Annotated in this window: 54 protein-coding genes (1 of these 54 running past the window's edge); 18 read left to right on the top strand and 36 right to left on the bottom strand. The window is 44.3% G+C overall.

The features are described 5' to 3' along the window. From C7Y66_RS04375 to rppA (C7Y66_RS04350), 6 genes are all read right to left on the bottom strand, one after another. A protein-coding gene (locus C7Y66_RS04375) for a hypothetical protein (RefSeq protein ID WP_106544619.1) crosses the window boundary here: on the bottom strand, positions 1-148 show its beginning. Its footprint begins 272 nt before the window's first position; 148 of the gene's 420 nt are visible here — the first part of the coding sequence; it begins with the start codon at positions 146-148; its stop codon lies off the left edge, out of view. 139 nt (positions 149-287) lie between these two features. Next, on the bottom strand, positions 288-2,369 hold the full coding sequence (locus C7Y66_RS04370) for an ATP-binding protein (protein WP_106544618.1): 2,082 nt from the start codon (positions 2,367-2,369) through the stop codon (positions 288-290). A 133-nt stretch (positions 2,370-2,502) separates the two neighbouring features. Further along, a complete protein-coding gene (locus tag C7Y66_RS04365; RefSeq protein WP_106544617.1) occupies positions 2,503-2,883 on the bottom strand; it encodes a TSUP family transporter in 381 nt (126 codons plus the stop codon). A gap of 181 nt (positions 2,884-3,064) precedes the next feature. Next, entirely contained in the window at positions 3,065-3,832 is a 768-nt protein-coding gene (locus C7Y66_RS04360; RefSeq protein ID WP_106544616.1) for a hypothetical protein, read from the bottom strand. Positions 3,833-4,291: 459 nt separating this feature from the next. Continuing rightward, complete coding sequence (gene rppB, locus C7Y66_RS04355; protein ID WP_146149732.1) at positions 4,292-5,620, bottom strand: two-component system sensor histidine kinase RppB; 1,329 nt, start codon at positions 5,618-5,620, stop codon at positions 4,292-4,294. 37 nt (positions 5,621-5,657) lie between these two features. Next, positions 5,658-6,374, bottom strand: a complete 717-nt coding sequence (gene rppA, locus C7Y66_RS04350; protein ID WP_106544615.1) for a two-component system response regulator RppA — start codon at positions 6,372-6,374, stop codon at positions 5,658-5,660. 260 nt (positions 6,375-6,634) lie between these two features. Between rppA (C7Y66_RS04350) and C7Y66_RS04345 the strand changes: the two genes are divergently transcribed. Then, positions 6,635-7,699: an AI-2E family transporter gene (locus tag C7Y66_RS04345; RefSeq protein WP_106544614.1), complete on the top strand. Its 1,065-nt coding sequence runs from the start codon at positions 6,635-6,637 to the stop codon at positions 7,697-7,699. A gap of 95 nt (positions 7,700-7,794) precedes the next feature. After that, entirely contained in the window at positions 7,795-8,520 is a 726-nt protein-coding gene (locus tag C7Y66_RS04340) for a phosphatase PAP2 family protein (RefSeq protein ID WP_106544613.1), read from the top strand. A 12-nt stretch (positions 8,521-8,532) separates the two neighbouring features. Here C7Y66_RS04340 and C7Y66_RS04335 read toward each other — a convergent pair whose 3' ends face one another. The 19 genes from C7Y66_RS04335 to C7Y66_RS04245 all read right to left on the bottom strand — a co-directional run bounded on the left by C7Y66_RS04335 (position 8,533) and on the right by C7Y66_RS04245 (position 29,052). Then, the gene (locus tag C7Y66_RS04335; protein WP_106544612.1) at positions 8,533-9,363 is read right to left on the bottom strand and encodes an SAM-dependent methyltransferase; all 831 of its coding nucleotides are present in this window, start codon (positions 9,361-9,363) and stop codon (positions 8,533-8,535) included. Beyond that, positions 9,360-9,791: a hypothetical protein gene (locus C7Y66_RS04330; protein ID WP_233222519.1), complete on the bottom strand. Its 432-nt coding sequence runs from the start codon at positions 9,789-9,791 to the stop codon at positions 9,360-9,362. Before C7Y66_RS04330 ends, C7Y66_RS04335 begins: the two co-directional genes overlap by 4 nt. Before the next feature lie 202 nt (positions 9,792-9,993). After that, positions 9,994-12,657 carry an ABC transporter permease gene (locus C7Y66_RS04325; RefSeq protein ID WP_106544610.1) on the bottom strand — a complete coding sequence of 888 codons (2,664 nt, stop codon included), beginning with the start codon at positions 12,655-12,657 and terminating at the stop codon, positions 9,994-9,996. A 2-nt stretch (positions 12,658-12,659) separates the two neighbouring features. Next, a complete protein-coding gene (locus tag C7Y66_RS04320; protein ID WP_106544609.1) occupies positions 12,660-13,346 on the bottom strand; it encodes an ABC transporter ATP-binding protein in 687 nt (228 codons plus the stop codon). Further along, positions 13,339-14,001 (bottom strand): ABC transporter ATP-binding protein, encoded by a 663-nt coding sequence (locus tag C7Y66_RS04315; protein ID WP_106544608.1) that lies wholly within the window; start codon positions 13,999-14,001, stop codon positions 13,339-13,341. Before C7Y66_RS04315 ends, C7Y66_RS04320 begins: the two co-directional genes overlap by 8 nt. Positions 14,002-14,004: 3 nt before the next feature. Beyond that, positions 14,005-14,715, bottom strand: a complete 711-nt coding sequence (locus C7Y66_RS04310) for a hypothetical protein (protein WP_106544607.1) — start codon at positions 14,713-14,715, stop codon at positions 14,005-14,007. A 283-nt stretch (positions 14,716-14,998) separates the two neighbouring features. Continuing rightward, the gene (locus C7Y66_RS04305; protein WP_106544606.1) at positions 14,999-17,008 is read right to left on the bottom strand and encodes a BamA/TamA family outer membrane protein; all 2,010 of its coding nucleotides are present in this window, start codon (positions 17,006-17,008) and stop codon (positions 14,999-15,001) included. Positions 17,009-17,158: 150 nt separating this feature from the next. Continuing rightward, on the bottom strand, positions 17,159-17,914 hold the full coding sequence (locus C7Y66_RS04300; RefSeq protein WP_106544605.1) for a hypothetical protein: 756 nt from the start codon (positions 17,912-17,914) through the stop codon (positions 17,159-17,161). 37 nt (positions 17,915-17,951) lie between these two features. Then, complete coding sequence (locus C7Y66_RS04295; RefSeq protein ID WP_106544604.1) at positions 17,952-18,149, bottom strand: hypothetical protein; 198 nt, start codon at positions 18,147-18,149, stop codon at positions 17,952-17,954. 8 nt (positions 18,150-18,157) lie between these two features. Beyond that, on the bottom strand, positions 18,158-18,343 hold the full coding sequence (locus C7Y66_RS33290; RefSeq protein WP_106544603.1) for a hypothetical protein: 186 nt from the start codon (positions 18,341-18,343) through the stop codon (positions 18,158-18,160). A 69-nt stretch (positions 18,344-18,412) separates the two neighbouring features. Further along, a complete protein-coding gene (locus C7Y66_RS04285; RefSeq protein WP_106544602.1) occupies positions 18,413-19,180 on the bottom strand; it encodes a hypothetical protein in 768 nt (255 codons plus the stop codon). Between the two features lie 231 nt (positions 19,181-19,411). Beyond that, on the bottom strand, positions 19,412-20,356 hold the full coding sequence (locus C7Y66_RS04280) for a metallophosphoesterase (protein ID WP_106544601.1): 945 nt from the start codon (positions 20,354-20,356) through the stop codon (positions 19,412-19,414). 89 nt (positions 20,357-20,445) lie between these two features. Beyond that, the gene (locus tag C7Y66_RS04275) at positions 20,446-20,784 is read right to left on the bottom strand and encodes a peptidoglycan-binding protein (protein ID WP_106544600.1); all 339 of its coding nucleotides are present in this window, start codon (positions 20,782-20,784) and stop codon (positions 20,446-20,448) included. A gap of 154 nt (positions 20,785-20,938) precedes the next feature. Beyond that, positions 20,939-22,693 carry an HlyD family secretion protein gene (locus tag C7Y66_RS04270; RefSeq protein ID WP_106544599.1) on the bottom strand — a complete coding sequence of 585 codons (1,755 nt, stop codon included), beginning with the start codon at positions 22,691-22,693 and terminating at the stop codon, positions 20,939-20,941. 51 nt (positions 22,694-22,744) lie between these two features. After that, complete coding sequence (locus C7Y66_RS04265; RefSeq protein ID WP_106544598.1) at positions 22,745-23,788, bottom strand: hypothetical protein; 1,044 nt, start codon at positions 23,786-23,788, stop codon at positions 22,745-22,747. 88 nt (positions 23,789-23,876) lie between these two features. Next, positions 23,877-24,878, bottom strand: a complete 1,002-nt coding sequence (locus C7Y66_RS04260; RefSeq protein ID WP_106544597.1) for a poly-gamma-glutamate biosynthesis protein PgsC/CapC — start codon at positions 24,876-24,878, stop codon at positions 23,877-23,879. After that, positions 24,871-26,121: a poly-gamma-glutamate synthase PgsB gene (gene pgsB, locus C7Y66_RS04255; RefSeq protein ID WP_106544596.1), complete on the bottom strand. Its 1,251-nt coding sequence runs from the start codon at positions 26,119-26,121 to the stop codon at positions 24,871-24,873. Before pgsB ends, C7Y66_RS04260 begins: the two co-directional genes overlap by 8 nt. Before the next feature lie 51 nt (positions 26,122-26,172). Further along, complete coding sequence (locus C7Y66_RS04250) at positions 26,173-28,329, bottom strand: serine hydrolase (protein WP_233222518.1); 2,157 nt, start codon at positions 28,327-28,329, stop codon at positions 26,173-26,175. 78 nt (positions 28,330-28,407) lie between these two features. Further along, the gene (locus C7Y66_RS04245; RefSeq protein ID WP_106544594.1) at positions 28,408-29,052 is read right to left on the bottom strand and encodes an SRPBCC family protein; all 645 of its coding nucleotides are present in this window, start codon (positions 29,050-29,052) and stop codon (positions 28,408-28,410) included. Between the two features lie 408 nt (positions 29,053-29,460). On the opposite strand from C7Y66_RS04245, the gene C7Y66_RS04240 reads away from it, so the two are divergent. Both C7Y66_RS04240 and C7Y66_RS04235 read left to right on the top strand, forming a co-directional pair. Then, positions 29,461-30,276: a hypothetical protein gene (locus tag C7Y66_RS04240; protein ID WP_106544593.1), complete on the top strand. Its 816-nt coding sequence runs from the start codon at positions 29,461-29,463 to the stop codon at positions 30,274-30,276. 148 nt (positions 30,277-30,424) lie between these two features. Beyond that, a complete protein-coding gene (locus C7Y66_RS04235; RefSeq protein ID WP_106544592.1) occupies positions 30,425-30,997 on the top strand; it encodes a hypothetical protein in 573 nt (190 codons plus the stop codon). Between the two features lie 43 nt (positions 30,998-31,040). Here C7Y66_RS04235 and C7Y66_RS04230 read toward each other — a convergent pair whose 3' ends face one another. Both C7Y66_RS04230 and C7Y66_RS04225 read right to left on the bottom strand, forming a co-directional pair. Next, positions 31,041-32,045 (bottom strand): RNA polymerase sigma factor, RpoD/SigA family, encoded by a 1,005-nt coding sequence (locus tag C7Y66_RS04230; RefSeq protein ID WP_106544591.1) that lies wholly within the window; start codon positions 32,043-32,045, stop codon positions 31,041-31,043. Between the two features lie 363 nt (positions 32,046-32,408). Beyond that, the gene (locus C7Y66_RS04225) at positions 32,409-32,813 is read right to left on the bottom strand and encodes a hypothetical protein (protein WP_106544590.1); all 405 of its coding nucleotides are present in this window, start codon (positions 32,811-32,813) and stop codon (positions 32,409-32,411) included. A gap of 264 nt (positions 32,814-33,077) precedes the next feature. On the opposite strand from C7Y66_RS04225, the gene C7Y66_RS04220 reads away from it, so the two are divergent. From C7Y66_RS04220 to C7Y66_RS04210, 3 genes are all read left to right on the top strand, one after another. Then, complete coding sequence (locus C7Y66_RS04220) at positions 33,078-33,683, top strand: TetR/AcrR family transcriptional regulator (protein ID WP_106544589.1); 606 nt, start codon at positions 33,078-33,080, stop codon at positions 33,681-33,683. 152 nt (positions 33,684-33,835) lie between these two features. Beyond that, positions 33,836-35,254, top strand: a complete 1,419-nt coding sequence (locus C7Y66_RS04215; RefSeq protein ID WP_106544588.1) for an HlyD family secretion protein — start codon at positions 33,836-33,838, stop codon at positions 35,252-35,254. Between the two features lie 21 nt (positions 35,255-35,275). Beyond that, complete coding sequence (locus C7Y66_RS04210) at positions 35,276-36,886, top strand: DHA2 family efflux MFS transporter permease subunit (RefSeq protein ID WP_106544587.1); 1,611 nt, start codon at positions 35,276-35,278, stop codon at positions 36,884-36,886. A gap of 175 nt (positions 36,887-37,061) precedes the next feature. Here the strand turns inward: C7Y66_RS04210 and C7Y66_RS04205 are convergent, their stop codons facing one another. Then, positions 37,062-38,900 carry an APC family permease gene (locus tag C7Y66_RS04205; RefSeq protein WP_106544586.1) on the bottom strand — a complete coding sequence of 613 codons (1,839 nt, stop codon included), beginning with the start codon at positions 38,898-38,900 and terminating at the stop codon, positions 37,062-37,064. Positions 38,901-39,007: 107 nt separating this feature from the next. Here C7Y66_RS04205 and C7Y66_RS04200 point away from each other — a divergent pair, with 107 nt between their 5' ends. Further along, entirely contained in the window at positions 39,008-39,577 is a 570-nt protein-coding gene (locus tag C7Y66_RS04200) for a DUF1003 domain-containing protein (RefSeq protein WP_106544585.1), read from the top strand. A gap of 173 nt (positions 39,578-39,750) precedes the next feature. Here C7Y66_RS04200 and C7Y66_RS04195 read toward each other — a convergent pair whose 3' ends face one another. Next, complete coding sequence (locus tag C7Y66_RS04195) at positions 39,751-39,969, bottom strand: hypothetical protein (protein ID WP_106544584.1); 219 nt, start codon at positions 39,967-39,969, stop codon at positions 39,751-39,753. A 167-nt stretch (positions 39,970-40,136) separates the two neighbouring features. Next, a complete protein-coding gene (locus C7Y66_RS04190; RefSeq protein WP_106544583.1) occupies positions 40,137-40,403 on the bottom strand; it encodes an RNA-binding protein in 267 nt (88 codons plus the stop codon). Between the two features lie 168 nt (positions 40,404-40,571). Between C7Y66_RS04190 and C7Y66_RS04185 the strand changes: the two genes are divergently transcribed. From C7Y66_RS04185 to C7Y66_RS04170, 4 genes are all read left to right on the top strand, one after another. After that, a complete protein-coding gene (locus C7Y66_RS04185) occupies positions 40,572-41,507 on the top strand; it encodes an esterase family protein (RefSeq protein ID WP_106544582.1) in 936 nt (311 codons plus the stop codon). A 13-nt stretch (positions 41,508-41,520) separates the two neighbouring features. Beyond that, a complete protein-coding gene (locus C7Y66_RS04180; RefSeq protein WP_106544581.1) occupies positions 41,521-43,188 on the top strand; it encodes a bifunctional lysylphosphatidylglycerol flippase/synthetase MprF in 1,668 nt (555 codons plus the stop codon). Between the two features lie 121 nt (positions 43,189-43,309). Beyond that, complete coding sequence (locus C7Y66_RS04175; protein WP_106544580.1) at positions 43,310-43,528, top strand: hypothetical protein; 219 nt, start codon at positions 43,310-43,312, stop codon at positions 43,526-43,528. A 91-nt stretch (positions 43,529-43,619) separates the two neighbouring features. Further along, the gene (locus tag C7Y66_RS04170) at positions 43,620-44,579 is read left to right on the top strand and encodes a lysylphosphatidylglycerol synthase domain-containing protein (RefSeq protein WP_199197241.1); all 960 of its coding nucleotides are present in this window, start codon (positions 43,620-43,622) and stop codon (positions 44,577-44,579) included. A 195-nt stretch (positions 44,580-44,774) separates the two neighbouring features. On the opposite strand, the gene C7Y66_RS04165 is transcribed toward C7Y66_RS04170, so the two are convergent. After that, positions 44,775-45,431, bottom strand: a complete 657-nt coding sequence (locus C7Y66_RS04165) for a DUF1345 domain-containing protein (protein WP_106544579.1) — start codon at positions 45,429-45,431, stop codon at positions 44,775-44,777. A 378-nt stretch (positions 45,432-45,809) separates the two neighbouring features. Here C7Y66_RS04165 and C7Y66_RS04160 point away from each other — a divergent pair, with 378 nt between their 5' ends. After that, positions 45,810-46,718 (top strand): cation diffusion facilitator family transporter, encoded by a 909-nt coding sequence (locus tag C7Y66_RS04160; protein WP_106544578.1) that lies wholly within the window; start codon positions 45,810-45,812, stop codon positions 46,716-46,718. A 143-nt stretch (positions 46,719-46,861) separates the two neighbouring features. Here the strand turns inward: C7Y66_RS04160 and C7Y66_RS04155 are convergent, their stop codons facing one another. After that, on the bottom strand, positions 46,862-47,470 hold the full coding sequence (locus C7Y66_RS04155) for a PepSY domain-containing protein (protein ID WP_106544577.1): 609 nt from the start codon (positions 47,468-47,470) through the stop codon (positions 46,862-46,864). A 264-nt stretch (positions 47,471-47,734) separates the two neighbouring features. Between C7Y66_RS04155 and C7Y66_RS04150 the strand changes: the two genes are divergently transcribed. Beyond that, entirely contained in the window at positions 47,735-49,231 is a 1,497-nt protein-coding gene (locus C7Y66_RS04150) for a multicopper oxidase family protein (RefSeq protein ID WP_106544576.1), read from the top strand. 27 nt (positions 49,232-49,258) lie between these two features. After that, entirely contained in the window at positions 49,259-49,480 is a 222-nt protein-coding gene (locus C7Y66_RS31585; RefSeq protein ID WP_199197240.1) for a hypothetical protein, read from the top strand. 360 nt (positions 49,481-49,840) lie between these two features. Here C7Y66_RS31585 and C7Y66_RS04140 read toward each other — a convergent pair whose 3' ends face one another. Together C7Y66_RS04140 and C7Y66_RS04135 are read right to left on the bottom strand one after the other, a co-directional pair. Next, on the bottom strand, positions 49,841-50,950 hold the full coding sequence (locus tag C7Y66_RS04140; RefSeq protein ID WP_106544575.1) for a cell wall metabolism sensor histidine kinase WalK: 1,110 nt from the start codon (positions 50,948-50,950) through the stop codon (positions 49,841-49,843). Between the two features lie 2 nt (positions 50,951-50,952). Continuing rightward, complete coding sequence (locus C7Y66_RS04135) at positions 50,953-51,660, bottom strand: response regulator transcription factor (protein WP_106544574.1); 708 nt, start codon at positions 51,658-51,660, stop codon at positions 50,953-50,955. Positions 51,661-52,114: 454 nt separating this feature from the next. Between C7Y66_RS04135 and C7Y66_RS04130 the strand changes: the two genes are divergently transcribed. Next, a complete protein-coding gene (locus C7Y66_RS04130; protein ID WP_199197239.1) occupies positions 52,115-52,369 on the top strand; it encodes a zinc ribbon domain-containing protein in 255 nt (84 codons plus the stop codon). Between the two features lie 66 nt (positions 52,370-52,435). Here the strand turns inward: C7Y66_RS04130 and rppB (C7Y66_RS04125) are convergent, their stop codons facing one another. Both rppB (C7Y66_RS04125) and rppA (C7Y66_RS04120) read right to left on the bottom strand, forming a co-directional pair. Continuing rightward, complete coding sequence (gene rppB, locus C7Y66_RS04125; protein WP_106544573.1) at positions 52,436-53,833, bottom strand: two-component system sensor histidine kinase RppB; 1,398 nt, start codon at positions 53,831-53,833, stop codon at positions 52,436-52,438. Further along, positions 53,830-54,537, bottom strand: a complete 708-nt coding sequence (gene rppA / locus C7Y66_RS04120; RefSeq protein WP_106544572.1) for a two-component system response regulator RppA — start codon at positions 54,535-54,537, stop codon at positions 53,830-53,832. The genes rppB (C7Y66_RS04125) and rppA (C7Y66_RS04120) overlap by 4 nt, the downstream gene beginning before the upstream one ends. A 128-nt stretch (positions 54,538-54,665) precedes the next feature. On the opposite strand from rppA (C7Y66_RS04120), the gene C7Y66_RS04115 reads away from it, so the two are divergent. Both C7Y66_RS04115 and C7Y66_RS04110 read left to right on the top strand, forming a co-directional pair. Next, the gene (locus C7Y66_RS04115; protein ID WP_106544571.1) at positions 54,666-55,319 is read left to right on the top strand and encodes an efflux RND transporter periplasmic adaptor subunit; all 654 of its coding nucleotides are present in this window, start codon (positions 54,666-54,668) and stop codon (positions 55,317-55,319) included. Between the two features lie 6 nt (positions 55,320-55,325). Then, on the top strand, positions 55,326-57,671 hold a 2,346-nt coding region (locus tag C7Y66_RS04110; protein ID WP_106544570.1), incomplete at its 3' end, for an efflux RND transporter permease subunit.

Raw genomic sequence — 57,671 nt, 5'->3', positions numbered from 1 at the left:
ACCACTCATCGGCGAGTAAGTGTGCTGTCGCCGTCCACGAGCCGATTGTTTGAAGTTCTTTTTTAGCAGTACTGCTAGAGGACTGGCTGTTACAAGCAGTCAGGATTGCTACTAGTAAGACAAAATAAAGAAACCGAAGTAACTGCATAGAAATTGATAAACTCCTAGCTATAAGGAGTTAGCACGATCTTCTCCAATCTCAAAATAGGGTTTAAGTATCTTGCGGAGGATTTTAACTGCGTCAGCAGGTAAGAACGATGTGGAGCAGCTGAAGATAAAATTAGTTTCTAGATTTTGCGCTCGACGAGATTGGCGATCGCCGTAATTAAGCTGGCAAGTTCTACTGGTTTTGCTAAATGTATTTGAAAACCTGCCACTCGTGCTTGTTGGCGATCGCGATCGCTAGCGTAAGCAGTCAAGGCGATCGCGGGAATTTGTCTGATTCGCTCTACCTTGCTAGTTCTAATCTGACGCATTAACATACAACCATCTACGTCTGGCATTCCAATATCGCTCAGCATTATATCTGGCTCTGAATCTACTAATGCTCGTAGTGCTTGTTTTGCAGAAGTTACTGTTGTGACGATTGCCCCATACCTTTTGAGGACGAAAGTCATCAGCTCTAGCATATTTGGGTTATCGTCCACAACCAATACTTTTACGCCTCCTAGTAGCTCATCGTTGCTAATTTCTCCTTCAGTTTCCTCTGCGTCCTCTACTTTCTCTGCTATTTCCAAAAGAGGAATTTTGACGGTAAAAGTTGCCCCCTGCCCTTCTCCTTGGCTTTCTACTTCAACAGTCCCACCATGTAGTTCTACTAAGTGGCGGACAATTGCTAGTCCCAAACCCAACCCGCCAAATTTTCTAGTGGTAGTGTTATCTGCCTGCTGAAACGACTCAAATACATGGGGGAGAAAATCAGGATGGATACCTTTGCCTGTGTCAACAACTCGAATTTGAGCGTAGCTGTTGTGTGTTAGTTGTTCTCTACGATCAACCATTGACCATTGACTGTCAATTGCTGACAATTGCACCTCAACTTGCCCTCCTTTAGGTGTAAATTTGACAGCATTAGACAGCAAATTCCACATAATTTGCTGTAAGCGTTTAGGATCGCCTGCAATCAAAATTTCTCGACTGGATATTTTTGGATAATTAAATTGATGGCAAGTAGAAAATTCTAGATTTTGGCGTGTTTTACTTTCACATTCAGAATCTACAAAAGAAAATTTTAGCTCGATCGCTTTTATCTCTGCTGATAAACGCACGGCTTCTATTGATGCTTCAATCGTAGAAACGAGATCGACTGGATGAATTTCTAGACTAAGTTTACCCCGTAAAATTCGAGAGACATCGAATAAATCTTCAATGAGTTGAGTTTGTAATTTAGCATTATACTCAACAATCGCCAAGGCACGATGAGTAGTAGCTCGATCTAGGTTTTGACGTTGTAGTATTTGTATCCATCCGAGAATTGGACTGAGGGGCGATCGCAATTCGTGAGAAAGCACCGCCAGAAATTCGTCTTTGATCCGATTTGCTGCTTCAGCTTCTGCCCGTGCTACCTGCTCTCGCTCCAGTAGTTGAATTCGTTCTGCTTCTACCTGCTGGCGATTTGTAATGTCAGTTAACATGACTAGTACGCCGTTGAACTTGCCCAATGAAGTCAAAATTGGTGTAGAGGAGACAATTGCCCACATTTGGTAGCCATCTCTACAGCGAAAACAGTAGTCGAACTGCTCTTTAAAACCTTGTTTCCATCGCTTAGCTATAATTTCAATGTCAGTTTGATTTGCTGGGTCGATAAAATCATAAAAGGAGCGATCGCGCATTTCTTCAACACCATAACCCAACATTTCAGCTAGTCTTTGGTTGACGTATTCAGTTTGCATATCTACGTTCAATAACCAAATACCTTCATAAGCTGTATCGACAATTCGGCGATAGCGTTCTTCACTTAATTTAAGTTTAGCTAAATTGCTTTCGGCTCGCTGTCTAGCAGACCGAACTTCTGCATTGAGCGAACTCACTAGTAAAGCAACTACAGTGAATAAAACTAGATGCAGAAGATTTGCTCCGTGCCACAACTGAAAGGTATGAGCTAGAGAATTTAAAAAATAGTTAATACCTACAATAGACAGAATAGTTGCTAATATCCCAGCTTCCAGTCCACCGTACCAGGCACTAAAAGTTACAGCAGCAAAAAATAGGGAAAAGACTGTCGAACTGAGCAGGGGTTGTAGTAACAGAGTCATTAGTAGGGCAACTACAACAGATAAAGCTGCAACAATATAGCGAGTTAAGCAAAAGTTACTTAAGTAGCTAAAGTGCAGCCTTGATAAGAAATTTCTTAAGTAGCTCGTATTCATCTATTCCCGATCCTAAAACAATCTATCAAGGTATTCTCTAAAGGAGGAGAGGCTTTTTATCCTACCCTCATCGGAAACTTAGGATAAAGTTTCTTACTAGCAGTAAGTAACCGCATCTATGGTAGCTTGCACGTTAGGGCGAAATCTCTGCTGAGTTATTAAAAAATACCTTAATTGCGCTCAGCAGTAGTACTACTGCAAAAAGCTTTGCCAAAACACCACTAGGCAAAGTTGTACCAATTTTAGCTCCTAGAAATCCACCGAAAAAGAATCCCAAACAAATCAAAGCTGCTATTTTTATATCTGTATATCCATGTTTGTAGTACACCCAAGCAGCAAGGAAATCTATTGGAGGAACTAGCACGGCTAAAGTAGTGCCTTGAGCCAGATCTTGGGAGAATCCGAACAAAAAAACTAGGGCAGGTAGAATAATGATGCCACCTCCAATTCCAGTCATACCGCTAATGATTCCAGCAGTTAAGCCGAGAATTAAAGCTAGGATAATGTTGTTCATTATTTTTTCTATCTGTGAATTTTTGTAGTTTATGGTAACGAACAAGCGAAGATTCTTAAATCAGTCTAATTTTGATATCTTTTCCACGTCTAGGACGGTAATCCTACCGTCCTAGATTACTAATCTATTAGGATTGCAAATTTGTCAGCTTTACTTTCTAGCCTGCTGACTTCAAAGAGGTTTAAACCTGAAAAAACCTACGCAAATTTTTTACTTCTCCCAATATAGGAGTAGCAAGTAAGCTGTATTCAGTTGGAGAGCTGGCTTTCTCTACCAAAGCAATTAGAGTATCTTCAAAGTTTTCGAGTTGAGTAGAACCACTGTGAGAATGGATAGAAGGGCGCAAAGCCTCCCAAGTTTGTCGAATCTTTCCACTTACTGCTCTTAACTTAGTTGTATTCTCAGTTGCCGTCCAAATTTCCAACTCGCGACCGTAGTAGTCAAGCATTGCAACCTCAATAGGTATTTGAGGATCGAAATGCTTTGCCAATTTAGCGGTAATGAGTGTCATCTGATTGGCATCACACATTGCTTGATGGTTTTTAGCAGCAACACTACTTCTGAGTGCAGTAATGTTTGAATAGAGTTGAGCTAATTCTGCATTGGATATCTTCATTTCATTTTTCAATTGCTGGAATGTGTTTTGCAGCAGAGCAAGATATAGCTCAGCCTCTCGCCATTTTTGCAGCTTTATTATGTTGTAAATTGATGTAGCGTAATCGTTGATTTTATTTAGTGTAGCTCCTCGATCGCCACTAACTTCTTTAATCCGATCGCCTGTTGAACCTAACGCTCTTGTAGTATTGCTATCCCCTTCATAACGATCGCTAACTTCGATCGTCTCATCGCTCGTTGGAGATGGGGCTGCATAGGATATCGGCACTGATACACTCAGACTCAAAGCTGCAACTAAACTTGCCGTTAAAATTAACTTTGTTGTTAGTTTCATTGTGAGAATCTCCTTATTATGCAGGTTTTTGATTTCACTCTGTATTTGTGGGCAACAAAGAGTTTCAGGAGTTTTCAGTCAAGACTGTATCAGACAGGTATGACAAAAGCGTGACGAAAATATTACGGAGGCGTAATATTACCTAGTTGACGCAATTTATCGTAGATATAAAAAGTAAAAAACTTGGAAAGATTACTAATTTTTTTAATTGACTTGTTTTTTACTTAATACCTAACCTGTTGAACAATAAGAGACGTGATGCTCTGTCTCGTGCTTCGCGATCGCCGACTGAAAAAGTTGAATGTTTAGCACTATATAGAGATCGATATCAAACGTTCAAATAATAAACATAAATACTATGACAGAGCAAAGTGAAATCAAAATGAAATTCTGTTATTTCTTTAGGCGTATATCTATGTTTAGCCGAGCGAAAGTGCGTGGCATCGCTCCAAGATTATGTTAATTTTCTAAGGGAAGTCGTACTGTAAACGTACTGCCTTGTCCGAGTTGACTTTGAACGGAGATACTACCTCGGTGTATCTGAGCGATCGCAGCTGCAATCGGCAATCCCAGTCCAGATCCTCCTGTACGTCGAGAACGATCTTGTTGGACTCGATAAAAACGGTTAAAAATCTGTATTTGTTCCTCTGGAGCAATCCCAACCCCTGTATCTTGGATTTGAATTAAGGCTTCACGTTCGTTACAAGTTAGCAACAGCGACACTTTGCCTCCACTGGGAGTAGCTTGGATGGCATTGACAATCAGATTAGAAATCATGCGATAAAGCTGTTCTTCATTGCCCTTAACATACAAGAGTTCCTGTGGTTGCGCTTGCATTACCAGCGTCACATTTGCCTCAACTGCAACAAATGCCAGTTCCTCAATTATGTCGCTCAGCAAATCGTTCAGACAGCACGACGAAAATTGTCCTACCAGTCGTCCATCTATCCGCGCCAGTAGTAACAAATCTCCTACTAATTGGGAAAGCCGTTTACTCTGGCGTTTGAGTACTGCTAGCTTATCTCCAATTTCTGACCCTTCGAGTTGTCCGTGCAGTGTCAGTATCGCTTCAACAGTGGACTGTATTGCCGCTAAAGGCGTGCGAAACTCATGGGCAGCATCGGCGGTGAACTGTTGCATTTGTTGATAAGATCGATATACAGGTTGCATTGCTAAACCAGCCAGCCACCAACTCGACCAAACAACTAAAAGCACTGTAGCCAGCCATCCTATCAACAGAATTAACCTCAAAACAGTTAGATGCCGATCTAAGTCACTCAGCGATCGCCCAACTTGCAAGTATCCCCAAAGATTCTTTTTAAGATATAGTGGCTGTTCGATTTGTCGATAGCGAGTCCCAGAAGAATTGATTAGCGTTTGCCAATTTTCGATCTGTATAGTTCTCGGTGTTTGGTCGAGTTGCAATCCACCTAAAGCAAGTAGTTTTCCTTGACGATCTAACAAACGCATGTAGTAATTGACTGGTTCAACCGTCTTTGGCTTAGTTGCTGTGGTTTGAGTAAAACAATTTACTCGCTCCGCACAGAGTTTTAATGAGAGATGGCGAGCTACATGCTGTAAACTTCCAGATTCTTGTACAACAGGTTCAAGGCTGCGATCGAGTGTTTCTGCTACTGATTCTAAGCCTTCGTCAATACTCTCTCGATAAGCATGGGCAACTACCTGATAAACGCCCAAACTACTTAAACCTAAAATGAAGCTCATCACTCCAGCATACCAACAAGCCAGCCGCAAGCGAGAGAGATAAAACAGTCGGTTTTGTTCCATGCTTCCGATTAGCGATCGCGCTTAAAGTACATGACAACTACCAACTATCAACTACCGAGCGACAATGAGTATTGAGCCGATAACCCACACCGTAGATTGTTTCAACTAATGGATCGCTGCTATCGTCACCCAGCTTGCGTCTGAGGAGGCGAATTTGTGCCGCTACTGCGTTACTGGTAGGTTCTGCACCCATTTCCCATAATTGATTGACAATCCGATCGCGGGTAATCACCTGGTCAGAATGCTGCATGAAATATTCTAGCAGTTGAAATTCCTTTGTTGTTAGCGAGATAACTTGTTTATTTCCATTTGGATATTGACGAGTAACTGCATGAGTACTGTAGTTTAAAGTTAGGTTTCCTGCTTGGAGATGCTGCGGTCGAAGTTGGGGCGATCGCCTCTGTAATGCCCGCAATCTTGCTAGAAGTTCCGGCATATCAAAAGGCTTCACCAGATAATCATCTGCTCCAGCATCAAGCCCGATAATTTTTTCTTCCATTCTGTCTTTCGCTGTCAGTATTAAGACAGGTAAAGAGCTATGTTGCGATCGCAATCGTTTACATAATTCTAACCCCGATAATCCTGGTAGCATCCAATCAATTACCGCGAGGGTGTAGTGCATCCACTCAGTTTTGACATAACTCCATGCCTGAGTGCCATCGAGAAACCAGTCAACCACATAAGCCTGATGGTGAAGAACTTGCTTGATTGCCGCACCTAAATCTGGCTCGTCCTCAACTAATAAAAGTCGCATAACAATCTGTTTACCCCGTTGCTATGAGTTTCCTACGATTGAGTTTTTGCTAAAAAGTGAAATAAGGATGAATTATTTCTATTCCTATTGGTAGAGAAACCACTAGCCTTGAGCGTCGAAGCTTTCAGATAAAAATAAAATTATAATGAAAATCTGCTAATTGTAAGATTGGAACAAAGACAACCATGCCTAATGAAATTCATCACTAGTATTAGTAAAGGTGGCATGACAACTTCGCGTTCGTCACCTAAAACAGTGTAATGGCAAGCTTCAAAGAAAAAGAAAGTGGATGGTCGCAGTTAACTCATGGCGCACCACTGGCTGTACTAGTAGCAGCAGCACTCTACATTCTCTACCAACTACTGCCAGTTTGGAAAATAGTAGCTTTAGCAACATTAATTGCTGTTATCTTGCGAACCTTGCTGCGCTGGTTGTATAGGCTAGTCAGGATACGTTGGGTTGCTGTCTTCTTGTTAATTGGATTAATGGTAGGGTTTAGCGTACTGCTTGCTGCTGTTATCGTCCCCAGCATAATTTTTGAGACTCAAACGCTTCTATCGACACTACCAAATTACTTAAACGCGCTGAGTGGGAGACTCGAACAGCTTCATAGTAATTTCAGCTTGATTCCAGACTTTTCCAAGAGCTTAAACCAGTTAAGAAATTTTACCAATCAAATTCTCGCTACATTCCCCATTTTAGTGAGCCAAGTTTTAGGGATAACGTTTGACACAGTAGCAACGTTAATTCTGGCAGTCTACATGGCTTATAATCCCAATGCGTTAATTAGCGGCATTCTGCGGCTAGTACCGCGCAAACACCACCAGCGAATTCAGCGCGTCCTTAAGGCTACTGAGGTGAGATTGCGGGGTTGGATTTTTGGCACGGGTATTGCCATGCTGTTTCTAGGTGTAGGAGCAACTTTGGGACTTGCAGTGTTGGGAATTCCGTTGTACCTCTCTTTTGGGATAATTGCAGGCGTATTTGAGATCGTTCCTTACTTTGGCTCGATCGCTGGCACGTTTTTACCTGCATTAGTCGCCTTCACTATCTCACCATTAAAATTGCTACTCGTCTTAGGATTATTTTTAATTCTCAATCAGATAGATGCTCACATCGTTCAGCCGTTGGTCATGGGTCGGCAAGTCAACATCCATCCGGTAATGGTGATTTTGACATTCCTAGTCATGGGTAAATTATTTGGATTTGTTGGCGTACTTCTAGCTGTTCCAGCCGCTGCTGTTATCGTGACGCTAATTGACGAGTTCGTACCAGCAAGCGATCGCTCTCTGGCGGTAGATGCATCAAATAATAGCGAACCTTAAGTTTTTTAACATGACATCTAGCTGATGGAGAAAGCCTTTTCAAGTTCTTAACAATTAGTGTTTAAGCTAGAAAGTTCCTGTTTAGACAACATCAAATGATTCGTAAAATTTCAGTTTACTGGTTGCGTCACGTACATCCTCGTTTAGCTACGTTAATTGCCACAATTGGTACTGTTGGGCTTGCCGTTTGCCTGCTGATAATTTTTGGATTAGGTTGGCTGTTTGAAGAAGTGCTAGAGCGAGAAGCGTTTTCCTTCGATACTTCTTTTTTATTATGGTTGCACGGACAAGCCAACCCCATACTCGATCGCTTCATGCTGACGATAACTCAATTTGGCAATCCTCGCACAGTCGTGTTTGTTGTCATAGTCAGTTTGGCTATTCTCTGGTGGCGCAATCGACAGGAAGCGAAAATATTTGCCCTTGCTTGTTTGGGAGCCGTCATTTTAAATACAGGATTAAAGTTAGCCTTTAGCAAACCCCGTCCCCATCTTTGGCAGCAATTAATTTCCGAAAAATCTTTCAGCTTCCCTAGCGGTCACGCTTTAGGGTCTTTAGTTTTATACGGATTTCTTGCCTACTTGTTAGCAACTCATTATCCCAAATCTGCCAAGATTTTTTACAGTTTGGCAGCGATCGCGATCGCTGCGATTGGATTAAGCCGTTTGTATTTAGGCGTTCATTGGCCCACTGATGTGATTGCAGGTTATGGAGTAGGTTTTCTGTGGCTCATGCTCTGTATCGCGATGCTGAAACTGCAAAAAGCCAGCGATCGATCTCTACGCCAGCACGAGCGGCATCGCGGTAGATCTTACTTTTGATGCCAATCACGATCAAATCCGCCTCAGTAAAATAATTCCGTCTTGCTTCAATGGAGCAAATCGGCGGAGAATCCAGTTGAAGGGGGGTTCGCGGTTAAGCTCGTGCGCCGCTTCCAGTGACGAGCAAAATTCCCCGACTTCCCAACCGCACGTCAGAAAAAAATTAGTTCCTGCTTCAGGGGCAAATTGCTGTATGGAATTAGCAGCGGTGAGTTCTCTAACATACTTTTTTCGAGCCAATTTCAATTCCAGCGGCGATATTACGTCTAAAATCCACTCATGAAATTTATTCTGTCGGTGTAAAGCGATCGCCAGTATTGCAACTTGTTCGGAAGTTAGATAAACTACGAGTCCTTCAGTAATTACTAGCACCTTTTTTGCTGTAGCGTTCACTTCAGTAAAAAAAGCATGACTAGCAGCGAGATCGGTAAGATCTAACTTCACCAATTCAAGAGAACAGTTTGGAGACTCGCCAGCCAATTGTTGTTGTTTGTATTCCAAAATGGCTGGTAAGTCCACTTCAATCCAGCGGAGTGATGCAGGAAGTGAGAGTCGATACGGTCGCGTATCGAGTCCCGCACCTAAATTTAGTACGGTATCAATTCCTTCTCGCTCGATACTTTGTAATATTAACCGATCGATAATACAGGTACGTACAACTAGCAACCATCCAGCCGATTCACCGCCACCAATCTGCATAATTTGTTCTCCCCGCTTCCCAGCTAAGGTGCGAGCAAAGCGATCGCAAAAAAGAGCGTCTGGGCGTTCGGATTCTATGGCGCGGTAGATCGCTACTCCATAAGCAGTATCGGAAATGTTCTGAATTGGAAAGGATGCATTCATGCGCGATCGCCATTCATCACTTTCAAAGCGTCAGCGGCTGTTTTTAGTACGCCTTGCCACTCCGGACAACTAATGTATTCGCGATCGGCAGCCTCTATTCCCACTGCCGTAAACACTCGCTCGATTGCATCGATGACAGCCATAACTAACTGCACTTCGCGATCGTCTTTGAGAAAAACACCAATCGCACCTTCAGGGTTTTTTATCAAATTCGTGTCATCGTAAACAAAGTCAAATGCTAACTCAAAATAAATTAAGTGAACGGCAAAGTCATCCCAACAGTCATCGTCAATCTCAGATGTCAACTCCCGTTCCAACAGCATTTGACGTTGATATTCTGCATCAGCTAAAACAATCAGATGCCCAAGTAACTGTTCTCTTAGCTCTGGCGATCTCAGCAAAACTCGATCTTCGGACATGGAATTCATATTTCTTGTCTGTTTTTGGGTTACTTCGTACTCTAGACAGCAAGTGTCAAGGACTCGGAAAGATTTCTTCGTGCTGGAAAAATTCCGCTCGACGAGACTGACAAGCAGGCAATTTCTTGTATGCGTTAAATTGCACGTCCAGGGTATCCTCGAACAAAAGCTCTGCCCCTTCAAGCGGGAGCCGTAAGTTTTTCGTAACGATTTAGATGTCACGCAGAATCTCTACTCCTACGCGACTAGATGCATCTTGTGCGCCGATTATAGCAACTGCGGTAGAAGCGATCGCCGCTCCAGCCAACAACATCAAATAAACCCAAGGTATTGAGAGCAGTTCTGGCGGTGGATCGAAGACTCCGGTTAGCACTTTAACTAACATCTGCGCTACGCCAAAGCCCAGCACAGTGCCGATGACACCACCACCAACTAGAATTAGTAGCCCTTCACTGTAGAGGAACCCCCCTAGTTGGTTATCCTTAGCTCCTAATACCGCTAAAATTGCAAAGTTACGTCTTCGCTCAGCCATACCAAGTGCCATTACCAGACCTGTTGCCCCAGTTAGCAACAGCACTGCGAAAATCAGTTCTAAGCGGGTCAAACCGCGTAAATCCACAGCCGTGAGACTGGAACTAATAGTATGTTGCGTCGAACCAATGTCAGTCACTTTGGCTCCAGCCAAGGAAGTGACTACCTGACGCGCTCGCTCGGCAATTTTAGCTGCGCTGCCTTTAGTACGCATTAACACGATCTCTGCTGCGTCATTGCTCGTTTGCCGAGCGACGTAACTGGCGTTAGCGACCAGAAAAGAATCTTTCGGTGCTGTGGGAAATTCTTTGACGATGCCAATGAAATGAAATGGTACGACGCGATACTGCTTATCTTTAGCATTTTGCAGCCGGAGATTCAGGCGATCGCCCTTTTTCAACTGATAGTCTTTAACGGTTTCCTCAGAAACTAATACGCCATCAGGACGAGTTGCCAGTGCTGCTAGCGTCGTTTGGGCATTTCCGCCAGCAAAGTATGCATCTACCAACTTAGTTGCTTCAGTCAAATGCAAAGGGTCGATACCGTAAAGGTCTTGTAAGTCCGTACCAACGTAGGCAAACCGATGCAGCATGGGTTGAGTGCTAACAACACCAGGTACGGCTGACAGTTGACTTTGTATAGAGGTTGGAATCCCACCAGAACCAGGAGGTTGCATGACTGTAACATCGGAACCGTTGGTTAGTTCGGCATCCACTCGCGATTGAGCGTTGTAAGTTGTGTTGAAAACTGCTGTAGAGATGGCAAAAGAAAAGGCAAGTGCTACCAATACTATCCCGCGAGTCATTAAACTCCGTTGGCGACTTAAAGCAGCTGCAACGACACCAGAAAGAGAACCCAAGGCTGGATGTAATAACCGAGCGATCGGATATCGACCCCGATTGAGTATCGCGTTCCAGAAACGCATGGTCAATAGTCCTGCACCCAGCCACAGACAGAGAGGCGCAATAAATGTCTCGTATGAAACCGATGTTTGCGGTACTCCTTCAGGTGCTAATACTACTTGATAATCCGTACTCGCCGTTTGCCAAAATAAAATCGCCGCAGCGGTTAAAAAGAAGAAGTCTAAATAGACTTGCTGCCATAAAGGTTTTCGCCTGCTACCGATCGCTGCTCGTGCCGCCGTGACTGTAGAACTGCGAGCTTGTTGCCAAGCGGGAAGAAGCACTGCCAACAGCGCCAGCATCAATCCGAGCGAGGCTGCACCAGCAATCCAGAAAAATGTCGTTCGCCCAGCTAGCATTCCAACTGGGGCAATCGTGCTAGCGGCTGCATAGGTGAGTCCGATCCCCAGAATTATGCCACCAATCCCCACAGTGAGAGCCTCTATACTTGCAAGCTGGAGAATTTGTGACGTGCTTGCCCCACGAGCGCGTAGTAGTGCCTGCTCTTGACGGCGACGATCTTTACCAGTAGCGGCAACAGCAATAGTGAGTAGCACCGCCAAGATCGCTCCTGGCAGCCCTAAGAACAAAAATAGGACTTGCGAATAAAGGGCATCAGCACGCACTCCATCCAATCGCGCCGCCAAATTGTTACCGACAATGCCACGATCGGCAATCCGTGCTTCCAAGTTTTTTGCTAGTTGCTGCACGTAGATGTAGGCAGCACTGGGATCGTTGGATAGATTATGGCCGATGCGGACGTGAAGTTGAGTGCGGATAGAGTCGGGTCTGACTGCGGCTTGCGGGTCAAAGAACTGATGCCATCGGTCTAGGGATAACAATATGACATTATCTGGAGGAGCCTGCGGAGCTACGCCTGCTGGCACTCCCACAGCCTGGAAGAGAGAATCGGCATAGGGTAAATCGACGACACCATCAACTTTAACTGCGATCGCAGGTAAGCCAACTCGTTTAATATTGACGGTATCGCCTACGGTGACTTGCAAATTAGCTGCCGTTTGTTGGGCTACGAGTACCCCATCGAGCGCACCAATTAAAGGGCGTAGCTGAGTCGGAAAATCTTGGCGGTATTGTGGGGCGATGCCTAGAACTTGACCCGCTCCTGTAGTTTGGACAGTGCCATGCGTGTCGGCGACGAAGGCTTCGCTTTCTGCATAGCCCACCTGCTGTAATGCCGTGTAGGATGTGGACTGACCGACTGCGCCGATGACGGTTTTGGCATCAGAGCTGGATGCCAGTTGGATTTGCCAATCTACAGGTACGGAGGCGATCGCCCGTTGAGTCATCGAAGCCGCACTGGAAACAGTAAACGCACCAATTGAGGCTAGTATAGCTACGGTTAGAGCAACGCCAACTATTGCTCCTAATAGACGAGCGGGACGACTCGATAGCAAGCCTCTCAGCCAAAGTATGAAGATCATTGCTAATTGCCAAGTGCTAATTGTTTGTTACTGCTCGTTAAGAGATTTCCATGCCGGACGTACCACAAGCTATCGAGACGCTCTGCAACTGCTCGATCGTGGGTAGCAACGACTAGCGCCGTGTCCGTACCTTCTAGAGTTGCCAGCAACACGTCGAGTAACAGCTTGGCAGTGGGGCGATCGAGTTGACCTGTGGGTTCGTCTGCCAGAATCAGCCGAGGACGATAGACTAAAGCCCTTGCCACTGCTACCCGCTGCGCCTGTCCTCCAGAAAGTTCTTCCGGCATTTTGTCAGCGATCGCGCTTAGTCCTATGCGCTCCAATACTTCCATTGCTGCAATTCTTGCAACGTAAGGTTCTTTGTTCCCCAATAGCAGTGGCAGCGATACATTTTCTACTACATTTAGAGGAGCTAAAAGACTGGGCATCTGAAAAACGAAGGCAATCTTTTGAGGGCGCAAAGACTTGCGATCGCCAAGAGCCGTCCAAGCAATTTTTCCAAATGTGGGAGTATCGAGACCGCCCATTAAATAAAGTAGCGTAGACTTGCCGCTGCCCGAAGGTCCCATCAAGGCAATCCGCGCCCCTGACGTTATCGCGAAGGTAGCAGAGTCAACAGCTACCACAGAATTCTCGCCCCATTGATAAACGCGCCTGAGATTTTGCGCTTCAACTAGCATTTCAACCATAAATAACTCTCCCGTCTTGTAGCTGTATAATCCGATCGGCGTGAGCAGCCAATAAATTACTATGCGTGGCAATCAGGGTCGCGCCCCCTTCTTGACGACGCGCTTTGAAAAGATTCAGCAGCTTCAGTTCGGTTTCGGCATCGACTTCTCCAGTCGGTTCGTCTGCCAGTAACAAACTGGGGTTAGTCGCCAGCGCTACGGCTAAACCAGCCCGCGCCGCCTCGCCTCCTGACAATTGCGATGGACGGGCTTTGGATCGCTCTTGCAGACCAACCCAAGCGATTAAATCTTTCACTCGCTGCTCGTCTAGCTTTCTTGCCAGGTGCATCTTGAGTCGGATGTTGTCTTCCACGGAAAGATATTCAAACAAATTGCCTGACTGGAGTAGAATCCCGATATTTGTGGCACGCATCCTCGCCCTTTCAAACTCTGGGCGACGAGTCAAGCGTTTTCCCATTAACTCTACATATCCGCCATCAGGTTCGTCGAGTCCGGCAAGGCAAGCAAGCAGGGTAGACTTACCACTGCCAGATGCCCCCATGACAACGACAATTTCGCCCTTAGCAATTTGAATGTTCGCGCCGCGTAGTGCCAAAGTTTCTTCTTCCCTAGCGTGGTAAAAGCGATAAAGCTCGAAGGCTTCTAGAATTGGCATAGTTTACATCCACTTGAAGCTATTAGAGATTCGTTGCCATTGATCTACGTTGTCTGCACCTTGCGGAGCATAGAGTCTGAGTGTTGCTAATTTGCCTTGTTGAAAAAACAGATAATTGTTATTTTCTATACGTACCTGCTTGCCTGTAACCGGATCGGGATCGGAGTTGGATGTATATTCAATCAGAACAGCCTGTCCGCCAGGGAGTTTTACATCCTTGACGTTTGCCACTTTTACAGCTCTACCAGACTTTTCTAAGTTGGATATTTGTTGAGTTTTAACGGTGTTAGCAGTAGGTACAGTAGTTGCATTGGCGATCGCTATCTGCACGCCATCTAGTTTGTTAACAAAGCTAACATTGCTACCTTTTGTCTGACGCGCCCAACCTTCCGGCACTTCTAACTGGTAGCTTCCGACTGTAGATTTGTAATTGACAAAAACTTGCGTATCTGGGATATCACCAGGCGGGTTTTTCTCTGGCGCTATAGCTGGTTCGTTTGCCGCGATCGCGCTACCTGAATCTGCATTGAGAGGCATTGGGAATGCCGCGATCGTCTTATGAGTTGCCGCGTTACGATCTAGGGCGCTGCTAGAAGTTTGAGGCATAACTGCTACCGGAGTTTGCTGTTTTCCATATACAGTTCGTGCTAGCCCCGCAGCAACCAGAGTACCTGCAAAAGCTGCCGTCAGAGCAATTTTAGTGAAAGTTTTCATAGTGCGACTCGATCTGGGACGGTGATTTCACTCTAGAAGGCAAACGTCAAGAACTTGGAAAGAATTTGCTTGCTGAGTGAAAGAAAAATTCCCAGCTAGAAGCAGGGAATGGGCAGGTATGAGGAGAGGCACATCTCATACTCAAAAGCTCAGGCTCTTATGGAGCGATCGATTACTCCACAAGAGACATTGCAGAACATGGATGCTCTCGTCACATTAGCTTAGGTAACAAATGTTAAGAACTCAGAAAGATTTGTGCAAATAGATAAAATTCCATTGCGATTTAAAATCGTTCTCCGATGCCAAAGTTGATTCGGTTGTCTCCCCGATCGCTCAAACCATAGTCAATCCGAATTAAGCCTAGCGGAGACTGTACTCGCACACCCAAGCCATAGCCAAAACCACTACCTGGTTTTTCCCGCTCTCCAGCAGGATTACCTGGTACGCTGCTGGCGCTGCCTAAGTCACTCGCAGCATCAACAAATAGCGCGCCATTCAGGATGGAGAAAATGGGGAAACGATACTCAGCGGCTGCCTGCACGAAGCTGCGACCGCTACCTACTTCTCCTTCTCCATAACCCCGAACGGAGTTACTACCACCCAGAGAAAAAGCTTCGTAAGGTGGGAGATCGCCTAGTACCGTTCCCGCTTGTAAATTAAAAGCAAGAGTTTGTGGACCTTGAACTAGGCTAATAAATTTAACAGGAATGTACTGACTGTAGTTAGCTCGTAGCCGATTGAGAAAAATACTGCCCAATCCTACTGGCACGGACTGCTCGACACCAAATCGGAAGACAGAGCCGCTGGTTGGTTGCAATGGATCGTTACGGCGATCGCTGACCGCTCCTAATTGCAAAGTTAGCAAATCGTCTTTCCCTTCCCCAGAGAAGCTGAGGTTGCTACCCAGTTCGTCTTTTGGACTGAGCTTGCCATTCGCATCGCGGATTGAGACTCTTTGATACTCCAACCCAGCCGAAGCCGTCCATTCAGACTTGTATAAAGGATTTTTGGAGAGCGGACGGGTGAAGGTAATGCCGCTACCCAGACGTAACACGCGGGGGCGATCGCCATTGGGAAGATCGACATTCTTTTTACCGCCATCAAAAGTCAAAGAGATCGATTTGCGCCTAAACCCATTGACATTATAAGAAGTTCGATAGGGATCTCCAGCAATCCAGGGATCGGTAAAACGGACATCAAACAGGACTTCTCGCTGCCCTACCTGTGCCTCTGCACCGAGACTTTGGTTTTTTCCTCCCAAGTTCTGCTGTTGATAGCTCAGACCCCCATAAATACCGTTAGCAGAGCTTAAGCCCCCAGATAGCCCTACAGAACCAGTATTGCGCTCGTCAACATTCATGACAACAATGACTTGGCGTGGGTCTTGACCAGGATTGAGCGAGACATTGACATCTTCAAACAAGCCCAGTTTATAAACCCGCTGTAAGTCTTTTTGCACTGTATTGCGGTTAAAGACTTGCCCAGGTTTCAACTCTAGTTCCCGCGTGATGACAAACTGGCGCGTGTGTCCTTTCAGGGGGTGTCCTCGATCGTCCGTATCATCACCTTCTTTGTTACGAAAATGGACTCGAACGTCTTCCACTACCCCTTCGGCTACAGACAGCGTAACGGTTCCATCTGATACAACTTGTGGAGCCTCGAATACTTGAGCTAGTACGTAACCATTATCTCGATACCACTTGTTGAGTTGCCCAATACCTTCTTGCAAGCGACGCAGATTGAGAATGCTGCCGTATTGCTCGTGAAATGTTTTATCCACAACACTCTGGGGTAGTACGGATGGAACCCCTGTATCTGCATTGGCTTGTACTCTTACAGCACTGAGGACTGGATTAGGCTGTACGAAAAAAGTTACCCGCACGCCAACTGGTGTATCTTCTGGTTTTGCCTGAACGTTGGAGAAAAAACCCGTTGCAAAGATGGCATTAATATCTTCTCGTAGTTGCGTCCGAGTTGTCGGCTGTCCCGATTGAGTCCGAATTGCTTTGTAAACTTGGTTTTGTAGCTCCTGCGATAGTTTTCCTGTTTCAGCCTTGACTAAAACCTCTGCCACTAGAACTTTGGGTTCTTTGAGTTCTGACAACTTGGGAGTTGTGTTTGGTTGAGCATTTGCTGGAGTTGGTGAGGTAGTAGGTGGAGATGGATTAGAAGGTTGTCCGCTGTCGGGAGGTGGTGATTTAGGGGAGGCTGCGTCAGAAGGTATCTGCGCTAGCAAAATTTGCCATAGGCTAGCGATCGCCATTACTGACAACCATACGGGAGATAGGTGCATTGGTATCGTTTTCTTAGTGAAAAATCATGCGGTCGGCTGAGGACAAACGCAATCAAAACAACACGACTGGGGGAAATTAGGTAAGATAATGCGTTCTGAAGATGAGAAATGTTCTTATTATGAGGTGAGTCATCTCTCTGCTTAAACGCATCACTCAACTGACTGACGCACTTTTTTCTCCTTTCTTGTGGACAAGACTAGGACAACTGCTAGCAGGATAAAGGCGATCGCCGAAGCATATTCCCTTGGCATTGATAAACCGCCATCTTTGACTGGCTTGGTAAGAAAATCTCCGAAGGTGGCTCCGAAGGGTCGCGTGAAGATGAATGCAAGCCAGAATAGGAGGGTATCGCTCAATTTTGTGACGTAGTGAAGGGCGATGACAACACCAATGACGCTGGCTGTTACGAAAGCACCCTGGATATAGCTCAGTCCCAAGTTGCTTGTCAGAAAATCACCAAAAGCCGTTCCCAGACTGTTAGAGAACACAATAGCTAGCCAATAGGTGGTCTCTGCGTCTTTCCTCACGATTGGATAAACGCTTATATCCCGATCTCGGTAGTACCAGATGGCAAGAACGCTTAAAAGACCAGCTACCAGGATCAGCGATCCCGCAGCGTAGCCCAGCCCCAGAGATCGATCCATCAGGTCTGAAACTTCGGTTCCGGCTGTGGTTGTCGCAATGATGGCAGTCCAATAAAGGGCTGGAAGATATCTGGGGGATTGAATTTGAAAAAACAGGAGAATAGCCAGGATAGCGAACGTTACAGCAAAGCCTACATAATACCCCAGTCCGAGAGTCATCGAGATGAAGTCACCTGCCGTTTCTCCTAGAGTAGTGGCAACGATCTTCATGATCCAGAAGAAAATTGTGACTTTTGCAACTTTGTTAGCAACTTTGTTCATTTCTTTTTCACTAAATAAAAACAGTAACTCATCATAGTCAATTACAGCTTTTCGAGAGCAGTTGAGTCACAAGATTAGCTAAAAATACTCCAATCAATATCGTAGAACTAACAGCACAGCCCACATTTAGCGTCATCGAGATGAAGTCACCTGCCGTTTCTCCTAGAGTAGTGGCACAGATTTTCATAATCCAGAAAAACATAGCGATCGGTGCAATTATGCTCAGTTTGTTCATTGTTGCTCCTACTTGTTGTTGGGCAATTGTGCTTTATCTAAACTTATGACTTTATTCACCGAATACCGAATAACGATCGAGATAGCGGCGATAAATGTCACGTCGATCTCATACTGGAAAATTGAATACTTGAAAAATGAAAACGCGCTCAGAACAAAAAATACAGAATTGAAGATACTAACTGTAGTAGCGATCTCGAAATGTCAGCTAAATCACTAGGATACAAACAGAAAAAAACTCAAGATCTAGAAGGCGATCGCTAATCAGTTTTGTCGGTCAATTGGCTGTAAGGCTAGTTTCTTCCGCTTGAGGCTTAAGTAAATAACTAGGCTGGTAATTATAGAGAGAAAAAGCATACTCGTTCCAGTCGTACCCCAACCAAAACCTCCATTTTTAGTTGGTTGAGATAATAGATCGCCTATCGATGCTCCAAACGGACGAGTCAAAATGTAAGCTAGCCAAAATGCCAAAACTGCATTCATTCGCAAGTAATAATAACCAGCCGCGATCGTGGCAATTAAAGTACCAAATACTAATGCTGCTTGTGCATAACCCAAACCCGAAGCCTCCGCTAAATAGTCTCCTGTAGAAGTACCCAAGGCAAACGTCAATAAAATAGCTACCCAATAATACAGCTCTCTTTTGGTTGTATTAATAGAGTGCATAGCTAATGTCTTTTCACTCAAATACCAAAGCGTAAAAACCACTAACAAAGCTATACTAAAAACTATGTTAGTAGCCATTAAGCTCACTCCAAACTCATCTACTAATCTATCCGTAATTAGCGTACCAACAATGCTTACTAAAACGACCACAAGCCAGTAACTCACTGGAACGTAGCGTTTAAGCCTAAACTGATTGAAAAGTACAAATAGTAGCAAGCCACCCATAATGTAGGATGTAACGCCTAAACCAAGGTTCAACGTCAACGCCAAAAAATCAGCCGCAGTTTCACCTACTGTGGTTGCTAGAATCTTAATCATCCAGAAGTAAATGGTGACTTCTGGAACCCTGTTTAACATTTTTCGCATGGTATTTCTCCTACTTGATTTTTCGGTAAAAGTGCGATCGTATCTTCAAGTTGGCTACGTTGTAATAAATCGAACAAGTTTTTCTTTTGCACAGCGATCGCACGGGAAAAAGGCTATAAACATCTAATAAATGCGATAAATCAGCTCTAGCTGGAAAAAAGCACCCTCACCTTAATCGGCAAATGTCAAGAACTCGGAAAGATTTTGCCGCTCGTAAATAATTGACAATACTTAATGGCAAGAATCGCTGCCTTTATCAGTAAAAGTTTTCCCTGCTTCTGGTACAAACTCCCAGGTGTAGTTCTGTGGGTGCAAGGTTAGCTTGAGTACGCCGTAAGTATCTGAATTACGCACTTGACTGTTGGGCTGGTTACTCACGAAGTGATAGTGATTTTTACCTCCAGTACCAACCACAAACTGGCGAATACCCCGCTTTTCGTCTACCTTTGCACTGGGAGATTGCGGTGCAAAGCGTTCGTAGTCGTGGTCGTGACCGTTTAGCACGATTTCTGCCCCAGATGCATAGAGATCCTGCCAAAAAGCATCGTAATTAGAATCGCTCCCATGCTCTCCTGAAGAAAATCGCGGATGATGCCAATAAGCCAGCGTACAAGCACTTGGATGGGCTTTTAGATCGGCTTGCAGCCATTGTTCTTGGGGCGATCCTGCTCCACAACCCCCAACCTTCGAGCAGTTCGAGTTGAGAGCAATGATATGCCATTTACCAATGTTATAGCTGTAGTAACCCTTTGACGAATCGCCAGCAGCCGCTCCAAAGTAGCTGTAATAGTCTTTAGCACCAGTAGTAGCGTATTCGTGGTTGCCAACTGCTGGACGAGTAATGGATTTGACGCGCCCCCAAGTAGGATTGTAAGACTGTTGAAAAGCTGAAGCTGTTCCAGTTTCGTACTGAATGTCGCCTAGAGGAAGCACTACTGCTAAGTCCGCATTTACGATTAAATTAGAAGTAGCTTTCATGTGGCAGGCATCGGCAGTGCCGTTACCTCGATTGTAGTTAGGACTAGTTGGAGCGCAAGCAATATCACCCGCAGCTGCAATGATGGGATCTTTACTTGCCTTAGCGGGTTTGACTTGCTGGCTTTGAGTTGCCAATATATAGCTAAATGAAGACAGACTGATGGCAAGTGAAACAGGAGCAAGAAAACGTATATTCATTATGTAACGTTACTAGTTTCTGCTAATGCAAATAAAGGTTTCTTTTTGAGCAAGAACAAAAAGTGTAAGTTTTGTAATAGCTCCAACGTCTATCTCAAGGCAGCTTGAGTTTTAGAATCAATGACACCAGAAGGCTTTATACGTTCGGACTTTTGAAAAGCAACAACGGCGGATTGCATCTCGCTGCTGAAAACACCGTTAATCGCTCCTTTGTAAAAACCTTCTTGTTTCAGAATTTTCTGAGCCTGCGCCACTGCCGATCCCTTGCTACCGATTTTTAGCACTGGAGTCTTGGCAAGTGAATCATGTTGAGGTATTACTGCAACTGGATGTTGCGATTGTCGTGCGGATGCACTTTGCAGCAGTCCACCAAAACTGACTATACCAATAGAAGCTACTGTGAGAGCGATTTTTGCTGAAGTTTTCATAGAGTGAAATCCCTTTACTTTGGGCAAAGTGACTTCACTTTAGAGAGCAAATGTCAAGAACTTGAAAAGATTGACTGCAAAAATAGTCATGCGCTCAATCTGCTGCACGGCTGTATGCTAGAGATGAGTGCTAAAAGCTCTCGGACGGATTTAGCTACTTGACGTTTCGATTGAAAAATCCTAGACGCTCGAAAATATTCAGCCTTTTTGCGATTTCAAGTTTGACAGGCATACCTGCTGTTAATTTACTTTTTTCATCTCGATTCATATCTGTAATGAGGAGCTTAACGTAAGCTGACTGGTCTTCCGATCCTTGAAACTGGTATTGACCTCTAACCTCATCAAGTAACCCACCAGTTCGGTCAATGTTGACTATTTGCGCTTGATAGCTTCTACCTAACTCAGGAATCACAACTATTACTTTATTGCCTATCGATACTTGGGTAACTTGATCTTGCGTTAAGTAAGCCTCGATTATAGGTTGAGCTATCTCAGGTTGTAATAGTATTAAAGGTTCGTTACGAGTTACTTTATTACCAGGAGATTTAGCGATTTTTACAATAGTGCCAGAGGTAGGAGATGTGTAAATAGAATAGAAAGGATTTTTCTCTTTCAGATTTCCCAATGTTCGACCTGGTTGTCTGAGAATTTCCTTTTGTCTCTCTAGATTTTGCACTTCCTTTTTATACTGTTCTCTTTCTTGACTTAACGCGATCGATCTACTGGCTGCTATTTTGACTTTTCGTTCTGCATCTTTTACATCCACTATGAGACGCGATAATTCTCCAACAAAAGCACTACCATTATAGTAATCTCCATTGTTAAGGGAACTTGCAGCTATTTGAGCAATTTCTAATTCAGCTTTTGCTATTTTGAGATTACCTTCAATTTCAGCCAACTTAGCATTAGCTGTTTCCACCATTTCATTGCTAACAGCACCAGCTTGAAGTAAAGTTGTCAATCTGCTTAAACTATTTTTTGCTGCTTTATACTGAATAGTAAGCGAATCGAACTTAGCACGAGCTGCATTCAACTTATTTTGATTAACAGGTTTGGCAAGCTGTAATTTTTCTATCTCTCGTTGTCTAAGAACTGCTACTTTTTGAAGTGCGGTTTCGGCTTCAGCCAACTCTAAGCGGCTGAGTTCGATCTTTTGATTTAAAGCGTCAATATTATCAATCTTATTACGGGCGATCGCGTTAACGTTATTAATTTCATTGTCAATATTAGAACGAGCTATTTCTTCGTCATTTATCCGCAATAATGGTTGACCAGCCTGAACTTTCATTCCCTCACGCACATAGAGTTGACTAAGCGTTCCTGAGTTGGTAGAGATAACAGGTTCGATTGGTTGGGTCAAGGTGGCAGACTTAATTTCCATTTGAGTGAAAGATTTTTGTAAAGACAACAGAGTATAAAAAACGATCGCTCCTCCAGCAAATATATATCCTACAGAGTACAATACAAGCTTATGGTTATTTCTACTTAAGGCTGGTTTAGTAGATTCAAGTTGACTGCTGTTTGAAGTTTCATCTCGATTGCTAATGTCCTCAATAGTTTCCAGAGGAATAATTTCACCCGTCTGCAAACTATCGATTGCTTGCTGTAACAACTCTGTTTCAATTTTTGTTAAATTTAAAAAACGCACTCCTAATTTTTTTGTGTCGCTTGAAATCCATACTACTTCAATTAACGTATTTGTTGAAATATTAATTCCTCCTTTGAAGCTTAAAGAGAATTGAATAGGTAAACAATCTCCTACTAGTGTTGTCTGAGAAAAATCGCTGATACAAAGTCCGCCGATACTCCAATTATTTACTGTATAGTTACATCCATCGATGGCTACTCTAGCGGGTGCAGTAACTCGAAGATAAGCACGGTGTTCGCGGGTTGGTTGCTTGACTTCCATAAAAAAAGCTCCAATGAAAAGTTTGTCCAAATTTCTGCAATCGAAAAACTCTTAAGTTATTGCTTGAATAGAGTCTGCAATGCTTCTAGATACTAAATCTCGATTGGTAGAGCTGTCTCGAACGCTCTTTTCTAGTTCAATATGGGTAAATGCTGTTCCTACACTATGACAATAAATACCTTGTACGTTCTGAGTACCTCCTAGGGAGGAGAAGGCTTGACCTGTTACACCTTGATTCACTTGTTGATTTAACACATCGGAAGCTGAAAGTTCGTTATAAACGTAGGTTATAAAGCTACGAAGTCTCATGCGCTGGCTTAAATCCATAACTTCAGTTGATAAACGACCTTGACCGTCAGATAAAATAGACTGAGTATTGCTAGGAAAAGATGGTTTATCAGAAATGCTAAAGCCATGTATTTGCCACGTTTTGGCTTGAGATGAAGTCCATGCTTTGTGAACCTCTTGGAAAATAGAATTAATAGGATTACAGACATCTGCTGTGTCAGTACCGTTAGCATCACGATGCGCTCCAGCAACTAGAAATCCACGCGCCGCCGACCCCAAAAAAGCTTTAGCTCCAATTTCCTCTGAAAACTTGTCGAAAAGAACGTGCGGCACTTCTACTAAAGCATTGGAGCTGTACGTAGGATTAATAAAATAAGATCCCCAGCCTCGCATCGGGTAGCCTAGTACGCGCCTTTCTCTTAAGCCATAAAAGATTTTTTCGCTAGAGTTATCGATAAACTTTACTATTTCGTAATTAAGAGTATTTGCTTTGTTCGCTGCTGTATTTATATCTTGAGATATTAAGCTACTAGCCAAAACTCTAAAGTTATCTAAATCAGCAGTTGTAGGACTTTGATAAAGATGAGAGTTTTTAGGTAAAGCTAATTTTTTAATTCTGCTTATTTCTTCTAAAAAATTGCCGCGCTCAGTTAAAATATTAGATTCGCTAGTTAATGACTGAGAACTAAAACCTAAGATTTTTCTAGACTGATAATTTAATAAGGAACTCGAAACGATACTTGCTAAAAAAGGACTAACTCCTAAGAAGAAATATTTACACATTTTTCTACGTGATAAAGCTGGCATTGATATACCTACAATTATTTTGTTACTAGTAGACTTTATACAAACTAACGGTAATTCTGTGATTTTAGAATGTCTGACTTTTAAAATCTTAGCTCGCAAGTAATTCTGGCAAACCTTCGGTTAAAATATAATCAATCATTGCTGCTATAACAGTTACAAAAATATAAAATTTTATTTGTTTTTTAGAATATAAAATAGTGTCATTTACGTAAGACATTATGGTAACTATAACGTAAATATTGCTACCCTTGAAAGGCAAAATAGTAGAGTCGAAATAAAGAAACAAAAGTTCGGTAATCCAAACATATATCGTACTCAAAAAAAGAGCCAAAGCATAGCGTTTTAATCCGACAATTAGAGTGAATTTGCAAATAAGTTGCGTAATAGTATAGACGATCAAACATCCTAGTAAAAAAGTGATAGCTGTCAAAGGATGGATGAGTAGTACAGCAGCAATTGGAGCTACCATGTAACCACCTGGACGAATATCTTTATAGCGATAAATTAAATAGCCGACCGCTAAAGTTATATAAAAATGAATAAAAGGATATTTGAACTCTATTATCTCTTTTCCAAGATACAAAGGTTTTAATGTGTCAAAATCCAAATCAAACAAGTAGGAAAACAAACCGTATGTTACAAATAAAATAAAAGCAGTAAACAATGTAGTTAAAACGATGCCTTTTACGACTTTATTTATCTGTTGTTTAGTAAAGGTAAAAGCAATGACTGCTGGAAGTAAAGTACCAGAAAGACTATCAAGGGAGTCAACCAACCAACCTAGTTGGATATACAAGAGTGCAATTAGATTGGCAACTCCTAGAGAAAAAAATGACAGAACATACATAGGAGTTCTGCGTTTATAACTCGTTTGCTCTAGAAAGCGTTTGTAAATAAAGTAAACAACGAACGATAAAACTAAGGTAGTAATACACCAAATTGGCGATATCAAAAATAAGATGATAATGAAGCCAGGAACAATTACTCCTCCTGGATTTATTCCATAAATGTTTTTGTAAGCAACAGATGTAAAAGCTCCAATGACTAAAGCTAATCTACTGACTTCTGGCGTATTTATTAACTCAAACATTGATGGCTACTTCGGTAGAGTTGGTTGAAGATAAATCTGTCTGCGATCGCACGTCTACTCTGGTTTGTTCTGTAAAAAAATGCAAGAGTTCTTCTGCTTGAATCGTGTGTATATTTACGGCTCCTACAATTAAAACTTTATCATTATCTATGCCGCTGACAATTTGATTCAAAAGTTCTACAGCCGAGGCATTCTTAAATTTTGTAGAATAGCCTAGATTGAGTACTTTACTTCGCTCTAGTGCAAATATTTTATTTACTGCTGCTTCATAGTCTCCCAATGTAATTACACGTTCAAACTTGAGATCGCGTGCCATACTAGCAAATAGTTCAACTCTAGTTGGACGGTCGTGACGATTGTTTAATAAAACTACCTTCTTATAGCTAGAAAGTTGTTTAAATAATTTTAAACAAACCTCAATAAAACTTTCGCGATCGTTAATAGCAAATAGGTTTGCCCAAGCGAGCGTGTAGCGGTTAAATTGAATGTATTCAATGTTAAAAGCTCCTGGATCTGCCAATGCTGATTTCATTGCTGTTAAAGCTCTATCTATAGGTAGTTTCAAAATTTTGGCAATTTCATAGCCGATGGCAACATTTTCTTCATGAGCAAAATGAGAAAAACCTTCCATGTCTTCAGATTTTACTTGATGCTTGTTTGCAACTATCAGTAAAGAGTTTTTCTTTTTGGCATTTCTCCATAGTATATTGAGTAATTTAGCTTCTGTTTCTGATGTAATTACAATGCCTTTTTGAGGGATAGTCTTAGACAAAGATTCAGCAATCTCTTCTAAAGTTTCGCCCATGTAATCGGGATGATCGTAGCGCACGTTAGTAATAATTCCAATGTGCGATCGCATAACTTTTTCCTCCAGCCATTTAGCATAAACAGGGTTAACAGCCATGCATTCAAGTACAACGGCTTGCGCTTTCTGGCGGCAAAAGCTTTTTAAAATTTTGACTTGCTCGTTGACATTGGCATAGCCTTTACGTTTAAAGTCGTAATCTTCTCCATTTGGTCGAATAATTCTCGCAGCACTACCCGTTGTTTTACCAAAAGTGTGATAGCCAGCTTCTCTAAAAACTGCTGTCGTGTATCTCGTGACAGTTGATTTTCCTCTAATGCCGTTAATATGTATCCGCCATTGGATTTTGTTCCGTTTTTTTCTAAATTTGAAGTTATCAAATAAAATCCACAACACGTAGCAATAAAAGCTAATGAAAAACAGCAAAAAAATAGTCACTATCTTTGACCTCAAAAGTATTGACTGTAAAGAAACAAGATTTTGTGATTGTTAAAACTCAAACCCCAATAGGTTCCAATAGGACAGAAATGAAATAAAGCCCCATGCACACAAGATAAAGAATAAATAATATAATCTTCCTAAGACCGACCAGCGCTTATCTTGCCAACTTAGTACCATAAAGACGGGTAATACAGCCGTCAGGCTAGTGGTCATGATGGGAATGCAAAGTAAGGTAGTGATGATAGGAGGCAAACCATAAGCAAACTCGTATAGGTTGCTGAGTAAGATAGCCAGGATCGTGCCGAACAAGAAAAATAGATTAAGTGCAGAGATGGCTACGGGTAAAGTAGAACCACTCAATCTTACTAGGGATTGAATATCCTGCTTTGAACCCCATCGAGAAGAGTCTTTTTGCCAACGATGAGTCAGAGAGCGACTCGACCAGCCAATGCAGGATGACAGAAAAGCCAGTATGCAAAATCCAAAGAGACTGAGTTGAAAAGCATTCGTTTCGTACCAAGCCAATTTTTCAAAAGCATCTGCACCAATAAACATATGAGTAATGCGTCCCCGACTGTTCTCTTTGAAAGCAACGTAGGGACCGTCAGTAAATTGAAATAACAAAGGTTCGATCTCTACTAACTGGTTCCTTGTTCTAGAGCTTGTGTTGCTATTATCTGTTACAGCTCCATACAGCACGGAGTCTACCTTTTTCAGGGCGCGTCGAGGCGAGCGGTTAGGTCTGTAACTGCTTGGCTCCACTGTCAAGATTCCATCACCCTTCGCTCTCACCCGTAACTCTGGTGCAGATACCGGAGCCTTGAGGAGTACCGGAGCCAACTTTTCGATAGTAGAGTGCGGATAGCGGCTAAACCGATAATTACCAACAAAATAATTAGCTCGGTGTTGGAAGTTTGGATTCGGCTGGGGAGAAGAAATTGGTTCTTTAACCGGATAGTAGCGATCGAGAAACTGACTGACTAATTGTTCGCGCAGCTCATCCTGCTCGTTGTTGTAAGCAACAAATAAACCAAGTTTTTGTTCGGGTAATAGAAACAATAAGCTAGCAAACCCTGGATCTGTACCGCCGTGTTCGATCGCTCGCAGATTGTTTTGGAAACGCTCGGAAAAACCGTAAGCCCAGCCTGGTAGCTGTGGATGGTGGGTAAAGTGAGAGGCGTGCATCTGTTGAGCTGTTGTCTCCTCTATAATTTTGGTATTGCCGTAGCGACCTTTTTGTAGGTGGGCAATTATAAAGTGAGATATATCAGTAGCAGTAGCTTTAAGCGCGCCAGCTGGACCATCATTTATGTAATAGGACGGTACTGGTTGATAGTTGCCCCTGCGGTACTCATAGCCTACAGCCAGATCGGATGCTAAACGTGCAGGTAACGGCTGTAAAAAGCTGCTTTGCTGCATATCCAATGGTTGCAGGATGTTCTCGTCAGTATACTGAGCGAAGGGAATGCCAGAAATCTCTTCTACTAGATAGCCTGCTAGAGCGATACCGTGATTCGAGTAGCTGATGATTTGTCCTGGGGGAATGACACGAGGAGGCATCCGCTTTGCTAAGTACTCCCCTAAAGGTATTAACTCGGATGCATTTCGAGCCGCTAGACCGATGAATTTCTCATCAAAACCGCCCGTGTGGGTCAGAAGACTCTCGATCGTGACTGGAGCAGGATAGTTTTCTTGAAGTTGAAAATTCTTGAGGTATTTGTTTACGTCATCCTTCAGCTTAAGTTGACCTCGTTCTGCTAATTGCATTACAGCAGTAGCAGCGAAAAGTTTAGAAACAGAAGCAAGGCGAAATAGAGTTTGATTCGGATCGACAGGTATTTTCTTTTCCAAGTCAGCGTAGCCATAGCCTGCGGTGAAAAAGGGCTTACCATCTTTGACGATCGCGATTGCCGCACCAGGAATGTGTAGCTGTGTCATTTGTTGAGCAAAGAAGTTGTCCAAAAAAGCTTTTAGCTCCTGCGGATCGTCTGGTCCTTGTTGTTGGATGTCTGTTTGTTCAGAACGGGCATCACTGAACATATTTCTATTGAATTCAGTTGATAAACCTTCAGCCAAACATGGTTGTCCAAAAAACAGCAAGACCAAAACTAAACCGATCGGTCCTGCGATCGCCCGCTGCATCCACTGCCCTAACTTTTCATTTGTGGATGACGGGTAAGGCAGAAATCCTGTCTTTATTTGCATGATTTATCGATCTTCCGGTCTCGCGTCCGGCGTTTGTTGCCAATTTACTGCTATTTAAAGAGCTACTGCTCGAAAAATTTAAGAACTACGCCTTGCTACTTCCGTACGTACAGCTTTCATCGTCTTCTCCACATGCCGACGGAAGATGTTATAAAACATATTTTTGGGCGTGACAGATCGAGGATGAACGTGGATTTGCTGAGTCAGCAGAACTTGGGTCTTAGAAGCATAGGGATAAGCAGGAACAGGTTGAAGACTCCATCTGCCATATAATTCTTCCAGCTTACCTTCTACCATTTGAAAGCTAAATCCTTTTTGGGGCGTTTCTGTAATGGCGAGACGAGTGCGGGCGTTGACGGTAATCAGTGGCGCAACATGGTAGCGATCGACTTCTTCAAATAGATGCTGGTTGTTATTAGATTCCAGCACGGAACTAGCAGTGACGTTGGGCATGAAGCGAGAGTAGTTGCTGTAGTCCGTCAGGACAGACCATGTTTGTGATGGAGTGGCATCGATTAAAATGCGAGCGGTGTAGCAGCCATTTTCACCAGAGACTACAGGTTTTCCCTGCCGTAGAGTCACGCGCTCTTGTATGGGTAGGGTATCTAGTGGGTTGTTAGCAAAAGCAACCTGCGCTCTAGCGGGTAAGTTGTTCCCTGCTAGAGACAGAGTACCAGGCAGCAAAAAATAGAGCAGCGATCGCGTATGCCATGACTTCGCCATCAAAACGAACCTCTTGCTTACAGAATGGTGTCAACATGCTGAAATCAACCTTTTTTTTAAGATTGAGTAAAAAACTATCAAAAACCGATCCGAGTAAAGCAGCATCTACAACTTGCTAACCTCACTCATTGTTTCCTCACACCAAACACCCAGATGGGCGATGTCAATATAAGCAGAAAAAGTAAAGAACTCGGAAAGATTTGCTCGCTCAGAAAAATTACGCCACAATAATATCGACTTCATTACTGGAAGAAAACTCGTTTGGTAGAATTCCATTGAGGGCGATCGCTCTGTGCAGCCTAACTTACAACAGTTGTACAGAATTTTGCTCGTTCGCAATTAGATCTTTTCAAGTTCTTGACTAATACTTTCTAAATTGAAATGACATAAATTTAGCTGTTTACAATCGTGAAAGTTTCCAAGTACATAATTTTGGCTGCTGCTTTTATCGGAATTTGGGGTTTTAGTGGAGCTGTACGAGCCAAATCTGCCATTGAATCTCAACGTACAACTGCGTTAGCGAAGCCGAACGAAGTTATCCCATCCTACAAAACCAATCTGATTGGTCAAGCCAGAGATATAAATAGCCAATTGGAAGATAGTAAAGAAGTACCCGAACCATCTGACGATCGCGATAGTGAAGTCAAAGATGATAAAGTTCCAGTTGCCCTCAGCCAAGTAGGTGAATCCGGTGAAAGCATCTACGACATGGCAAAAATCAACAACTGGACTAAAGCAACTGCCAATCTCAATTCATTGCAAAGTGCGGCGAAGCAGCTGGACGCGCAGATTGAGGGCAAAAGTAAAGCAGAATTAGCACGACTCAATTCCAGCATTGTAGCTCTCAGCCAAGCCGTTAACGCGAAAGATCGCCAATCGGCAATGCGCGATGCTAACCAGGTGACTCTCATCGCTGCTAAAATGACCGTGCCTTTCGAGCCGAGGGTTCCAGTTGAAGTAACGCTACTCGATTACTACGGTCGGGAATTAGATATTTGGACAGCACAGGGAAATACTGCCAAGTTGAGAACAACAACTGGCGAGATGCGTCGCACTTGGAATGCACTACGTCCATCTATTTTGGCTCGCGGAGGTTCTGCCCAAGTGAAAAAGTTTGACACCTTAATTACTCGTGTCGAAGCAGCAAAATTAACCTCTGAATACGGTCGCCTTGCCACTCCTATACTAGACGAAGTAGATAATCTTGAGAAAGTCTTCCAGTAATCGAAGGCTAACATCCCAAGTAGGCAAGCATTACTGAATCAAAGAAATGACCTACATTTTTCTCCCAAAGTTTAATCTAGGTCATTTCAAATAACAGCGGCTTTGTTGAATTGAGATACACATTTGAGAATACCAGGAAATTAAAAGAATGTCATATAGCAAGGAAAGTCAACCATTGCCTTCAGTTCAAAGCATTAACTTGGCAGTTCCACTTTCTCTGGAACAAGCTATAGCATACTCTGGAAGCTCCCGCTGGCTGGCTCTGCATTGGGAGCCTGAATTAAATCAGTTATGTTACAACGACGGTCAGACAGTTGGTGTGGGTAATACTTATGCATGGCAAATTTTCCGCCACCATCCCAAGGTAGAACGACTCTGTCACCCTTATCACCTGGGAGATGACGGTCAACCCGCACGGCACTATCTACTACTGGATAGAGAAACACGCAAATTGTACGTAGGAGAAAGCATAGTAGTTGAAGAGTGCTTGAAGCAGCCACAAGTATTAAGTTTACTGGCAGCATTAGACGCAGATAATCCTGCTATATCCGTTCGGGACAATCTTCGCTCTCAATCATTTTGGCAAGAGCGTCGGACTCGCGCGATCGCTTTAGGTATCGCTCTACTTCTGTTGCTGGGACTACCTGCGGCTGGGTTTGGAGTCGAGATTTTAGAGAAAAATGACTGGATAGAAGTAGAGCTGCCTAAATGGTTAGATTAATCGAATTGATGTATTCAGCAATGGGCGATCTGAAAAAGAGGCGTTAGCTCACTAAATAACTACGTGCTTCAAATTCATATCGTCTCAGGAAGCTGAAAGCTTGTTGTTCTAACTGCCGCACTCGTTCTCGACTAATACCCATTCGCTGACCAATTTGTGCCAGGGAAAGTTCGTTTCCGTCTGCTAGACCGAAGCGTAGAGTTAATATTTCTCGTTGTTGAGTAGGCAGCTTTGACAATATGTTTTGAACGCTTTCACGTATCGATTCCCGAACTGCGTAGCTTTCAGGTAAAAGTCCATTATCTTGCAGTATATCTTGCAATTCTGTGTCCTGCTCGTCTCCAATTCGAGCTTCTAGGGAGATAGGATGACGAGCAAGTAGCAAGCATTCTCGGACTTGTTCGGGCTGTAGGTCGATCGCCTCAGCGATCTCGATAGATGTAGGAGTGCGACCCAGCTTTTGAGATAGCTCCCGTTGCGTGCGCTTAATTTTATTCAGCTTCTCAGTCATGTGAATGGGCAACCGAATTGTGCGGGACTGCTGAGCGATCGCCCGCGTTACTCCTTGGCGAATCCACCAATAGGCGTAGGTAGAAAACCTAAAGCCTCTAGTTGGATCGAATTTTTCAACTCCTCGTTCCAATCCTAAAGTGCCTTCCTGAATTAAGTCTAGAAAATCCAAGTTGCGTTTTTGGTATTTCTTAGCTACTGCCACTACTAATCGGAGATTAGCCTCAATCATCTTCTGTTTAGCTTGTTGTCCCGCGAGTAGCTGTTTTTGTAGTGCTTTGTCACTTAAGTGCATTAGCTCTGCCCACTCTTGCAAAGTTGGTTCGCGCTGCAATTGCTTGGCTAAATTTTCCTTGGCAGTCACTAAAGCTATCATCTGCTGAACTTGTTTGCCAAAAACAATCTCTTGTTCGTGACTTAATAAAAGTATGTTGCCAATTTCGTGCAGATAAGTATGTACCAAGTCAACAGTAGATGAATATTTATATTTCGTGTCGTACTTGATAAATCCTGAAATTGATTTAGCTATGAATGTCATTATCTTTGTACACAAAGGTATATACAGACTAGACAAATAAGAGATATTTTTCTATCAATGGCATTCCGATTTTAGCAAGGCTCCATACCTCAAAATACTTGAAAAAAATTCCGAACTTGGGGGATGATTTTATGCTAAGTTGGAGAACATTTTCTTAAAAGAGGATGAGTTTAAGCCAGATGTAAAATAAGGCATTTCCTGTCTACATCTCGAACAAAACCAGTAAAGTCTTTTCGCTTGAATATGCCGAAGTAGGTTATGAGAGCAACAAGGACAAGGATTCATTTAGTCCTCCAGAGTTAACCAATTTATCTATAGGCTGGGCAGTAATCTCCCTAATTGTATGAGTTTTGTTTCAGATAGTTAGGAACGAATTGAACCGTTATAATCCACAGTAACCTTGGAGCCATCTTTAGCAACTGTAACAATACTCTCAACTGAGGGAATTGTAGAGCCAGGTTGACTGCCAGTGAAGGTGAAAGTCCAACTATTTCCGCTATCTACACAAGGAGTTTCAAAAGAAAGACCGTACATAGATGCCGCAGCACGATATTGACTTAATCCACCGTTGACTTTTTCAGCTGCTTGACGTGCTAGATTTCTAGCTCTAGTTAGAGCTGGAGTAAAAGTGATAGTATTTCCATTGACGGTTTGTGGAGTAACGCAGGAAGTTGAGAAAGTTCTAGCCTGAGCAGGGGTAGAACTAAATGTTAAGAGGCTCAGAGCGATCGCAGAAGTTATCGCAGAAGCTATTGTGGGAATCTTCATAGTTAGAAAATATGTTGAATCAGAATCAAGACTAAGCAAAACTTTTTCTACCAAAATTGCTTTATCTTTCAGCTTTTGGTACTCGATCTAAAGATTTTTGAGGAGATATTTTTAAGTTAAATCTTTGATGTTGCTTTTTTGTGACAACAATTTGAACTTTCTGTGTCTAGAGCGAGATTGCTATCTCATCGTCAAACTCCATCCAAAAATATAGTCAACTTGTAGCTTGTTTATTTATAATGCAAGTAAGCACTTACAATAAATATGGCTCGTTTAAAACAAGGAACGGTCAAAACTCGCGATCGCCTGCTCAAAGCAGCGATTGAAGTTTTCTCAACAGAAGGCTTTGTTGGAGCCACAACCCGCGAGATTGCGCGCGTAGCAGGCGTAAACGAAGTCACGTTATTTCGATATTTTCCGAGTAAGGAGCAACTGCTGGGTGCTGTGGCACAACATATCACCGCTCTAAAAGCAGAGGCACTCGCTCATCAAGAGGAGTGGACTCAGGACTTGCGCCGCGACCTTCTACACTATGCAACGCTGCATGACAAAATGCTGGAAGAGTACGAAGCCCTGATTCGGATGTTCATTGGCGAAGCCCAGCGACATCCGCAGGAAGCGCTTCAGGTACTTCAACAATCTTTCCTTCCCTTGCGCGAACAGCTGATTGCCTATTTACGTAACTGCATTGAACGCGGTAGCGTTCGTCCCGATGTAGACCTACCGTTAGCAGTGGATCAGTTTACAGGGATGCTGCTAGCTGGGATGGTGCGCCGTCATGTCGTTCCCATCATCAGGGGATATAGCCGCGCTCAGTACGTTGAAGGATGCGTAGATTTGTTTGTACGTGGCGTTAGTACGGCAGATTAATCCTAGTTGTGCTGCAACACCACCTGCAAGCTAACTAGCAATCGGCGAGTCACAACAGAAAAACTAAGTATTTTCACTAAAAGATTTTTGGCATTATCTAATCTCACATCCGCTCGAACTGCGATTCGGCGCTCGCGACACCTGAACCAGCCATGAAGCAAACCCCATTGACCAAACTAGAAGAATTAGAACCAATCGATCGCTACAACGGACGTAACGGAAAAAAGTCAGAAAATAACGGTGTTGCAACGGATGACGAAGCCGTTGAGGAAGCGACGCAGGATGAAGCCGTTGATGAGGCACCGCCCAAACCACGCAGTAAGAAACGACGCGGATTGTTGTTAGTTGTAGGAGGCGTTGTCCTTGTTGTTGGTGCGATCGCCGGACTGCGCTGGTGGCAATTTCAACGCACCCATGTCAGTACGGATAACGCTCAAATTCAGGGACATCTTTCGCCGCTTGCTCCCAAGATTTCCGCAACGGTGCAGCAAGTCTTAGTAGAAGAAGGCGATCGCGTCAAAGCGGGACAACCATTGGTGATGCTCGAAGATCGAGATCTGCCCTTAAAAGTACAACAAGCAGAGGCAGAATTAGCAAATGCTAAAGCCCAATTAAACAGCGCGATCGACGCTGTAAAACTCACCAGTCAAACCAATCCGACTCAAGTTCAACAAGCGCGATCGCAACTAGCTGCAAGTTTATCTGCTGCTAATGCGGCAGAAGCCAGCGTCGAACAAGCTCAAGCAGCTATTGAGACAAACCAAGCAAAAATCGCCCAGGCACAAACCGAGGTAGATCTGACACAAACAGATTACCAACGCTATCAAACCTTATACAAAGCGGGTGCAATCTCGGCTCAAAAATTTGATTCTGCTCGTGCTGCTTATGAAAACGCCCAAGCTAGTCTAACGGCTGCTCGTAAAACCGTCGCTCAATCGCAAGCAGAGTTAAACAATGCTCAAGCCCAATTGCAAAAAGCCCTAGCCGAAGCAGATGCAGCCAGAGGACAGGTGCAAGAAACTCAAGTGTCTGGACAAAACGTGACGGTGCAGCGAGATCGGCAACAACAGGCTCAGGCTCAAGTAGAACAGGCAACAGCCGCACTAGCTCTGGCGCGTCAGCAATTGACATACACCGCGATTAAAGCACCTGTCGATGGTTATATCGGACAACTGACTGCTCAAGTAGGACAGAAAGTGCAAGTAGGGCAACCTTTGCTGTCTGTAGTACCACTCAAAACCAACGAGGTTTACGTAGAGGCAAACTTCAAGGAGACAGCGTTAGGAAAACTGCAAATTGGTGAGAAAGCAGACGTTGAAGTAGATGCTTATCCTGGAGAAACGTTTCATGCCACGATTTCTGGGATCAGTCCAGCTACAGGCGCTAGCTTCGCCTTACTACCACCCGACAACGCCACAGGTAATTTCAACAAAGTCGTGCAGTGGGTTCCAGTCCGGCTCGTATTTGACTCCAACACCGACGGACAAAATAAACTCAGACCTGGATTAAATGCGACCGTTACGGTAGACACGACAACGGTTCCTGAATTGGCATCAACAACCCCGAATTAATCAAATTCTCCTAGATCGCTCATGGCTACAACTCATTCTCGTTTGCCACGCTCATCTCGACAACCGAATACTGACAATTCAGGCTACGTGCGAGGATCTCTGAAGTGGGCGATCGCTCTGACAGCCTCGCTGGGAGCTATTTTAGAGGTGATCGATACCAGTATCGTCAACGTGGCACTGAACGATATTCAAGCAACTCTAGGGGCAACTGTCAGCGAAGTGGGCTGGATCGTGACGGGCTACGCGATCGCCAACGTCGTTCTGATTCCCCTCTCTGCCTGGTTAGGAGATGTATTCGGCAAGAAAACCTACTTCGTCTTTTCAATGGCAGGGTTTACAGCCGCTTCCGTGCTGTGTGGATTATCTGTTAACCTACCGATGCTAGTCATTGCCCGCATCCTGCAAGGTTTATTTGGGGGAGGGCTGCTCGCTAAAGCTCAAGCAATTTTATTTGAAACCTTTCCACCCGCCGAACAGGGCGTGGCTCAATCGGTGTTTGGCGTAGGAGTGATTGCCGGACCCGCGATCGGTCCTACTCTAGGTGGCTATCTGACAGATACGCTGGGTTGGCGCTGGATTTTCTTCATCAACCTGCCGATCGGAATTATTGCCATCATTATGGCAACAATGTTTTTGCGACCCGATCCGCCCCAGCGCAAAATTAGCCGTCAGCGAGTCGATTGGCTGGGAATTGCGCTACTGGCGATCGCGATTGGTAGCTTGCAAGCGTTTTTAGAAGAAGGAGAACGAGACGATTGGTTTGCATCGAGTTTTATTACTACCTTGGCGATCGCTGCTGCTGTTGGATTAATACTATTTATCTGGCGGGAACTGAGTATCAAATATCCTGCGGTCGATCTGCGCGTGTTGCGCCACCGAACGCTGGCGGCGGGTAGCCTCTACTCTGGTATTTTAGGTATGGGACTTTACGGGGCGCTGTTTGCCGTGCCGTTGTTTGCTCAGGGCGTGCTGGGATTTTCAGCCACCCAAACTGGATGGTTGCTTGCCCCTGGAGCTTTAGCATCAGCGATCGTGATGGTTTTGCTGGGTAAGATTTCGAGTAAGGTAGATGCTCGACTGCTAATTGGAACCGGAGCAGTTGGGACAACTTTAGTCATGTTTCAACTAGCAGAAATTACGCCGCAATCGGGTACGGACGATCTATTCTACCCCCTGCTTTGGCGCGGAGCGACCACCGTGTTGATGTTTCTGCCCCTCAGTTTAGCTAGTTTGGGTTCGCTGCCAAAACATGATGTATCTGCCGGATCGGGATTTTACAATTTGATGCGCCAGTTGGGAGGCAGTATCGGGATTGCGGTTTTGACAACACTGCTAGATCGACGGGAAGCATTTCATAAAGCCATTTTGCTAGCAAAAGTGACTGCTTTCGATCCCCAGACAAATCAGCGTCTCGATACGCTAACTGCCTTGTTTCAAAATCGCGGTTTTGATGCCGCCACAGCCCATCAACAAGCCTTGGCAGCACTGAAGCAATTAGTCAATACGCAAGCCGCAGTTTTATCTTATACCGATATCTTTCGCTTTGTGGGCGTTGTCTTCTTTTGTTCGTTACCGTTATTGCTATTTTTAGGTAAGGGGGGAGCTAGAGCAAAAGCACCAATAGCTTACTAGCAGAAGAAATAAGAATAGATAGTTTTTGCAAGAGAAATTACGAGCGAGCTAATATTTTTGACGGTCACCATTGGAATTGGGAAAGCATTTTTCAAAGCTATATATGTAGTTGAGCTAATACTTGAATTAAGTTATACCTAACTTACTTTTAAAACGCTTTTCACAATCGTTATGTTTAAATATAATAACCAACAAACGTGACTACCCGACTGCGTTTGACTCGCAGAGCTGCTTTCAAAAACCAAGCTGTTTGATTATGTAGCAAATTTTCCCACCAGTGACGGGTCACGAAGATAGGAATAACAATTGTGCAGAAGAGATCTGGATGCTGAGCTTCAAATTCGCTAACAAAGTTGCTTAAAGGTGAAATGACTGAACGATAGGGAGAGTCGAGGATCGCTAATGGGATATCTGCCTCTAACTGCTGCCACTGCTGCTGAAAGCTGTCTCTATCTGTAGTACCAATATCAACGTGAACGGCAACAATTTCATCGGCGATACTGCGAGCGTAATCAAGAGCTTCTAAGGTTCCGCGATGAAGTTGACCAACTAAAACTAGAGCAGGATGGGTGACAGTATCGCATGGAGTACGCAGCATGGGGTAACGATGGGGTTCAAGCCCAACAATACTGAGGCGATCGCTTATCGTTTGATAGTGACTTCGGATTGCTAAAAACAGCCAAACAACTAGCGGAATCAGAACCACCACTAACCAAGCTCCCAATAAGAACTTTGTTACAACAATTACCCCTAAAACTATGGCAGTGACTGTCGCGCCGATCCCATTAATCGTGGCACGAGGTTTCCAACCAGGTGTTTGATGGTTGAACCAGTGCAGCACCATCCCTATCTGGGATAAGGTGAATGAGGTAAATACTCCCACAGCATAGAGAGGAATAATTGCATTAGTCTGCCCCTGAAATAAAATTATCAGAAAGGCAGCAAAAAGACTGAGCAAAAGAATGCCGTTGGAGTAGATCAGGCGATCGCCTAGTATTGACAGTTGCCTGGGCAGAAAGCCGTCCCGTGCTAGCAGTGAAGCGAGTCGGGGGAAGTCAGCAAAGCTAGTATTCGCTGCCAGTAGCAGAATCAGCAGGGTGGTTGCCTGTGTAATGTAATAAAGCAAACCATTGCCAAAAATTTGTCGCCCCAGCAGCGAAACCACCGTTTGTCCAGCAGTAGGAACTATGTGGTAAGCATGAGCCAAGTAGGTGATCCCAGTAAACATGACCCCTAAGATTGCGCTCATGTAAAGCATAGTCAAACGGGCATTTTTCCACTCTGGCGGCTTGAATGCCATTACACCGTTGGAGATAGCTTCGATTCCCGTTAACGCGGTACAGCCAGCAGCGAAAGCCCTTAGAATTAGAAATAGACTTAGGGGTTCTGTAGCTGGAATTGTAGCGACAGCAGAGGGTACGTATCCGCTCAGCTGTTGCACTAAACCTAGACAAACGAGTAGAAAAATACTTGCAATAAACCCGTAGGTAGGCAGCATGAGTAAGTTGCCTGCTGCTCTCACACCTCGTAGATTTGCCAGCATCACCAAGAAGACTGCAAGCAGACACAAATCAATGGTGAAGGTACTCAAGAATGGGATTGCCGAAGTTAAAGCAGCAACTCCCGCTGAAATGCTAACAGTAACGGTCAGGACATAATCAATCGCTAGTGCTGCTGCTGCTACTAGTCCTGGGTAAAGCCCCAAATTCTCGCGTGACACGGTATAAGCTCCACCGCCACCAGGATAGGCTCGAATTGTTTGGCGATAAGATAAAGTCACTACTGTCAACAACAGTAGAATTGCGCCTCCAATAGGCAGTGAGAGGTTGAGAGCGCTACTTCCAGCTAGTATCAGCACTAGTAATATCTCTTCTGTTGCATAAGCAACTGAGGAAAGCGCATCAGAAGATAGCACTGCCAATCCCGCAGCATTGCTCAAACGTTCTTCTGCAAAAGCACTAGTAGGTAGCGGTTTACCGAGTAGCGATCGCTTAATGCGAGTATAGAGAGACATGTGCTAGTTTTTTTAGTTGGTGATTGCGACAATTCATTATTTCGTATTTTGCTGTGGCTAGAGGCAGTTAAGCTTAATTTTGAATTCTACATTCATCGATCGTGAATATGAAAAAACCTCTACGCGCTCGTGTCAGTCAGGAAGAATATCAACTGTTGCAAAGGCTGCGGGAACGCAAGCCCGCTCAACATCCACCAAAACCAAGTCCGAGGCTGGGCGATCGGCTAGCTGATGCGGTAGCCGATACTGTAGGTTCTTGGCGATTTATTATTATCCAGAGTAGCTTGCTAGCACTGTGGATTTTTCTCAACGTCACGGCATACATTCAGCATTGGGACCCGTACCCATTCATTTTACTTAACCTCATGTTGTCTTTTCAGGCAGCTTACACTGCACCCATCATTATGATGAGTCAGAACCGCCAAGCGATAATTGACCGTCAGGAGGCGAAACACGACTACGAAGTTAATATGAAAGCCGAGCTAGAAATTGAACTGCTACACGATAAAATGAATCTACTTCGGGAAGAAGAAATAGTAAAAATTATGCAAATGCTTCAACAGCAACAACAACAGATCCAAAGTCTAGAAGGCTTATTGAGACAAAAACTTCAAGCCATAGATTATGACTCGGCTTTTCCTATTACAAAACCAGACGATCGTAATATTTCATCCTGAAGATTATATAATTTACAGTCAAGATAATAAATTGTATTTTCAGTTTTAAAAAATGTTTGAAATTCAAAGTCTAAAAATAAAATACCTAAAAAGAGGACGGTTGAGTAATCCATCCTCTTAAAAAAATTCTCAAGCATAGGCAGATGTTAAATAATTAGTTTTTCTTGAAAAAACTAATTAAAACGTTCTCTGATTGCTCTAACATACGCAGCATCAGCCTCAATCATATTGGTAGCTTCTTCTTCAAATTGAGCATCTAACATTGCAGAATCAAATTCAGAGCTAAGTTTACTTGCTGCTGCTAGTTCTCCTAGAACTGGACTAGTAATTAATCCAAAACTGGCAACTAGCAAGATAATAAATGTACGTGGCTTGGATAGTTGGTTGTACATAGTTTTCCTTCAAACTTGAGTGAGTTCAAAATTGTTGATAATAGTTAGTAAAGCCGTTGAAGTGAATACGCTTCATTGCTTTTGGGTAACTACTAAAAGATCGCGAGCAAACTAGCCATTGCAATATGCGATCGCAAGTCGTTGCGGTTCATCAACTAAATACCTCTCTACGAATAATGCATTTGAAAATGTCCTTGAGCAATAACTTCACCGATCTGTAATTGCGAACCCATCCACTTTGAACCGTTCAGTTCTGACATTGCCACTTTTTCACTGGCATTCATCATCATGTCCACAGTAGCAAAACCAAAGTTTCTGTTTGTTTTCCCATCTGTAGGAAAAAAGATGTGCGCGATCGCGCCATACTCTTCAAACAATTCTATAAGGTCTGCTTCAGTAACTTGTTGGGGTAGGTTATTAATGAAAAGTGTCATACAATAATACCTTTCAAATGAAAAGCTTTAGCTAGACCTAAATAATCGACCCCCTCAAACTAGCAAGCAAATATGACAAATTTATGACTAAACTGTGTCAATGATTTGTATTAAGATCGATCCCACAGAGTAGTTATAAAAATTGGATAATTCTTATTGGTTAATTTGATGAAATTGCGGTTTGGTAAGGTTCTAGGTATCTTGGCGGGTACGATCGCTCTTCTAGCAGCCACTGGCTACTGGTATGTTTTTATTGCTGGTGCGCCACAATTAGATCCTCCCCAAGTAGAACGAAACACGGGGCTAACCTTTCAGTTAGAAACGTTCAATAGTAAAGCAATGGGCGAGGTGCGTAGGTATGGCTTAATTCTCCCCCCAGGCTACACCAAGAATTCTGTACGACGCTATCCAGTCATTTTCTTACTACATGGTGGACATGGGGATGCTCGTGCTTATCAGGACAAGGCTGCTGTCACGTCTGTACTACACGATTTGTATAAGAGTGGCAAACTACCACCGTCAATCGTAATTACTCCAGATGGTAACGATCGCAGAGGTAGCAGCCCTTTTTGGGACTCTGACTACTACGATGGACCTAATGGCAATGTGGGAACCCTGATTGGTTCTGAATTAGTCCAAGTGGTAAAATCGCGCTATCGTACACTAGAGCAGCCGCATTTTTGGGCAATAGGCGGGCAGTCTTCTGGCGGTTGGGGAGCTTTTAACATTGGTTTGCGCCATCTAAATAACTTCAATATCTTCTTTAGCTCTAGCGGCTACTTCACCGATACCAGTGGCGCTGCTAATAGTCCTCAGCTTTTCATCAAGCAGATTTCAGCTACACAGCGCCAACAGATCCGAGCGTTTCTGGATGCTGGGGAAGCAGATCGGGAATTTCTTGACTCGACGCAGCAATTTCATCAAACTTTGAACCAGTTAGGAATTGCTAATGAATTTCGAGTTTTTCCTGGAGGACACGGGATAGTTGGCGGGGATTTTGGCTGGAATTACTGGCACAAGCATTTAACCGATCAGTTGAGTTATGTCGGGCAGCAGTTCAAGATTGCTTTAGCTAAGGAAAACAAAATAGTTAAATCGTTTTGAATGGAGGTATTTTGTGCTGACAAGGCGAAACCGCATTGGACTATGGACAGCAACACTGCTGACAGGATTAGTAGGAATAGTCAACCTATTGTCTGCTGTCACTCCCAACCTACCAAGTAGGACAGAATTTTTGGAGCAATTTATTCCGTTCGACATTCGTGCGGGCGGTCATTTTTTTGCAGCAATTACAGGATTTATCTTACTGACGCTGGCAGCAAATTTATTCAGACGGAAGCGAATTGCGTGGCTGTTGACAGTTGGATTGCTGATTGTATCTATTCTCAGTCATTTAGTTAAGGGCTTGGACTACGAAGAGAGCCTACTATCGGGTGTTTTGCTCGTACAGCTTTTGTCAATGCACTCTTCGTTCACTGCAAAATCGGATCGCCCATCTGTTGCTCAGGGAATTCGAGTTTTGGTAGGAGCATTGTTGTTTACACTAGCTTACGGTACAGTCGGCTTTTTCCTTTTAGATCGACAATACACGGTTAACTTCGATCTTCCAGAAGCTCTGCTGCAAACTCTAGCGATGTTTTTTACTGCTGACAATGCAGGGCTAGAACCGACAACACGATTCGGGCAATACTTTGCTGACTCGATTTATCTAGTTGGAGTTGTAACTATAGGCTATTCCCTGTTCATGCTCCTGCGTCCAGTTTTATTACGATCGCCTGCACTATTGCAAGAGCGGCAACGAGCTAAAGAAATTGTCGAACAATACGGTCGTTCTTCCCTTGCCCGCTTTACATTATTTGATGATAAAGTTTATTACTTTAGCCCCTCCGGTCGTAGCGCGATCGCTTACGTACCAAAAGGACGGGGCGCGATCGCTCTAGGAGATCCAATCGGTCCACCAGAAGATCGAAAAGAGACGATTTTTAGTTTTCGCCAGTTTTGCGAGCGGAATGACTGGTATCCAGCTTTTTATCAAACATTACCGGATGACCTTGAGCTTTACCAATCTTTAGGGTTTAGCGTTGTGAAGATCGGCGAAGAAGCGATCGTCGATCTTCATACCTTTAATCTTAAAGGAAAAGCTAACCAAAACTTAAGGAATTACACGAATCGCTTGACTAAAGCAGGTTATCAAGTCAAATTTTACCCGCCGCCAATTTCGGATCGGTTATTACGAGAGTTGCGAATGGTGAGCGATGAATGGCTACAGTCGATGCACGGAGCTGAGAAAAAGTTTTCGTTAGGTTGGTTCGACGAAGAATATTTGCGGGAATGTGAGATTGTTACTGTTGAAGCATTAGACGAGCGGCTTACTGCTTTTGCAAATGTTGTGTCAGAGTATCGCATCAACGATATCACAATTGACTTAATGCGACATCGCAATTCTGTGGAATCTGGTACGATGGATTTCTTATTTATTTCAATGTTTCAGCACTACAAAGACTTGGGATACGATGGATTTAATTTGGGTTTATCAGCTCTTTCTGGTATGGGTGAAACGCAAAATACTCCTCGTTTAGAAAAAGGATTAAATTATCTCTACGAGCACTTAAATCGATTTTACAACTTCAAGAGTTTGCACGCCTACAAAGAAAAGTTTCATCCTCGTTGGGAACCAAGATATTTAGTTTATCCTGGATTGGCAGCTGTGCCAGATGTTGTTGTTGCTCTGATTCGGGCTGACTCTGGCGATCGCTTATTTGACTATCTCAAACCAGGTTCGTGAGTTATATCTGCTATCTCAAACTCATCTTTGCTATGCTAGTTTTAGCAGATATTTATGTAGATTCTGTCCGAGATTTTTTTATTGACAGCTACATAAACAAAGAAAGCAAATTGAGAATTTTATGCAATTCCCTCGCGGCACAACGATCGAAGTTATTGCTTCATCAAATTGGATAGATTTACCCAAGGAGGAACAACATATACTTGAAAAATACAACGGTCGAGTTGGTGAAGTTATAGAACACGAACAGGACAAGACTGGAAATATAAAACTTGGAATTCTCTTCGATATAGATCTTATTTGGTTGAAGCCTGAGTGGGTGAAAATTATACGTTTATGAGCTTAAAACTGTATAAATAAGATGAATGAGACGAACTGCTTTATTTCATTCAGGCGTTTTTAGAAAAATTTTAAGTTTACCAAACCGCTATATGTCTAATATTAATTTCAAGCGTTTTGCTCGGATTGCTTCACCTCTTTTGGGATTATTTCTATTTGGATTTTCTATCTGGGCGATCGCCAACGAACTGCGACAGTATCACTATCTTGAAATAGTACGTAGTTTACAAGCAATTCCTAAAGACTACCTACGCTTAGCACTAGTGCTGACTATTTTGAATTACTTGATGCTCACTGGATATGACGCTCTTGCCGTGCAGTACATTCGCCATCCTCTTTCTTATCCAAAAACGGCACTTGCTGCCGTCATTAGCTATGCCGTCAGTAATAGTATTGGATTTGCCCTACTGACTGGTAGTGCTATTCGCTATCGCTTTTACTCGAACTGGAAGCTATCTGCAATTGAGATCGGCAATATCATCGCTTTTTGTAACTTGAGCTTCTGGTTAGGGTTGTTTGCAGCAGGCGGATTGGTGTTTGTCTTGGAACCATTGACGATTCCAACTCTACTTCGCCTTCCTTTTGCCTCAGTGCATCCCATAGGAGTTATATTTCTACTCGCAGTTGTAGCCTATCTTGTTTGGAATATCGTCGGTAGAAGATCTATCCGAATTGGCAAGTTGGTAGTACCCCACCTTCCTGCTAGGCTCTCTCTAGCTCAAATTTTCGTCACATCTTTTGACTGGGCGCTGGCTGGGGGTGTTCTCTACGCCCTGCTATTATCATCTATACCTTTGTCCTATCCAGGTTTTTTTGGCATCTATATGTTGGCACAAATTGCCGCACTCATCAGCAATGTTCCTGGCGGACTAGGCGTTTTTGAAACAGTCATTTTATTATTGCTCTCACCCTCCGTTTCTTCCGCAACCCTTTTTGGTGCGCTTTTGGCTTACCGAGGAATCTATTATTTCCTACCATTGGGTGTTGCCGTGCTATTACTCGGGATCTACGAACTTCACCGTCGATTTACAAATAAATCTGCTTCATCATAAATCAACTTTTGTCACAGCAATGACATCTTATTTTTACAAGACTGTAATATTATGCATTTAATCTTGATTTAGTAGCAATATTTAGCTTGCTTCTATCACCGTAACCTCGTGCCTTTTACCCTCACAAATTAAATTTGGAGGGTATTTTTCTTAATTCAACTGCTATCGCATCTTCCTGAAGAAGGATATTTACATTTAAATTAGCCCCGCAACTATATTGATACTAAGTGCCAGAATTACAGTGTTGAAAAAGAAGGTTAGCACTCCATGTACTAGCGATAACTGTCTCATAGAGCGTGATGTTACTTGCACGTCTGATACCTGACAAGTCATACCAATCACAAAAGAAAAGTAGAGAAAATCCCAATAATCAGGCTGCGTTTCTTGGGGAAAATCTAAACCTTCATCCTGAGTTTCACTGGCACTATGGCGATCGCTACGGTAGTAGTCGTGTGCGTATTGTAAAGCAAACATCGTATGTATGAGCAACCAGGAGCAAACAACCGTCGCACCTGCAAGCATTACGTGTAATACCAGTAAAGTTTCAGGCAACCTTTTGGTATTTTTGAGCATAAAACCAATAGCCAACAGACTAATGCAAGCAGCAACCACCACTAAAGTTAGGATTGCTAATCGTCCTTCATTTTGGCGTTGAGCGCTACGTTGCATTTTTTGCGGAGTAGCTCCGAGCATCATTGACCAAGCCAATGCTAAAAAACAGGTAGCACCTGAGTTCCACCCAATAATAATGCGAGTTGGTAGGTTTAAATATTCTGGTAGTAGAGTATAAACTAGTCCAGAAACTACGATGGAGATGAGCAAGCGCGGTCTTGCGTCTAGATTCTTTAGCAACTTTAGGGTAGGGTAAGAACTTATAAGTATGAGATGGTGTATGCTAACAGTTGCAGTATATCTGTTTGAGCTACGTCTAACACTCAAAGAAGATGAAAATTTCAAGCAGATAAAAAGAATTTGGCGATCGCCTGTTGGAAATTTTTGATTCAAAATTCAAAACTAATACAATTTTCGTTCAATTTCGTTCATTACTTTGAACGCTCTCGCTCGGAGCTAAATTAAAGTTTCAGTCGAGTTTGGCTAAAAATGTGGTAAACCTCCATCGTAAGTTAGAGTGACCGAACAAGACATCGAGAACTAGAATTGGGATCGGTAAGTTTAACCTTTCAGAATTCAAGAATAACTATTGCAATACAGACAAGTTGAAATATCGTGATGAGCAGTCGCGCCCGTTCCTATGTTTACCTGTCAATTTTGGCAGCAATAGTGACTATTGCGCTAAAGTTAGGAGCTTATCGGCTTACGGGTTCAGTGGGGCTGCTTTCCGATGCAATTGAGTCGGGAGTTAATTTAGTAGCAGCACTAATCGCTTTGTGGGCATTGACTTATGCTGCTAAACCTGCCGATGCAGAACATGCCTTCGGACACTCAAAAGCGGAATATTTCTCTACTGCGGCAGAAGGCGGATTAATTATGTTAGCAGCCGCCAGCATCGCGATCGAAGCTTGGGGACGCTTACTGCACCCAGAACCATTAACCCAGATAGGGCTTGGGTTAGGTCTGTCGCTTCTAGCAACAGCGGTTAATGGCATTGTTGCCTTAATTTTGCTCAAAGCTGGACGAAGGTTGCGATCGATTACCTTACGCGCAGATGCCCATCACTTGTTTACCGATGTGTGGACTTCGGGTGGTGTCGTGTTGGGCATCCTCTTAGTGCAAGTGACAGGTTGGTTAGTACTCGATCCGATTGTGGCGTTGGTTGTAGCTGCAAATATTGTTTGGGCAGGACTGAGGTTACTGCGAGAGACGGGATCGGGACTGCTAGATACTGCTCTACCTGATGACGAGCAGCAGGCGATCGCCCTGATTCTGGGCGAGTACAAGCATCAGGGTATCCAATTTCACGCCCTACGTACTCGCATTGCTGGTTCGCGTCGTTTTATCTCCTTTCACGTACTCGTGCCTGGTAACTGGACGGTACAGCAAGGACACGAGCTGTGTGAGGAAATCGAACTAGCGATCGAGCGAGTATTACCTGGGAGTCATGTCTTGACTCATTTGGAACCCTTGGAAGATCCTGCTTCTTGGAACGATCGAGAACTAGAGCGCAGAACAGATATTTAGCCAGGTGGATATAGAATTGCTGAAGCATTAAGCTTCAACAATTCTAAGAAAGACTACATGAGTTATTTGCTAATTTTTCTGAAGCTACTTCAGCTCTTTTTCGGTAATGAGAAAGCTATGTAAAGTTATAGTCTTCAGTCACTCTACTTGGCATCATCATTAGTTTCCCTGTCTCCAACTTGGTTATTGGAAACTTGAATGCTACTTTTAGGGCGAGAGGCTTCTTGTTTTTCACCTTCCTGGTTAGCATTTTCTGTGTAAAGCACTTTCCCATTACCTGCATCTACTTTAGCTTCTTGCTGACCAATCTTCACGGCGTAGACTAAATTGCCATCTTCATTTTCTAATTGAACGCTACTAGCCTTTCCTCCGAGAGCAGTTTGGGCTGCTTGCTGAGCTTGCTGAGGTGTAATTTTAGCTAGAGATTGCAGTTGAGTTGTTTCTTGCTGTTCTTCTGCTGGCTCGTTAGCTTCTCCTCGCCCTCCTTCGTTCTCTTCAGTTTGTCGATTGTTACTGTTTGGCTGAATGGTATTTTGGGCTTGCAGTTGTTTGCTATTCTCACGAGCTTCTGTAGTATCTTTAGCCCCTCCATCACGATCGAATTTGGCAGATAGGGTATTACCCGAACGTCCATGAGTCATAGCAATCTCAGATGGTAATTGCTCGGCGTTTACCGATCGCATCAAACCACCAAAGCCTAAAACACTAACTAAAGCTGCTACTGTGAGAGCAGTCTTTGTTGTCGCTTTCATCTTGTGTAATTCCTGAAATCTAGGTTATAGATTTCACTATAGAAAGCGAAGGTCAAGAACTTGGAAAGATCGATCTGAAGTCGTTTAGTTTTGCTTGCTAAAAAATTTCATTCTGATTTCATTTTTGTCTGGTAAGTTGAAAATATACCTGGTAAACAAAGCGATCGCGGGTTCATTCTCAAGTCGAAGCGAGTTGAGTGCCTCCGGTCATAAGTCCCAGTTCTATACTCAAATCTCGTAGCTGCGCTCTGTACTGTAGCAACTATGCCAAAAATTAACCGCCGACAGTTTCTTTTCCTCAGTGCTGCTGGTGCAGTAACGGCATCAGTCGCTAGCAGTGCCTTGGGACAAAACAACAGAAATCCCTTCAAATCCCAAGTCTCGCTTCCCAAACTGCATACAAGTAATCATGGTTCGCTAGAGCTTGACTTGGAAGCTAGTTCTCACCCCGTCAGCTTAGGAGGTAAACGGGCATATCTTTTTAGCTATAACGGACAAGTACCCGCTCCTCGTCTAGAGGCTAGACCAGGCGATGCCGTCCGCATACACTTTACCAACAACCTGACCCAACCCACTAACCTGCACTATCACGGGCTGCACGTCACTCCCACTGGCAATGCAGATAATCCTTTTCTAGAAATTCCGCCAGGAGAGAGTTTGACCTACAAATTTACTATTCCCAAAAATCATCGCTCTGGTACATATTGGTATCACCCCCACCATCACGGCTATGTGGCAGAACAGGTATTTGGTGGTTTAGCAGGTTTATTTATTATTCGGGGTGAGTTGGATGAGATTCCTGAAATTCAAGCTGCGAAAGAGGAATTTTTAGTTTTACAAGATTTTGCTTTAGATGGAAGCGGACGCATTCAATCTCCCAACCACATGGCGATAATGATGGGGCGCGAGGGGCAAATACTGACAGTTAATGGTCAAGTCAACCCCAAGTACGCCATTCCTAGTGGCGGTTTGCTGCGCTTGCGACTGCTCAATGCTTCTCCTTCGCGATTCTACCGACTCTCTCTAGAAAATCATCCCTTTTATTTAATTGCCACAGATGGAGGTGCTTTAGGCAATCCTGTAGAGCGGGAAGAACTACTGCTCGCACCAGGAGAACGAGCAGAGCTGTTGGTGCGCGGGGAGAGAGAACCAAAACAATACCGTTTGTTGAATTTGCCCTACGACCGAGGAGGGATGGGCATGATGGGTGGTGGCATGATGGGCGATGGCATGGGGATGATGGGAAGCGGTCAGATGATGAGGAGTTCCCAGACAAATCCTCAAGTCTTAGCCACCCTGACCTATCGAGGCTCTGTTTCTACTCTACCTTTACCTCAAAAACTCATTCCTGTAGAAACCCTACCAGAACCAAGGACAGTCAGGCGTTTTGAATTGTCGATGGCAATGGCTCCTGGTATGGGGATGGCTTTTACGTTCAATGGGACAGCTTTCGATCCAAAGCGAGTCAACACCCAAGTTAGGTTGAATACAGTCGAGGATTGGGAATTAGTTAACGTCGATCCAGACCGCATGGATCATCCTTTCCATTTGCACGTCAATTCTTTTCAAGTCATATCGCGTAACGGCGAACCAGAACCCGATCGCGCATGGAAAGATACTGTTTTAGTGCGTGGTGGTGAAACTGTCCGCATCCGCGTTCCCTTCCGCGATTTTCTTGGAAAAACTGTTTATCACTGCCACATTCTCGATCATGAAGATTTGGGAATGATGGGAGTTTTGGATATTCAAGCTCCGACCTAGGGTAATTAAAATAAGGATTTGTCATTTATGAATATACGCGATCGCACTAGCGTACAGGTGCAAAGAATTAAAGCCATTGGATTAACAGTAACAGATATCGATCGCGCTCAGGATTTCTATACGCAAGCACTCCTGTTTAAACCTGTTTCAGACATCACTTGCAATTCACAGATAGTGCAAGTCCTTACCGTCAAGGATGCTCTTGTCAAAGATCCTGACGGACACGCAATGTTACTAATTTCAGCATGATGTCAGTAACATTATAGGTGCTTGACAGCTAGTTTGAGCGGCGGCAGACGAGCTGAATCTTGTTTAATCTTGGGAGTGGTGGATGGGAAACAGGTAAGAGATCGCACCTAATGCTGATAAAGTCAACAAACCAACCAAAAGTATTGCTAAGAACATAAAATGCATGACCGATCGTTATGTAAGTATCTTTCCATTGGTAAAATTCCAACATCAGATACTTTCAAACTAACAATGCAATATGACAGCTTTATGACCGAATTATGTTGATGTTGTGAAGGCACTCGATCGCCATTTGTCATTCGTTATCGAGTCAGATTTTTTCACCATCACCCATGCACGAAAGATATAGAACAAGTAAAGCTAATAATTTTCCCGCACCACAGGTAAGAAAAATCGAAACGTACTGCCTTGACCGAGTTGGCTTTCTACTTCAATTTGTCCGCCTTGAAGTTCGATTAAACGCTGAGAGATCGCCAAACCAATGCCAGTCCCCCCAGAATTTCTAGTGCGGGAGCGATCGGCTCTAAAAAATCGCTCGAATACATGAGGCAAATCTTCAGAAGTAATACCAATACCAGTGTCAATTACGGCAATCCAAAGTTTATTTGTTTCCGTCCAAACGCGGACGACGATCGCTCCCTCTGGAGTGTAGCGGATCGCATTGCCAATCAGGTTAACTAACACCTGTTCCGTGCGATCGAGATCTGCCCTTACCAAAGGTAATTGTGGAGGGCATTCGAGTCGCAGAGTCGGACCTTCTTCTAAAAGCTGATCGGCAAATTTTTCTACCAATGACTCTAGTAAAGGACGCAAGTTAATCGGTTGCAAATCAATCGGAAGATAACCAGCCTCAGCTTTGGAAAGTTCTTGCAGATCGTTAACTAACCTTTCTAAGCGTTTGGTTTCTCTCACGAGTCGCTGATAAATCTCTGGAGTTGGTTCAAATTCCCCAGAAGATAGTTCCTCCAAGTAACCGCGCATGACTGTCAAAGGGGTTCGCAATTCGTGGCTAAGGTCGCTAACTAGTTCTCGCCGTCGCCGTTCTACTCCTTCTAGACTAGCTGCCATACTGTTGAAACTATGACTCAGGCGGTTGAATTCGGGAATATCACTAGCAGGAAGCCTTGCATCCAATTGACCAACTGCAAACTTTTGAGTAATTTGTTCCATCTGAGCTAAACGCTGCATCACCCGTTTGGACACCCAGTAACTCAACACTCCAGCACTAGAAGTACCGATCAGTAGCGACCAGCCCATACCACGATACCAGGCAGTTTCAAACCCTTGCACTAACTCAGTCCGAGCAAAACGGAGAGAAAAACCCCTGCTTTCTAGTTGTTCCAAGTGTACGACAAAAAAGCGGGGAGAAGAAACTTTGCCGATGACGACTAGACTGAGTATCCCGACTGCCGTAACTAGCAGGTGGGAGATAAATAGGCGCGATCGCAAACCCAACCGACTCACTGGCATATCTAAACCACTGGATCTTCAAACTTATAACCCACTCCCACTACTGTTTTGATAAACGTGGGATTGGCAGGATCGGGTTCTACTTTTTTCCGTAACCGAGCAACATGAGTATCTACAACCCGTTCGTCTCCAAAAAAGTCGCTTCCCCACAATTTGTCAATTAACTGGGTGCGGCTCCACACCCTGCCTGGATAGCTAACAAACGTGGATAATAGGTTAAATTCCAACGTAGTTAACTCTAGAGTTTCTGGTGTAGAGGAGTTACACTGCATAGTCGCAGTACGCTGTTCTATATCAACTGTGAAATGCCCAGTCTGATAAACTCGATCTTGCCCGCCTTGACGCAAGCTTCGCCGCAGTAATGCTCGGACTCTGGCAACTAATTCTCTAGGACTGAAAGGCTTGACGAAATAATCATCAGCGCCAGTCGATAGACCGATAACGCGATCAATTTCCTCTCCTTTTGCTGTCAGCATGAGTATATAGGGGTCTTTTGCTCCAGGTTTTTGTCTGATCCTGGCACAGACTTCTAATCCGTCCAACCCAGGTAGCATTAAATCTAATACGATCAAGTCTGGCTGTTGCTGTTGAACTACCTGCAAGGCATTGAAACCATCACGGCAAATCGAGCAGGAAAAGCCTTCTTTTTCGAGAGATAGCTGTATAAGTTGGGCAATTTCTGGTTCGTCCTCGACGATTAAAATCTTCATATTTAAGGAAGTTAGTAATACGCGGCTTTGGCTACATATCTATGGCTACAGAATACGTTTACTGGAGGGAAATCTGCATAACTTAACGCCGACTTCCCAGCAGATAGTCTCTAAATTGCTAACTCATCAAAAACTATCGTTTCGTTCCTCTCTCTCTGAAATATCAAGCTACCATATTTCCCTTGCAGATGTTACTGCACTGACAACTGAAGCAGCATGACTGACAAGCGGACTATCTGTTTCAGCCTAACACTTTCCATCTAAGTAATTAGAATAGCCCTCACAGTATAATTTTGGAATTGGAGTGGCGCTCCTGATGAAATTTTTAGGATGTTATTCCGATCGGAGTATTACTACTGACAGAGCGATCGCGTGAAAGTTTCGGAACGTTTTCTGTTTCAGAAATTCAGCAAGCCTTTATCATTTAATCGATTTTAGAACCTGGGCTAAAAATATGCTCGGCAAACACACTTTAGATGCTGCTTTTGGTCAGTTCTTCAACATCCTTTCATATGTTTGTTGGAAAAGAGGAGTGTTCTTTTCTAAAGTAAGTAAAGATTATACATCGCAAATTTGCCCTGAATGTGGTTACAAAACGCATCGAGACGTAGCCGCAGCTCAGGTAATTAGAAATCGAGAAATCCTTGCTGTCGGACAGCCAGTGGGGTTAGAAATTTCTTCTGGAGGCGTAAGTAGTGGGGGCTGGTAACAGTCTAGTTAAGTGCCTGTGAGAGAAGAATCTCCCGCTAAAGCTTCGCTTGTAGCGGTGAGAGTGTCAAGTATTAGACGACATAAGTGTTAGTTCTAGCGTAAAAATGCTACCTTTTCCCATCTGACTTTCAACTCTTAGACTCGCTTGATGTTTTTGGGCGATCGCCTGAGCAATTGCCAGCCCCAACCCTGTTCCTCCTGTTTTACGAGAGCGATCGCCATCAACACGGTAAAAGCGATCGAAAATTCGATTCTGTTTGGCAAGGGGAATCCCAATCCCCGTGTCTTTCACCGCAACTACAGCAGTGCGATGGTTACGTCCGCCGCAGGCATCGCAGGTTACTAAGCTTACGGTTACGTATCCCCCTTTGGGCGTGTACTGGATGGCATTGGCAATCAAGTTTGATACTAAACGGTAAAGTTGCGATTCGTTTCCTAGAGCGTAAACCTCGAAAGAGGGAATTTGGCAAGTCAAGTGAATATCAGAAGCAGTGGCAAGCTCTAAAAATTCTTCGGTCAAATCGTTAACCAAATCATTCAAGCAACAAGGCTGAAAGGGTTTTAGCAATGAATCCTGCTCAAGACTGGTTAACAAGAGCAAGTCTGCAACCAAATGGCTCAACCGTCGCCCCTGCCGCTCAACAGTATCAAGCATCATTTGGATATCTTGCCGATCCGATTGCCGTATGCGTAGGATAGCTTCCACAGTTGCCAAGAGGCTAGCAAGGGGCGATCGCAGTTCGTGGGCAGCATTAGCGGTAAACTGTTGCTGTTGCTGATAGGACTGGTAAATCGGCTGCATCGCTAACCCTGAGAGCCACCAACTGGAGGCAGCGACCAAGCTAAGGACAATAGGAAACCCAATCGCTATAATCCATTGAATTCGCTCGATCTCAAGATCAAAAGGTTCTAAAGTGCGCCCAATTTGCAAATAGCCCCAGGATGAACGGACGCTAGGTTCATTAGCCTGATGATGGTTATTGTCACTATGCAGAACGGTTGTGAATTGGTGATAGCGAATTCCATTAGCCGTGCGAAAGGTTTGCCAAGGGGTGCGGTTGAGAGTTTTAGGAAGAGATAACGGTTGGTTAGGTGAAAAAGCGAGCAGTTTCCCTTGACGATCGAACAGACGAATATAGTATGTGGTGCGATCGCTAATGCCGATGGTGTGCCGTTGAATCAGTGTCGGGGTAGTATTGCAGGATCGTCCGCTCAAACAAAGATCGGGAAAAATTTGTTGCAGCACGGCAGTCGGTTCTTCAGCAGCAGGCAGCAGTGGTTCTACGCTATCGTGAAGGGTTCCTGCGATTGACTCAATTTCGCGCTCTATTGCTGCCCAGTTTGCCTGCACCATGGCTCGATACATACCAAAGCCAGAAACACTCAAGATCGCGCCCATGACTCCGGCATACCAGAGGGCTAACCGTAGACGACTACGCCGAAACAGTGAGTAGCTATTCATGGCTGAGAACGAAGTTGAGAGTTAAAGCGATAGCCCGTGCCAGGAAGCGTTTCAATCGGGCAGGAGCAGCCATGACAAGCTAACTTCCGACGTAATAGGCGCATTTGAGCAGCAACCACATTGCTAATGGGTTCCTCGTCGATGTCCCAAAGCTGATGGCGCAGTTTGCTACCAGGAATGATGCGATCCGGATTCTGCATCAAATACATGAGCAGCTGAAATTCTTTGGTGGCTAAGGGAATGACTAGGGGGGTGCATTTGTCTGAATTCACTTGTAGCACGTTATTTGCTGCATCAAGGGTAAAGCCTGCGACGGTCAGGGTAGGCGGTTGTAGTTGAGGCGATCGCCGCTGAAGCGCCCGCAACCGCGCCAGCAATTCTTCCATCACAAACGGTTTGACTAAATAATCATCGGCTCCCGCATCCAGCCCTGCCACGCGATTTTCAGGCTGACCCAAAGCAGTGAGCATCATTACTGGTAAAGGATTTTGGTGCAATCTGAGCCTCTGGCATAACTCCAGTCCCGACAATTCGGGAAGCAGCCAGTCGACGATGGCAACCGTGTAATCCGTCCACTGGCTTTCAAGGCAGAGCCATGCCTGAGCGCCATCTGGAACCCAATCCACGACATATTTCTCGCTCATCAGGACTTGCTTGATTGCCAGTCCCAAATCCGCGTCATCTTCCACCAGTAAAATTCGCATTGCCTTATGGAAATCAATCACGAGCTTGATTTTATCGAATCCACTGTCATTTCACCTGAATTTCATCATCCCTTTGGCAAACTATGGAGAACTTTTATCTGACTCTATATCCTTTTTGAGGAGTAATTATGAAACCCTTTGCGCTAGTAAGTTCCATTCTTGCAGTCAGTTTAATCATCAGTGCGCCCGCAGTTGTGTTTGCTCATGTTGGACATGGGGATGAATTTCAGGCATCGGGCGGCACTCAGCGCGTGAAAGTCAATCCCCAAACCGACCAAATGTTGGGCATTGTTGTCAAGCCAATCGCCGCTGCGGATGGTGGAGCCGCCGTCATGATTCCAGTGACGGCACTGGTCGATGCCGATGGCAAGCAGTTAGTCTTCGTGCAATATGAGAATTTTTACGAGCCAGTTGAAATTTCAACTGGCGCGACCAAGGGCGAACTGGTCGAAGTGACCAAAGGATTATCAGTTGGAGAAAAGCTAGTCACTCAGGGCGGTTTATCGCTTTATGCGGAATCTCGCAAAACTCAAACTGCTGCTTCTCCCCAAACCCCTAATACTCACGCTCAGGCAGATGCCCAAGGAATACCTCATAGCCACGATCCCTCTGGCAATATGGCTCAGCAGCCTGGTAATGCGGCTCAGCCGTCTAGCGGTTTCCCAATAGGTTTTTTGGTCGCCTTTGGGGGTGGAGCAGCGTTACTGATTGGCGGGATCGCCCTTATGAGTCGCGGACGCAAAAAGAAGAGTACCTTTTCTAACAAGAGAGGGGGTTTCTAATTTAAGATGTTTAACTCAATTCTGAATCTGACGCTCAAAAACTCGATCGCCCAACGATGGTTAATTGTTGTGGGCGCAATTTTAGTTACCCTATGGGGAGTCTTCAGTGTCACTCAGATGCCACTGGACGTATTTCCCGAATTTGCGCCCCCCCAAGTGGATATTCAAACCGAAGCGTCTGGACTGGCTCCAGAGGAAGTGGAATCACAAATTACCGTGCCAATTGAAAGTGCAGTGAATGGCTTGCCAGGGGTGACGACGGTGAGATCGTCCTCCAAGGTCGGGCTGTCGATGGTGCAGGTGGTGTTTGACCAGGAGGCGGATATTTACAAAGCGCGGCAATCGGTCACTGAACGGCTTCAGCAGGTGACAAATCAGTTACCCGAAGGGGTGCAGCCGCCGGAAATTTCGCCGTTGGCATCGCCGTTAGGTACGATTTTGCAGTATGCCTTTACAGTGAAGGGACAAGGACAGACCTCGCTGATGGATTTGCGTCGTCTGGTGGATAGCACCCTCAGCAACCAAATTTTGTCCGTGCCAGGAGTCACTCAGATCACGGTCTACGGCGGCGACGAGCGACAGGAACAAGTACTAATCGACCCAGCAAAACTGCGATCGCTCAATGTTTCGCTGACCGAAGTTACCAATGCTGCCAGGGGCGCAAATTCCAACGCTCCTGGTGGCTTCCTAATTGGCGGCGGTCAAGAATTGTTGGTGCGCGGCATTGGGCAGGTGAGATCGATCGAAGACTTGCGGCAGTCCGTGGTGAAGGTGCAAGGTGGTAAACCGATTTTGCTGCAAGACGTGGCAGAGGTGCAGACGGGTGCTGCACTGAAGCGGGGGGATGCCAGCTTTAACGGACAGCCTGCCGTTGTGATGATGATTAACAAACAACCCGATGTCGATACTCCCACGGTGACAAAAGCAGTAGAAGCGTTACTGCAATCCTTGCAACCAACCTTTCCGACCGATGTGCAGGTGGCGCGAACCTTCCGGCAGTCTAACTTTATTGATACTGCCATTCGCAATGTCAGCGGCTCCCTAGTGGAAGGCATTATCATCGTGTCAGCGATTATGCTGCTGTTTTTAATGAATTGGCGCACCGCCGCGATTACTCTAAGCGCAATTCCGCTATCTTTGTTGACAGGGTTAATGTTTATGAAAGCCTTTGGCTTGGGCATTAACACTATGACCTTAGGTGGTTTAGTAGTTGCCATTGGATCGGTTGTGGATGACTCGATCGTGGACATGGAGAACTGCTATCGCGGACTCCGAACTAATCAGGCGCAGGGCAACCCGAAGCATCCCTTCCAGGTGGTGTATGACACATCTGTAGAAGTGCGTTTGGCAGTGATTTTTTCCACGGCGATCATCGTGGTTGTCTTTGCGCCAATTTTTAGTTTGACAGGCGTTGAGGGAAACATTTTTGCACCGATGGGTCTAGCGTATTTGCTCTCGATCTGCGCGTCTACTCTGGTCGCCATGACCCTCTCTCCCGCGCTCTGTGCGATTCTGCTGGCAAACCAAACGCTACCGCAAGAAGGTACATTCGTTTCACGCTGGGCAGAACGGCTATATCGTCCATTGCTCAATCTATCGCTACGATCGCCCCAAATCATTTTGGCAATGGCGCTGGCAGCGTTGGTTGCCGCTTGTGCGATCGTTCCCTCCCTCGGACGGGTGTTTCTCCCCGAATTCCAAGAGAAATCAATGGTCAATTCAATGGTTTTGTTTCCAGGGGTTTCGCTCGATATGACCAATCGGGCAGGGATGGCGCTGTCCAACGCGCTCAAAGATAATCCTCTGTATGAGTGGGTGCAAGTGCGAGCAGGACGCGCTCCAGGAGATGCGGACGGGGCTGGAGTGAGTATGGCGCATGTGGATGTAGAGCTGAGCGATCGCGCCCTTCAAGACCGCGCAGCCAGCATCAAACAACTGCGCGATGCATTCACTAAATTGCCTGGTGTTGCCCCCAACATTGGCGGGTTTATTTCCCACCGGATGGATGAAGTGCTGTCGGGGGTAAGAAGCGCGATCGCTGTTAAAATCTTTGGTTCCGATCTAATCGAATTGCGGAAGATTGGCGAACAAGTGCGAGATGTCATTCAGCCGATTGCAGGGGTTGTAGACTTACAACTCGAACCCCAACTGCCCATTCGTCAGATACAAATTCAATACGATCGGGCTGCTGCCGCTACCTATGGATTGAGTATGGAGCAGTTGTCAGGCGTAGTGGAAACCGCTCTGAATGGTCGGGTGGTGTCGCAAGTGGCAGAAAACCAGCAGCTCGTTGATATTTCTATCTCTCTAGCGGAAAAGGCACGGAATAGTTTCTGTCTCTTATACACATCT

The sequence above is a fragment of the Chroococcidiopsis sp. CCALA 051 genome (genome assembly GCF_003015105.1).
Lineage (GTDB): Bacteria > Cyanobacteriota > Cyanobacteriia > Cyanobacteriales > Chroococcidiopsidaceae > Chroococcidiopsis > Chroococcidiopsis thermalis.
Note: the sequence above shows the minus strand (reverse complement) of the source record. Positions and strands in the feature narration are given on the sequence as shown.

What these genes read in the sequence shown, in the direction of transcription:
- C7Y66_RS04300 (WP_106544605.1), bottom strand. Translation starts at nt 17,914, where the DNA reads ATGAACAAAGTTGCTAACAAAGTTGCAAAAGTCACAATTTTCTTCTGG.
- C7Y66_RS04135 (WP_106544574.1), bottom strand. Translation starts at nt 51,660, where the DNA reads ATGAAGATTTTAATCGTCGAGGACGAACCAGAAATTGCCCAACTTATA.
- C7Y66_RS04230 (WP_106544591.1), bottom strand. Translation starts at nt 32,045, where the DNA reads ATGACATTCATAGCTAAATCAATTTCAGGATTTATCAAGTACGACACG.
- rppA (WP_106544615.1), bottom strand. Translation starts at nt 6,374, where the DNA reads ATGCGACTTTTATTAGTTGAGGACGAGCCAGATTTAGGTGCGGCAATC.
- C7Y66_RS31585 (WP_199197240.1), top strand. Translation starts at nt 49,259, where the DNA reads ATGAATATACGCGATCGCACTAGCGTACAGGTGCAAAGAATTAAAGCC.
- C7Y66_RS04365 (WP_106544617.1), bottom strand. Translation starts at nt 2,883, where the DNA reads ATGAACAACATTATCCTAGCTTTAATTCTCGGCTTAACTGCTGGAATC.
- C7Y66_RS04310 (WP_106544607.1), bottom strand. Translation starts at nt 14,715, where the DNA reads ATGAAAACTTTCACTAAAATTGCTCTGACGGCAGCTTTTGCAGGTACT.
- C7Y66_RS04250 (WP_233222518.1), bottom strand. Translation starts at nt 28,329, where the DNA reads ATGCAAATAAAGACAGGATTTCTGCCTTACCCGTCATCCACAAATGAA.
- C7Y66_RS04285 (WP_106544602.1), bottom strand. Translation starts at nt 19,180, where the DNA reads ATGCGAAAAATGTTAAACAGGGTTCCAGAAGTCACCATTTACTTCTGG.
- C7Y66_RS04140 (WP_106544575.1), bottom strand. Translation starts at nt 50,950, where the DNA reads ATGCCAGTGAGTCGGTTGGGTTTGCGATCGCGCCTATTTATCTCCCAC.
- C7Y66_RS04175 (WP_106544580.1), top strand. Translation starts at nt 43,310, where the DNA reads ATGCAATTCCCTCGCGGCACAACGATCGAAGTTATTGCTTCATCAAAT.
- C7Y66_RS04170 (WP_199197241.1), top strand. Translation starts at nt 43,620, where the DNA reads ATGTCTAATATTAATTTCAAGCGTTTTGCTCGGATTGCTTCACCTCTT.
- C7Y66_RS04315 (WP_106544608.1), bottom strand. Translation starts at nt 14,001, where the DNA reads ATGCCAATTCTAGAAGCCTTCGAGCTTTATCGCTTTTACCACGCTAGG.
- C7Y66_RS04115 (WP_106544571.1), top strand. Translation starts at nt 54,666, where the DNA reads ATGAAACCCTTTGCGCTAGTAAGTTCCATTCTTGCAGTCAGTTTAATC.
- C7Y66_RS04345 (WP_106544614.1), top strand. Translation starts at nt 6,635, where the DNA reads ATGGCAAGCTTCAAAGAAAAAGAAAGTGGATGGTCGCAGTTAACTCAT.
- C7Y66_RS04260 (WP_106544597.1), bottom strand. Translation starts at nt 24,878, where the DNA reads ATGTTTGAGTTAATAAATACGCCAGAAGTCAGTAGATTAGCTTTAGTC.
- C7Y66_RS04270 (WP_106544599.1), bottom strand. Translation starts at nt 22,693, where the DNA reads ATGGAAGTCAAGCAACCAACCCGCGAACACCGTGCTTATCTTCGAGTT.
- C7Y66_RS04150 (WP_106544576.1), top strand. Translation starts at nt 47,735, where the DNA reads ATGCCAAAAATTAACCGCCGACAGTTTCTTTTCCTCAGTGCTGCTGGT.
- C7Y66_RS04205 (WP_106544586.1), bottom strand. Translation starts at nt 38,900, where the DNA reads ATGTCTCTCTATACTCGCATTAAGCGATCGCTACTCGGTAAACCGCTA.
- C7Y66_RS04190 (WP_106544583.1), bottom strand. Translation starts at nt 40,403, where the DNA reads ATGACACTTTTCATTAATAACCTACCCCAACAAGTTACTGAAGCAGAC.
- C7Y66_RS04225 (WP_106544590.1), bottom strand. Translation starts at nt 32,813, where the DNA reads ATGAAGATTCCCACAATAGCTTCTGCGATAACTTCTGCGATCGCTCTG.
- C7Y66_RS04220 (WP_106544589.1), top strand. Translation starts at nt 33,078, where the DNA reads ATGGCTCGTTTAAAACAAGGAACGGTCAAAACTCGCGATCGCCTGCTC.
- C7Y66_RS04360 (WP_106544616.1), bottom strand. Translation starts at nt 3,832, where the DNA reads ATGAAACTAACAACAAAGTTAATTTTAACGGCAAGTTTAGTTGCAGCT.
- C7Y66_RS04210 (WP_106544587.1), top strand. Translation starts at nt 35,276, where the DNA reads ATGGCTACAACTCATTCTCGTTTGCCACGCTCATCTCGACAACCGAAT.
- C7Y66_RS04265 (WP_106544598.1), bottom strand. Translation starts at nt 23,788, where the DNA reads ATGCCAGCTTTATCACGTAGAAAAATGTGTAAATATTTCTTCTTAGGA.
- rppB (WP_106544573.1), bottom strand. Translation starts at nt 53,833, where the DNA reads ATGAATAGCTACTCACTGTTTCGGCGTAGTCGTCTACGGTTAGCCCTC.
- C7Y66_RS04200 (WP_106544585.1), top strand. Translation starts at nt 39,008, where the DNA reads ATGAAAAAACCTCTACGCGCTCGTGTCAGTCAGGAAGAATATCAACTG.
- C7Y66_RS04275 (WP_106544600.1), bottom strand. Translation starts at nt 20,784, where the DNA reads ATGAAAACTTCAGCAAAAATCGCTCTCACAGTAGCTTCTATTGGTATA.
- C7Y66_RS04330 (WP_233222519.1), bottom strand. Translation starts at nt 9,791, where the DNA reads ATGAATTCCATGTCCGAAGATCGAGTTTTGCTGAGATCGCCAGAGCTA.
- C7Y66_RS04215 (WP_106544588.1), top strand. Translation starts at nt 33,836, where the DNA reads ATGAAGCAAACCCCATTGACCAAACTAGAAGAATTAGAACCAATCGAT.
- C7Y66_RS04305 (WP_106544606.1), bottom strand. Translation starts at nt 17,008, where the DNA reads ATGCACCTATCTCCCGTATGGTTGTCAGTAATGGCGATCGCTAGCCTA.
- C7Y66_RS04325 (WP_106544610.1), bottom strand. Translation starts at nt 12,657, where the DNA reads ATGATCTTCATACTTTGGCTGAGAGGCTTGCTATCGAGTCGTCCCGCT.
- C7Y66_RS04245 (WP_106544594.1), bottom strand. Translation starts at nt 29,052, where the DNA reads ATGGCGAAGTCATGGCATACGCGATCGCTGCTCTATTTTTTGCTGCCT.
- rppB (WP_146149732.1), bottom strand. Translation starts at nt 5,620, where the DNA reads ATGGAACAAAACCGACTGTTTTATCTCTCTCGCTTGCGGCTGGCTTGT.
- C7Y66_RS04335 (WP_106544612.1), bottom strand. Translation starts at nt 9,363, where the DNA reads ATGAATGCATCCTTTCCAATTCAGAACATTTCCGATACTGCTTATGGA.
- C7Y66_RS04280 (WP_106544601.1), bottom strand. Translation starts at nt 20,356, where the DNA reads ATGAATATACGTTTTCTTGCTCCTGTTTCACTTGCCATCAGTCTGTCT.
- C7Y66_RS04340 (WP_106544613.1), top strand. Translation starts at nt 7,795, where the DNA reads ATGATTCGTAAAATTTCAGTTTACTGGTTGCGTCACGTACATCCTCGT.
- C7Y66_RS04320 (WP_106544609.1), bottom strand. Translation starts at nt 13,346, where the DNA reads ATGGTTGAAATGCTAGTTGAAGCGCAAAATCTCAGGCGCGTTTATCAA.
- C7Y66_RS04370 (WP_106544618.1), bottom strand. Translation starts at nt 2,369, where the DNA reads ATGAATACGAGCTACTTAAGAAATTTCTTATCAAGGCTGCACTTTAGC.
- C7Y66_RS04155 (WP_106544577.1), bottom strand. Translation starts at nt 47,470, where the DNA reads ATGAAAGCGACAACAAAGACTGCTCTCACAGTAGCAGCTTTAGTTAGT.
- C7Y66_RS04130 (WP_199197239.1), top strand. Translation starts at nt 52,115, where the DNA reads ATGCTCGGCAAACACACTTTAGATGCTGCTTTTGGTCAGTTCTTCAAC.
- C7Y66_RS04160 (WP_106544578.1), top strand. Translation starts at nt 45,810, where the DNA reads ATGAGCAGTCGCGCCCGTTCCTATGTTTACCTGTCAATTTTGGCAGCA.
- rppA (WP_106544572.1), bottom strand. Translation starts at nt 54,537, where the DNA reads ATGCGAATTTTACTGGTGGAAGATGACGCGGATTTGGGACTGGCAATC.
- C7Y66_RS04185 (WP_106544582.1), top strand. Translation starts at nt 40,572, where the DNA reads ATGAAATTGCGGTTTGGTAAGGTTCTAGGTATCTTGGCGGGTACGATC.
- C7Y66_RS04235 (WP_106544592.1), top strand. Translation starts at nt 30,425, where the DNA reads ATGTCATATAGCAAGGAAAGTCAACCATTGCCTTCAGTTCAAAGCATT.
- C7Y66_RS04295 (WP_106544604.1), bottom strand. Translation starts at nt 18,149, where the DNA reads ATGAACAAACTGAGCATAATTGCACCGATCGCTATGTTTTTCTGGATT.
- C7Y66_RS04195 (WP_106544584.1), bottom strand. Translation starts at nt 39,969, where the DNA reads ATGTACAACCAACTATCCAAGCCACGTACATTTATTATCTTGCTAGTT.